The sequence below is a fragment of the Thermoplasma sp. Kam2015 genome (assembly GCF_003205235.1).
In the GTDB taxonomy this organism is placed as follows: domain Archaea; phylum Thermoplasmatota; class Thermoplasmata; order Thermoplasmatales; family Thermoplasmataceae; genus Thermoplasma.
In genome coordinates, this window is sequence record NZ_QJSM01000025.1 from 1 (window position 1) to 40586 (window position 40586).

The 40586-nt window shown below is 48.5% G+C and carries 51 protein-coding genes; 7 read left to right on the forward strand and 44 right to left on the reverse strand.

Going from position 1 to position 40586, the window contains the following annotated elements; translation table 11 throughout:
* The first annotated feature begins 607 nt into the window (after positions 1-607).
* The 3 genes from DMB44_RS05305 (at position 608) to DMB44_RS05310 (ending at position 2037) form a co-directional block, all read left to right on the forward strand.
* Positions 608-1282 (forward strand): hypothetical protein, encoded by a 675-nt coding sequence (locus DMB44_RS05305; RefSeq protein WP_161952103.1) that lies wholly within the window; start codon positions 608-610, stop codon positions 1280-1282.
* 165 nt (positions 1283-1447) lie between these two features.
* Positions 1448-1624: a hypothetical protein gene (locus DMB44_RS09310; RefSeq protein WP_153280162.1), complete on the forward strand. Its 177-nt coding sequence runs from the start codon at positions 1448-1450 to the stop codon at positions 1622-1624.
* Positions 1621-2037 carry a site-specific integrase gene (locus tag DMB44_RS05310; RefSeq protein WP_110641573.1) on the forward strand — a complete coding sequence of 139 codons (417 nt, stop codon included), beginning with the start codon at positions 1621-1623 and terminating at the stop codon, positions 2035-2037. Before DMB44_RS09310 ends, DMB44_RS05310 begins: the two co-directional genes overlap by 4 nt.
* Before the next feature lie 268 nt (positions 2038-2305).
* Here DMB44_RS05310 and DMB44_RS05315 read toward each other — a convergent pair whose 3' ends face one another.
* The 10 genes from DMB44_RS05315 to DMB44_RS05360 all read right to left on the reverse strand — a co-directional run bounded on the left by DMB44_RS05315 (position 2306) and on the right by DMB44_RS05360 (position 11033).
* Positions 2306-3553 carry a DNA methyltransferase gene (locus DMB44_RS05315; protein WP_110641575.1) on the reverse strand — a complete coding sequence of 416 codons (1248 nt, stop codon included), beginning with the start codon at positions 3551-3553 and terminating at the stop codon, positions 2306-2308.
* A complete protein-coding gene (locus tag DMB44_RS05320) occupies positions 3553-4233 on the reverse strand; it encodes an MvaI/BcnI family restriction endonuclease (RefSeq protein ID WP_110641577.1) in 681 nt (226 codons plus the stop codon). The genes DMB44_RS05315 and DMB44_RS05320 overlap by 1 nt, the downstream gene beginning before the upstream one ends.
* A gap of 606 nt (positions 4234-4839) precedes the next feature.
* Positions 4840-5820: a transposase gene (locus DMB44_RS05325; protein WP_110641579.1), complete on the reverse strand. Its 981-nt coding sequence runs from the start codon at positions 5818-5820 to the stop codon at positions 4840-4842.
* Positions 5821-5830: 10 nt separating this feature from the next.
* Positions 5831-6142, reverse strand: coding sequence for a hypothetical protein (locus tag DMB44_RS05330; RefSeq protein WP_110641581.1), 312 nt, complete (start codon positions 6140-6142; stop codon positions 5831-5833).
* Complete coding sequence (locus DMB44_RS05335) at positions 6126-6317, reverse strand: hypothetical protein (protein ID WP_110641583.1); 192 nt, start codon at positions 6315-6317, stop codon at positions 6126-6128. Before DMB44_RS05335 ends, DMB44_RS05330 begins: the two co-directional genes overlap by 17 nt.
* A gap of 472 nt (positions 6318-6789) precedes the next feature.
* The gene (locus tag DMB44_RS05340; protein WP_153280163.1) at positions 6790-7671 is read right to left on the reverse strand and encodes a hypothetical protein; all 882 of its coding nucleotides are present in this window, start codon (positions 7669-7671) and stop codon (positions 6790-6792) included.
* Complete coding sequence (locus tag DMB44_RS05345; RefSeq protein WP_110641587.1) at positions 7652-8119, reverse strand: hypothetical protein; 468 nt, start codon at positions 8117-8119, stop codon at positions 7652-7654. The genes DMB44_RS05340 and DMB44_RS05345 overlap by 20 nt, the downstream gene beginning before the upstream one ends.
* Before the next feature lie 4 nt (positions 8120-8123).
* On the reverse strand, positions 8124-9320 hold the full coding sequence (locus DMB44_RS05350; protein ID WP_153280164.1) for a hypothetical protein: 1197 nt from the start codon (positions 9318-9320) through the stop codon (positions 8124-8126).
* The gene (locus DMB44_RS05355; protein WP_110641591.1) at positions 9307-10155 is read right to left on the reverse strand and encodes a hypothetical protein; all 849 of its coding nucleotides are present in this window, start codon (positions 10153-10155) and stop codon (positions 9307-9309) included. The genes DMB44_RS05350 and DMB44_RS05355 overlap by 14 nt, the downstream gene beginning before the upstream one ends.
* Positions 10155-11033, reverse strand: coding sequence for a hypothetical protein (locus tag DMB44_RS05360; RefSeq protein WP_110641593.1), 879 nt, complete (start codon positions 11031-11033; stop codon positions 10155-10157). The genes DMB44_RS05355 and DMB44_RS05360 overlap by 1 nt, the downstream gene beginning before the upstream one ends.
* Before the next feature lie 78 nt (positions 11034-11111).
* Between DMB44_RS05360 and DMB44_RS09315 the strand changes: the two genes are divergently transcribed.
* Complete coding sequence (locus DMB44_RS09315; RefSeq protein WP_153280165.1) at positions 11112-11372, forward strand: hypothetical protein; 261 nt, start codon at positions 11112-11114, stop codon at positions 11370-11372.
* 3 nt (positions 11373-11375) lie between these two features.
* Complete coding sequence (locus DMB44_RS05365) at positions 11376-12599, forward strand: RNA-guided endonuclease TnpB family protein (protein ID WP_110641595.1); 1224 nt, start codon at positions 11376-11378, stop codon at positions 12597-12599.
* 45 nt (positions 12600-12644) lie between these two features.
* On the opposite strand, the gene DMB44_RS05370 is transcribed toward DMB44_RS05365, so the two are convergent.
* The 29 genes from DMB44_RS05370 to DMB44_RS09330 form a co-directional block, all read right to left on the reverse strand.
* Positions 12645-21221, reverse strand: a complete 8577-nt coding sequence (locus DMB44_RS05370; protein WP_110641596.1) for a PKD domain-containing protein — start codon at positions 21219-21221, stop codon at positions 12645-12647.
* A 63-nt stretch (positions 21222-21284) separates the two neighbouring features.
* Positions 21285-21986 carry a hypothetical protein gene (locus DMB44_RS05375; RefSeq protein WP_110641598.1) on the reverse strand — a complete coding sequence of 234 codons (702 nt, stop codon included), beginning with the start codon at positions 21984-21986 and terminating at the stop codon, positions 21285-21287.
* Between the two features lie 22 nt (positions 21987-22008).
* Positions 22009-22272 carry a hypothetical protein gene (locus tag DMB44_RS05380; RefSeq protein WP_110641600.1) on the reverse strand — a complete coding sequence of 88 codons (264 nt, stop codon included), beginning with the start codon at positions 22270-22272 and terminating at the stop codon, positions 22009-22011.
* Between the two features lie 15 nt (positions 22273-22287).
* Entirely contained in the window at positions 22288-22692 is a 405-nt protein-coding gene (locus DMB44_RS05385; protein ID WP_110641602.1) for a hypothetical protein, read from the reverse strand.
* Between the two features lie 6 nt (positions 22693-22698).
* On the reverse strand, positions 22699-23184 hold the full coding sequence (locus tag DMB44_RS05390) for a hypothetical protein (RefSeq protein ID WP_110641604.1): 486 nt from the start codon (positions 23182-23184) through the stop codon (positions 22699-22701).
* A gap of 101 nt (positions 23185-23285) precedes the next feature.
* Positions 23286-24080 (reverse strand): hypothetical protein, encoded by a 795-nt coding sequence (locus tag DMB44_RS05395; protein WP_110641606.1) that lies wholly within the window; start codon positions 24078-24080, stop codon positions 23286-23288.
* Positions 24081-24171: 91 nt separating this feature from the next.
* Positions 24172-24954 carry a hypothetical protein gene (locus tag DMB44_RS05400; protein WP_110641608.1) on the reverse strand — a complete coding sequence of 261 codons (783 nt, stop codon included), beginning with the start codon at positions 24952-24954 and terminating at the stop codon, positions 24172-24174.
* Between the two features lie 55 nt (positions 24955-25009).
* A complete protein-coding gene (locus DMB44_RS05405) occupies positions 25010-25333 on the reverse strand; it encodes a hypothetical protein (protein ID WP_110641611.1) in 324 nt (107 codons plus the stop codon).
* Positions 25290-25505: a hypothetical protein gene (locus DMB44_RS09410; protein ID WP_161952104.1), complete on the reverse strand. Its 216-nt coding sequence runs from the start codon at positions 25503-25505 to the stop codon at positions 25290-25292. The genes DMB44_RS05405 and DMB44_RS09410 overlap by 44 nt, the downstream gene beginning before the upstream one ends.
* Before the next feature lie 4 nt (positions 25506-25509).
* Positions 25510-26391 carry a TFIIB-type zinc ribbon-containing protein gene (locus DMB44_RS05410; protein ID WP_110641613.1) on the reverse strand — a complete coding sequence of 294 codons (882 nt, stop codon included), beginning with the start codon at positions 26389-26391 and terminating at the stop codon, positions 25510-25512.
* Positions 26392-26730: a hypothetical protein gene (locus DMB44_RS05415; protein ID WP_110641615.1), complete on the reverse strand. Its 339-nt coding sequence runs from the start codon at positions 26728-26730 to the stop codon at positions 26392-26394.
* Positions 26731-26743: 13 nt separating this feature from the next.
* The gene (locus DMB44_RS05420; protein WP_110641617.1) at positions 26744-27106 is read right to left on the reverse strand and encodes a hypothetical protein; all 363 of its coding nucleotides are present in this window, start codon (positions 27104-27106) and stop codon (positions 26744-26746) included.
* Positions 27103-27546, reverse strand: a complete 444-nt coding sequence (locus tag DMB44_RS05425; RefSeq protein WP_110641618.1) for a hypothetical protein — start codon at positions 27544-27546, stop codon at positions 27103-27105. Before DMB44_RS05425 ends, DMB44_RS05420 begins: the two co-directional genes overlap by 4 nt.
* The gene (locus DMB44_RS05430; protein ID WP_110641620.1) at positions 27512-27844 is read right to left on the reverse strand and encodes a hypothetical protein; all 333 of its coding nucleotides are present in this window, start codon (positions 27842-27844) and stop codon (positions 27512-27514) included. The genes DMB44_RS05425 and DMB44_RS05430 overlap by 35 nt, the downstream gene beginning before the upstream one ends.
* The gene (locus DMB44_RS05435; RefSeq protein WP_110641622.1) at positions 27841-28047 is read right to left on the reverse strand and encodes a hypothetical protein; all 207 of its coding nucleotides are present in this window, start codon (positions 28045-28047) and stop codon (positions 27841-27843) included. Before DMB44_RS05435 ends, DMB44_RS05430 begins: the two co-directional genes overlap by 4 nt.
* A complete protein-coding gene (locus DMB44_RS05440) occupies positions 28044-28220 on the reverse strand; it encodes a hypothetical protein (protein WP_153280166.1) in 177 nt (58 codons plus the stop codon). Before DMB44_RS05440 ends, DMB44_RS05435 begins: the two co-directional genes overlap by 4 nt.
* On the reverse strand, positions 28213-28464 hold the full coding sequence (locus DMB44_RS05445) for a hypothetical protein (RefSeq protein WP_110641626.1): 252 nt from the start codon (positions 28462-28464) through the stop codon (positions 28213-28215). The genes DMB44_RS05440 and DMB44_RS05445 overlap by 8 nt, the downstream gene beginning before the upstream one ends.
* Positions 28461-28802: a hypothetical protein gene (locus DMB44_RS05450; RefSeq protein WP_110641628.1), complete on the reverse strand. Its 342-nt coding sequence runs from the start codon at positions 28800-28802 to the stop codon at positions 28461-28463. The genes DMB44_RS05445 and DMB44_RS05450 overlap by 4 nt, the downstream gene beginning before the upstream one ends.
* Positions 28799-29068, reverse strand: a complete 270-nt coding sequence (locus tag DMB44_RS05455; protein ID WP_153280167.1) for a hypothetical protein — start codon at positions 29066-29068, stop codon at positions 28799-28801. The genes DMB44_RS05450 and DMB44_RS05455 overlap by 4 nt, the downstream gene beginning before the upstream one ends.
* A complete protein-coding gene (locus DMB44_RS09320; protein ID WP_153280168.1) occupies positions 29061-29201 on the reverse strand; it encodes a hypothetical protein in 141 nt (46 codons plus the stop codon). Before DMB44_RS09320 ends, DMB44_RS05455 begins: the two co-directional genes overlap by 8 nt.
* On the reverse strand, positions 29198-30499 hold the full coding sequence (locus DMB44_RS05460; RefSeq protein WP_110641632.1) for a site-specific DNA-methyltransferase: 1302 nt from the start codon (positions 30497-30499) through the stop codon (positions 29198-29200). Before DMB44_RS05460 ends, DMB44_RS09320 begins: the two co-directional genes overlap by 4 nt.
* Complete coding sequence (locus tag DMB44_RS09325; RefSeq protein ID WP_153280169.1) at positions 30496-30714, reverse strand: hypothetical protein; 219 nt, start codon at positions 30712-30714, stop codon at positions 30496-30498. The genes DMB44_RS05460 and DMB44_RS09325 overlap by 4 nt, the downstream gene beginning before the upstream one ends.
* Complete coding sequence (locus tag DMB44_RS05465; RefSeq protein WP_110641634.1) at positions 30711-30941, reverse strand: hypothetical protein; 231 nt, start codon at positions 30939-30941, stop codon at positions 30711-30713. The genes DMB44_RS09325 and DMB44_RS05465 overlap by 4 nt, the downstream gene beginning before the upstream one ends.
* Positions 30942-30962: 21 nt before the next feature.
* A complete protein-coding gene (locus DMB44_RS05470) occupies positions 30963-31586 on the reverse strand; it encodes a hypothetical protein (protein ID WP_110641636.1) in 624 nt (207 codons plus the stop codon).
* Positions 31583-31912 (reverse strand): hypothetical protein, encoded by a 330-nt coding sequence (locus tag DMB44_RS05475; protein ID WP_110641638.1) that lies wholly within the window; start codon positions 31910-31912, stop codon positions 31583-31585. Before DMB44_RS05475 ends, DMB44_RS05470 begins: the two co-directional genes overlap by 4 nt.
* A gap of 59 nt (positions 31913-31971) precedes the next feature.
* Entirely contained in the window at positions 31972-32205 is a 234-nt protein-coding gene (locus DMB44_RS05480; RefSeq protein WP_110641640.1) for a hypothetical protein, read from the reverse strand.
* Positions 32202-34256, reverse strand: coding sequence for a minichromosome maintenance protein MCM (locus tag DMB44_RS05485; RefSeq protein ID WP_110641642.1), 2055 nt, complete (start codon positions 34254-34256; stop codon positions 32202-32204). Before DMB44_RS05485 ends, DMB44_RS05480 begins: the two co-directional genes overlap by 4 nt.
* Entirely contained in the window at positions 34253-34495 is a 243-nt protein-coding gene (locus DMB44_RS05490) for a hypothetical protein (RefSeq protein ID WP_161952105.1), read from the reverse strand. Before DMB44_RS05490 ends, DMB44_RS05485 begins: the two co-directional genes overlap by 4 nt.
* Entirely contained in the window at positions 34495-34656 is a 162-nt protein-coding gene (locus DMB44_RS09330; RefSeq protein WP_153280170.1) for a hypothetical protein, read from the reverse strand. Before DMB44_RS09330 ends, DMB44_RS05490 begins: the two co-directional genes overlap by 1 nt.
* An 88-nt stretch (positions 34657-34744) precedes the next feature.
* Between DMB44_RS09330 and DMB44_RS09335 the strand changes: the two genes are divergently transcribed.
* Positions 34745-34909: a hypothetical protein gene (locus DMB44_RS09335; RefSeq protein ID WP_153280171.1), complete on the forward strand. Its 165-nt coding sequence runs from the start codon at positions 34745-34747 to the stop codon at positions 34907-34909.
* A gap of 69 nt (positions 34910-34978) precedes the next feature.
* Here DMB44_RS09335 and DMB44_RS09340 read toward each other — a convergent pair whose 3' ends face one another.
* The 3 genes from DMB44_RS09340 to DMB44_RS05505 form a co-directional block, all read right to left on the reverse strand.
* Complete coding sequence (locus DMB44_RS09340; protein WP_153280172.1) at positions 34979-35137, reverse strand: hypothetical protein; 159 nt, start codon at positions 35135-35137, stop codon at positions 34979-34981.
* Positions 35138-35426: 289 nt separating this feature from the next.
* The gene (locus DMB44_RS05500) at positions 35427-36491 is read right to left on the reverse strand and encodes an S-adenosylmethionine:tRNA ribosyltransferase-isomerase (protein WP_110641647.1); all 1065 of its coding nucleotides are present in this window, start codon (positions 36489-36491) and stop codon (positions 35427-35429) included.
* Complete coding sequence (locus tag DMB44_RS05505; RefSeq protein WP_110641649.1) at positions 36484-37152, reverse strand: SDR family oxidoreductase; 669 nt, start codon at positions 37150-37152, stop codon at positions 36484-36486. The genes DMB44_RS05500 and DMB44_RS05505 overlap by 8 nt, the downstream gene beginning before the upstream one ends.
* 413 nt (positions 37153-37565) lie before the next feature.
* Here DMB44_RS05505 and DMB44_RS05510 point away from each other — a divergent pair, with 413 nt between their 5' ends.
* Positions 37566-38678, forward strand: a complete 1113-nt coding sequence (locus DMB44_RS05510) for a mevalonate 3,5-bisphosphate decarboxylase (RefSeq protein WP_110641651.1) — start codon at positions 37566-37568, stop codon at positions 38676-38678.
* Positions 38679-38830: 152 nt separating this feature from the next.
* Here DMB44_RS05510 and DMB44_RS05515 read toward each other — a convergent pair whose 3' ends face one another.
* Positions 38831-40312 (reverse strand): sodium:solute symporter, encoded by a 1482-nt coding sequence (locus DMB44_RS05515; RefSeq protein ID WP_110641653.1) that lies wholly within the window; start codon positions 40310-40312, stop codon positions 38831-38833.
* Positions 40309-40533 (reverse strand): DUF3311 domain-containing protein, encoded by a 225-nt coding sequence (locus tag DMB44_RS05520; protein ID WP_110641654.1) that lies wholly within the window; start codon positions 40531-40533, stop codon positions 40309-40311. The genes DMB44_RS05515 and DMB44_RS05520 overlap by 4 nt, the downstream gene beginning before the upstream one ends.
* Positions 40534-40586: the final 53 nt, after the last annotated feature.

Here is a 40586-nt window from a genome sequence, read left to right on the forward strand (position 1 = left end):
TTTGAATAACCAAGCGCTGATAAATCCCGGATCGAATTATAAACTATCCGACTACAGCTCCTATATGCCAGTTTCGTTCACGGTCAACGGCAATTATTACAGCTTCTATGCGCCTGAGGACTATCTCGATGCGACATCGATAATACCATAAAAATGAAAATATTCAATATGTTGATAATCTCTATTTTTTGAAAACTCCAACATGGGGGTCAATAATGCGGAGTTTCATTTCTATACCGCCAATTATTTCTGAAACTTCACATTATTCCTATGAAACAGAGCAGGCCAAATATTCCCCTGTGAGCTACTCCTAAGCTAAAGCATCGGAGCTTCCTTTCATCTAAGAGACGCCTGCCTTTACGGACATACGTACAAGCCACATATCTATATAACCACAGGCGTATATTCGGATCTTATCGATCCCATTTATCGTATACTTGTTTATCGTGGATGATACGGAAAAATATAGGAAGAAAAATCATAAATATTTCTAATGGGGGAAGTCTGTGTATCTCCTGTCTGAAGGATAGATTTACAGCTTCCCCCAAACCCCTAACTTCTCTTTTAAATTCAATAAATATTAAATTTATTCATGCATTTTATCTTTATGGATGAATTTACCGATGCTGAATGCTTAAAGCGGATAAATGATGCAATATATTTAAACAATACAAGAGGAAAAAAAGGTAGAAAAGAAAGGGATAGAGAATGCGATGAGTTGCTTCTAAGATATTTTGACCAATGCAGATATACAGATTTAAAAAATATTGTAAAATTTGATGTTTTTTCAGAGGCTACAACTACTATGATACAGGCAATAGAATCATACAGAATCGGGATGTTCGATGCCTGTATGGTGATGCTAAGAAATACAATAGATGCAATAATGTTTGTAGCCTTAAACTATGAAGTTATATTTAATGATCAAAAAACTGCTGTATGGTATTTAAAGCCAATTGATGGCATTTCAAGGTTTGAAAATTATAAAAAATGGGATAAAAGGATAGAGGCACTAAAAGAGAAAAAATTTATTAATGATAAGGATGCGGGCAAACTTGGAGAAATCCATGAAGCAGGCCATTTCTCAGCCCATTATTTTCTAAAAGGCAAACAAAATATGCGTAAGTTTATAGAGAGAAAGGTAAAATTGCAGAACAATAATATTGGGAAATACCCAAAGACTTTTACAACAGAAAAAGAATGCAGGGAAAATCTGAATGATGCGTTTGATATTTTAGAGAAATTAATTAATAATTATGTGTTATCACAAATTACTAAGTGAAAGATTATTGCTTTACAAAACTTACATTTTGTCAATCATATTGGTATATATGATATAATTTATTTATATATCCATACATGATTCCCAAAATTTTATGGAAAGAAAACTATTTAAGGATATATGAATTGTTAATCACATGAGTAATATAGTTCCAGTTCCGAGATCTTGGAAGATACAACCGGCTCAGAAAAGATGCCGGTAGAATTCTTTTCTGATGATGAGATAATTTCAATGCAGTCATGGATTATAGATAAAATCCAGGAAAATGAAAAAAAAGGTCTGATTACCACAAAAGGTATTTTCTATTATTTAAAACTCTATTATGGGCTGGTGAAAGGATAGATGAGGCTCTTTCAATAAGGCCTATAGATATTCATTTAGATATCAATACAATTGATTTAATAACATCGAAGAGGAGCAGGCCTGTGATAAGGACAATCCCGTTACATAGAGATCCAAAGGATGCAATGATGTCATATTTTATAGAGTTCCATATTGACATGAAGTCCAGGGAAAGGATATTTCCAATGAAAAGGCAGGCCATTGATTTGTATTTAAAAAGGATGCAGAGGGATTTAAAATTTAAAATCCATGCGCACAAGTTCAGGCATACATTTGGTGTAAAAACAATAATGAACCATGTTCCATTATCCGTGCTCCAGGAATGGCTGGGCCATTCAAGCATATTCACAACAAGCATTTATACACAGATTACTGGAATGGATACAAGCCAGTTTATGGAGAATATGAGGTGATGGGGTGGTATTTATAGAGGGGTTAGGAGCTTGAGAAAAGCAGTAAAACCTCTCTTCGGACAGGAGATACACGAACACCCCTCAATAAAATGAGCTATAAATTATCTTTCCATATTTTTGTATCAGCCATGAGAAACGAGTGTACGATACCTGAGTGGGATAGGTGCGGACCGAATACGCGCCTGTGGAGATCGCAACATCGGGCTTGTACGGAATATATCCGTACAGGCAGAGATCTCTTCGATGAAAGGAGAAATCGAAGATTCAGCTAGGGGCAGCTCAAGCCTTTGCCCTTTTGCATGACAATAATGTGCTCCTTAAGCATCGTACTTGACGTTTCGCCGGATACATTGGTCGGGCTGTTTCTTAGAGGCATCCTCTTATTTGGTATATCCCTTACAAACGTTGCTATGTGGGCGAATCCCTGCGATTCAAAGAAATCCCGTATCGCGTCTGAGGTGGGAAGTATTACCGAGGCGACAGTTCTATTGGCTACAACATAGCAGGCATATCCATTTGCTTTCAGGACTCTAGATACGTTTACAATGGAACTAAGAAGGTCAGCATAGAAGGATGAAACTTCCAAGGCCCTTTCGTAATTCTTATTTGAAACAGCCGATATGGCCTTATTCAAGACCTCTGATGGAAACTCATCTATGCTCTTAGCCTTAGACCCGCCCATCAGTTTCTTGTCAATATTTCTATCGGTTAGCCCCAGCCATATGGACGAGAATTTAGAGTACTGGCCATAGGCGACGGTGGTATGCGAGTCGCCGTATGGCGGAGATGTTATTATTATATCAGCTGAGCCCTCGGGGATATCGCTGTTTGGGATCTCGTTGACCGAGTTGTATGGAAATACCGATACATGAGGTGGACTGCCGAACGCCGATATCTCTTTCCTAAACTCAATCAGACCCTCGAGGTTCCTCCTCAGCTTCTCCTTAAATATACGAAGAGGATCCGGATTCCATGCCTTTAGCCTCTCATCATCGTATCTAAAAATCTTGAACTCGTCTTTCCTTGTGTTTGAACTCTCTCTGACAGTTTCGCTAAAAGCTACTTCAAAGAACAGCTTCGTATGCTTATTCTCGATGTTATTTAAAAAATTCCTGATCTTTCCCAGAGAATAGGCAGCTTCTTTCTTGAACCAGAAATCTATGTTCTTCATTTTCGGGATGTCAGGCTTAAGATCGCTCCACTCGAAGTCGAGCCTGAGCATATGCTCCGATACGGAATTTGGATCTATGTATGGATCCGTCTTAGCCTCCGCGATAAGCCTCGCCAACGGGTTTAGATCTGTGCCGATGGCGTCTATACCTTTCAGCTCTGCCTCCACAAGGGAGGTACCTGTACCACAGTAGGGATCGTACAAAAGTCTAGCATTGGAGCCGTACATAGCGAGCAGGCGTTCTGCCACCTGCGGTATCATCCTTGCCGGATAATCATGGTATATATGGGTATAGCGCCTCGTATCAGCATCCTTGAATGTCCAGTCCTCCATGCCTTCGATCATCAGAGAACCTCAGCAGATGCAAAAACCTTCGGTAAATCAGTTGGGTGCACGCGGAATCCTGTGCCGTGGTTCCTAGCCATTGTTCCGGCGTAATGCAGCCTGAGATCTATTAGTATTATGCCATTTAAGATGCTGTCCCGGATTATATCTTTATTTGCTCCTTTATAAAGAATGGCCTTATAGAAATTGAAATATTCTCCATCTATCCTCTCCTCCACCCTAGCATAGACTATGATAATGGCCGGAATTTTTTGCTCAAACTGGTTCTGGAGATCATCAAATCGCCATCTTACAATGGTCGAGCCATCTATGTGCCTGACCATGACGTATTGGTCGTCTGCATATAGGAACAAGCCCGCGTTGTTAGGCCTGAAGCTCATGGTGAAGTATAGCCCCAGCCTGCCGTTTGAGTCAGGCGTTCCATACTTTTTAATGGCTTCTAAAGGATCCATCACCCATGCGCCCCTGTTGAACGTAAAAAGGGTAATCATATTGTTGGAATCTTCGCGATGCGCCTTAAGCTCAATGCCATCTATATCTGGCAACGATATGTTATTCTCATGGATGCCTAAAAGCGTTTCGAGCGTCATACCTATTCCAGTTGGGCCTTCTCTAAGTGATTTCACATAACCTTTGCTCTGTATCTGCCTAAAGCGTATTTTGAATTCATTAAGATCCATATATTGCTCGTAATCCATAACACATTTTAAATTTTTTGAGGAAATTGAGAAGATCTTGCTTTATCTATCTTCACCGTCAAATTGCTGTCAATCTTCTTTGTATTTTGATGGATAATTTCCGCATTGTAATAGCAATATGTCCACTATTCTATTTATTCTTCCCTATGAACTCTCCGCAATATATGATATATTCACAGTGAGCTACTCCTAAGCTAAAGCATCGGAACTTCCTTCCATCGAAGAGACCTCTGCCTCTCCGGACATACGTAAAAGCCATATATCGCTATAACCACAGGCATGTATTCGGTTCGCAACGATCCTACTCAGTTATCATCCACTTGGTTATCGTGGATGATACAAAAAAATATGGGAAGACGATCTATGAATATTTCCATTGAAGGAAGTCCGTGCATCTCCTGTACGAAGAGTGAGTTTTACCACTTCCCTCAAACTCCTGACTTTTTTTGAAATTCAGATAAACCATCTACTTTTTGAATCCTTCTTTGCATCACACTCTCTGCCCGCGTTTTGAGGATTATTCAGGTTCGCAGATCTACTCAACTTTTTGACTCCAACACCGGCTCGCATTCATAGACACTTTCAGATTCAATCCTCGGAGTCGCCTTCGCTCTCCTTCCTCTTCAGGAATTCCCGATATTCCTCAGGCAGCCTCTCGCGATTCGTTGAAAGCCATGCGACGATATTGTTAAAGGCCCTAATACGCATCATCTGTATGTCGTAGTAGTTGTCGGTCAGCTGCTTCACCGCCCAGGACGCTTCATCATCCACCGCCTCAAACGACCCTGGCTGCGGCAGGGGGTATCCATCATCCGTCCGTATGGGTTCGATGGTATGGTTCGGAAGCGTGGCCTCATAGGGCGTAACCTCCTTGCCGATCCCCCGCATCCATACTACATGGAGGTTCACTAGAAAGCGTTTTTCAACGTAGCGCAGGGCCATCATCCTCGCATGCCCCTTGTTGATGCCCTCGCGCGACGCATATTCTGCCTTCTTGGCTTCGTACAAGGCCCTGTACTGGGATTTGTCCGCTGAGAGCTTTTCAAAGGATGTGGCCACCTTGAACAGCGTTGCCTTGAGCCTGGTGTTCTGGAACACATGGTAGCCGGCCTCATGCCTCATGATGCTCTTTTCCAGCACCGATTTGACGATGGGCGCTCCGCATGCCCTGCCCTCGCCGTCCGTATTCGATTCGAGAACAGGACAGGATGCTTTTGGCGATGAAGATATGATCTTGTGGCCATTCGCGCACTCCATGCGGTAGAACTGTCCGGCGAGGCCGGCGTAGGCGACAAGCATTGACGGCTTCGGGAACCTATCGATCGGCGTGAGCATCGCTATTAGGTTCGCTGAAAGGATCGGGCCAATGCCCTTGATGTGCTTCAGATAGTGCTCGTAGATGGGCATCTTGGCAACCCAGGGGACGATGGATCTGGAAAGGTTTTCCTCGGTGTTTTTCAGATCCATGAAGTACTTCAGGATGGGGTCTATGGCCGGATCCGGTGGAACCTTCTTCTCTATGATCCATGTGGCCAGCTTCGCGAATCTCTTTTCACCATCGTCTTTCATGCAAGGTCCCTCAACGAATTTCAGCTCCGTCCATGCTGAGTGCAGTATGCGAAGACTCAATGCGGTGCCTGGTCATCTCGTTCTTCGCCCTCTCCACGACCAGGCGCCTGATCTCGGGATCCTTGACGGATATAGTTGAGAGGTATGCGACGACCTCAAGGAAGCTGTCATCGAAGACGCCACCGACTGCCCCTATCTCCTTCAGCATTCCGCGCATCTTCACTGAATCGGCCTCGTTGAAGCGCCTGAGGCGGAGGACGTTTCCCGTCTTGGAGACGTAGACGAGCGAAATTGAGCTTTCGCTCTCAGTTACCTTGATCATGCTGCTCCTCCAGCCTCTCCAGCCTCTCAACCTCGTCGAGCAGCTCCCCTATCACATCGCCCACAGTTTCAAACGGCTCATAGCCGCCTCGCTTTTTCTTCCATTCGTTCAGCCTCCGGATCGTCTCATCCGGTATCCTATATGCCTTGCTCACCATCGCTTCCTCCATGTCCATTTTTCAACCTCGATCCCGCAATCATTGATGGCATATAAATCTTTGCCAGCATTGATACAGACGGTTGCCGATCTTCCGGTCGGAACGCCAAACTTTGAAGCCCATGAAAACGCACGATATCGAAGAACGCACGGGTTTTTCTGCACCTGACAGCGGACAGGCGTCTAAAATGAATTATAAATCATTTATGAATAAAAACGGAAAGAACTGGGTCTGCTGTAAACAAACGGAAAAAAAATTATAGTGAAAAATTTTTGGACAGCCACCCTGCGTTTGCGCCGGTGCGTTCCGCCCGCGGAGGCTTAATTTATATGAACTCTTAGTAGACCGTTCACTGTGGCATGCGCCCAGTGGTGGGGAAAACGTGGCAAATGGACGGTGGGAAGAGACATGGGAAAACGAACAAGCTTTGACGGACCCGCCCTGTCACCCCTTCCTCGCTGAAGGCTGGGACTCATGCTCAATTTTTCCGTCAGGCATTCTTCTTGCTTTTCTGCGCCTTCCGGATGGCTTCGCTCTCCTTCCTGTCCATCTCCTCTGCGACCCTGTTGAATATATCATCGCCCACGTCAGCGCTCTTCATGCTGTCTGCCTTTGCCTTCGCCTTGGGACGCCCCCTGCCCGACACCTTCTCCAGAATGCGGTCGAAGTACGTGTCTGTATATTCTGCTGCGACCTGCTCTATCCTCTCGTAGAACGGGGTGAGGTACGCATCCTTCTTAGCCTCGTAGGCTGAAGAAAGGTAAGCCGGTGGCATTGGGAGGACTATGCGCTTCTTGATCTCCTTCACAATGCCCTCCCTGTAATGCCTTACTATGACCGGGTACTTGAACCAGCTGCGCGGGTCGTTCTTGTCCGGCGAGGGGCTAAGCAGGAACGGCTTGAAGGTCCCGCGCACCCTTGTGGCCTCAAGCACCAGCTGTATGAGCTCCCTTGAACGCTTCGTGATGCTGGGCAGCGAAGGCACGGTGTAAAAGACGATGAGGTTCCTGTACCTCATGGTCTCGGATACCTTTCCGAACAGTATCAGCTCCTTGCTCTGCCACTCCTGGCTGTCTATGCCCTGACCGGCCTCATCGAATACTATGACCGTTCCGGGCGGTGGCCTTGAGTTCAGTATCTTCAGGAACTCGGGGATGGAGAATACCACGTTGTCTACGGTGAAGTTCCTATCGACGAGGTAGGCAAGGCTCAGGGCCCCGTACGATTTGCCAGACCCCGGCTGTCCTATGAATACGACGTTGATAGGCCTCTTCTCTATCCTCCTTTGGTGTATCCAGCGGAGGATCCATACGTCCTTCCATGATGCACCGCTTATGCCCTCATAGCCGCCTTCATCCATCAATCTCGTCACCCGCCATGTTCTCTGGTTCATCGTCGCTCGATGGACCGCTGTCGCCGTCAACTGGCGGCAGCCTCATATCGCTTGAGAGGACATCGCTCGTTGAGAGCACCACATCCTCGCCTATGTATCCCATGGTCTTCATCAGCGCTGTGATCTGCCCGAACCACATCATGAGGTAATGCAGGTACTTCCACCTGAATTTATAGAAGTTTACCTCTATAAGCGGCTCTACCTGCTTGAGCTGATGGTATATAGAGGAGAGCTTGGTCTGATAGTTCATCTGCGCATAGGTGCCGGACATGTTGGGCGTATTCTCCACTATGGCCATCAGCATAGTATGCAGCTGGACGATGCTTATCAGGTTCTGCTCCAGCTGCTCTGGTGAAGGATCCCTGTTCCTAAGCGTGTCTGAGAGGCTGTAGTAGAGAGCAAGGACCGGATCTTTGGCGTCAACCACTTCCTCACCTCCTCCTGAGCCTCAATTTCTTGGCAAAACTTATAATTGATTGTAGAAGCTTATTTTTCTTTGTCTGCGTGAAATTTGATACATCTGTAGCAATTTCCAAACCCCCGTCATGAGCCTCAGCGCCACGGCTGAAGGACACTGGAGTACTCGGAGCCTCTGCACGGTGCTCCACCTTCGGCTCCGCAGGCGCATCCACAGAAGGCGGCTGGCGCTTCTTCTTCGGTAACCGACGGCCCTTGAATATGCGCCTTATTTCGGATATGATCGAGACGCTCTCCTTAAGGCCATCGAGCATGCCAGCGACCTCGTCCTGAGTGTAGCCCATAGCCTCCATATAACCCAGAACGGCTTCGTTATCCATATTATAGACCGCAATCATCACCTTGAGCCTCTCCAACGCCACATACTCAGGCACCTTGCCGAAGAATACATACGAACGGATGCCGTTCGGCTCAGGAACGCGGAACGGCGCTATGGACAACGGGTAGACCGGTATCATGGATCTTCCAGCGTCCTCAATGCCGACCGGGCGGCCAAGCACATGCCAGCCGTCGTCAAGCCTGTAGGCCGATACCAGCGGATCAAGAGAGAGGATGGCAAAGTCTATGAGCTTCTCTTCGTACACTCCCGTCCTGTCGCCCTGCACTTTCAATATCCATATCCGCTTCTCGAATGGAGGGTGCCCCTCGGTCTTCATATAGGTATTCATCGGAAATGGGCTTTGAAGCGGTTTCCAGCCTGGCAGCGTGTCATTCTTTGCCACTTTGAAGAACATCGGAGTCATTATCTCCTCCATTGCCCTTATCTCCGTGTGATCGGGGTGCTGTGGTGGGATACGCACAACAACCGCTTCGACTGTGTCGTCCAGCAGATCCGAAATAGACGGAAACGTGAACTTGGACGAGGGGTCTTCCCTCTCTATCACCGACTTTCTCTTCATATCGTAATAGGAGTTGTCCTTCAGCCCTGGGTTTTCAAACTCCAGATCCCTGAAGAACAGCTCATCGCCCCACCTCTCCTGCGGGACGCGGTATGGGAAAGACCTCGGATAGTAGTCCCTGCCAGTTTTTTTCCTCACTGCACGGTGCAGGACTTCTTCCGATGCACGCCTCTGGTGTTCCAGCTTTTTCCTGAATTTTTCCTCGGTGCTGCCGAGGCCTGACAGCATGTCATCAAAATCACTGCCCGCCATTGTTATCAGCCACCTCGCCCTTCTTCTCCATGCTGTCGAGCATTTCCTTCATCTGCTTCAGCCTATTCTTGAGGTCGTTGAGCTCTGCCGTGGCCGCACCGGCTTCATCTGTCTTTGCGCTCTCGATTATGCGCAGCCTGCGGTCTGTGAGGTCCTTGCCGAACACAAACGACTCAAAGTCAAGGGTCTCCTTCAACGTCTCATCGTACTGCAGCGTGAGGTTCACAAAGGGCACAATTGTGTCGTAAACAGAGGCCTTTGCTATGAACCTGTGCTCAGGAAAATGGTGCCACTGGAAGTGCATCCATACTGGATAGTCCCCATTATCCGCAAACTCCATATCATCCACGGCGTAGGCGACTCCCCCGTCAGTGCTGCGGACGGTGTTAACCAGGCCGTCTGTCTGTATATACTGCATTACCTTTGCGGGGATGTAGTAAGTACCCCTATTTATGGTGCCATGTTCAGAGTCTATCTTATCATAGTACACCTTCGTGTACGCTGGATGGTAGAACCTGCTGACGAGGATCGCGCTGATCAGCATACCGAAGATGAGCGTGGGGATGGCTATCGTCAGGCCTACGAGGAAATAGGCTGCGGTAAAGAGCACCGCGCCAAGTATTATAGAGGGGAGGGAGTCGATGATGTCCCTCTTCAGCGAGAAGGTCTGCTCCATGATCTCCTTCAGCTTCGCAATCATGGCCTCAGTCTGCGTATCAAGATCGACGTCAGGTTTTTCTCCGGTTACAGCTGCTCTGATGGCGGCCTGCTCCCTCTCTATGTAGCTCTCTTCACGGGCTATTCTCTTATTTCTTATTCTCGATATTAGACCCATCAATCCACCCTTATAGCTTTGCGGTCCTTTCTTCTCGCAACAATAGGCCCTACAATAAGGGCACTCGCAACTATGATCAGCACAACACCCGCATCAACCTTTACCTTAAAGAGATTAAGATAGGCCTGGGTATATATAGGAATGGGCGCCGGTGGGGCATATATCTTCTGCAGTGGAGCCGTCGCTATTGGAATGCCCTGAAACCTGTACGCTACCGAATTAAGATCCACAACCACGTCCGATGTGCTCGCGTTGACGTAGAGTAGGAATGTATGCTTGCCGACAAAAGAACCAGATGCTACGTAGCCTCCGTTTGAGAATATGGTGTAAGTGGCCTTCTGCGACGAATACATGGTAATGTTCCAGTATGGATACATTATGGGCAGAATGCGGTAGGTGGCGTTTGCAGCGATGAGCGGGGAGGCGTAGAGGAACTGGTCATTGCTTCCCAGCGTGGAAACCGCGTAGACAGCCTGAAAACTGTATGTGGTAACCGACTGCACGACGGTAACGTTAAACGCATAGAAAGACAACGGCGTTGAGCCAGGCGCCTTGCTTATATTGAAGTAGAGGTCCCCGTGCCCGCTGATCGTAAAGGATACGGTCTCCGGGGTTGAAGCAAATCCGTTCTGCACAACCTTTCCATTGTAGGAAATATTGTACTGGCCGTAGTCTATGAAGACGTTGATCACGGGCAACACGGTGTCGTTGTATGAATCGAGAGGCACCGCCAGCGTTATGTTCGTGACGGGTGATGAAGACCATACGGATATATAGGGATTGGCAGGTGCAGGTGGGGCTGACGCCGAAGCAGTCGATGGTGCAGAAAGAAGCACGGCAGCGGACGCCAGAAGAATCAAAATGAACGCCCTGTTCATGCGCCCAACACCTGATGTGGCATATTCGGAAGGGCCAGCACAAGCGATCCTGAGATGAAGTGACGTACATCCGATATTATGATTGGAAGGGTAAGGCCCATCTTAACTGCAAAAACAATGAACAATATCACAATTATTATGATTAACGCCGCAGATATAACTGCTCCCATATATTCATTTACACCTCAAAAAATGAATGCTCAAGAAAAATTTAAAGTTCGCGTATTTAAAAGAGAAGTTAGGGGTTTGGGGGAAGCTGTAAATCTCAACCTCTTCGTACAAGAGATACACGGACTTCCCTCAATGGAAATATTTATAAACAATTTACCATACTTATAGATAGTGATAACAGCCACCAAAGTGAAGCTGTATCCAAACGAAGGACAGAAAATTTTACTGGAGAAGCACTTTGGCAGCTGTAGATTCGTATACAATTATTTCTTAGCGAAGAGGGACGAATACTATATAACGCATAGGGATGCTAAAAAATCCTCTTTAAACTATTTAGACACACAGAACATGCTCATCGATCTAAAGAAGGAATATCCATGGCTGTACGAGATCAACGCCCAATCACTTCAGATGTCTCTACGTTTCTTAGACAATGCATTCAAGAACTTCTTTCATAAGAATGCAGATCATCCAAGATTCAAAAAGAAAGGTATTAACGAATACTTTGCAGTACCACAGCACATAAAAATTCAAGGAAACAGGATCTATTTCCCAAAGTTCTCTGAAGGCATATACTTCAAGGGATCTAGAGAGAAACTTTCAAAGATCAAAGACGTCAACGAGATAATAATAACAAAGGATTCAGGATACTACTACTGTTCCATAATATATGAGATACCAGAAGAGTTCCCAGAGAAGAAACCATTATCTGAAGAGAACTCCGTTGGCATAGATCTAGGCATCGAGAAGTTCGCAACATTATCGGATGGAACAGTGATAGAGAATCCAAGGTTCATAAAGAAGATAGAAAAAAGAATAAGACGATTACAAAAACAGTTATCAAGAAAGCAGAATGGATCGAAGAATAGAAGGAAGCATATACTTAAATTACAGAAGGAGTATATGAAGATCAGGAATATGCGTGAAGACTTCGATGATAAAATATCGACTGCGATAGCCAAGCGGTACGATACCATCGTCATCGAAGATCTGAACGTATCAGGCATGTTTAGAAACCACCATATTGCAAAGAGTCTAAGTGATGTTTCTTTCTATTCCTTCAAGCAGAAACTGGAATGGAAAGCAGAAAAATATGGAAAGAATATAATAGAGATAGGAAGATTCGATCCATCATCTAAGATATGTTCAAGATGCGGTAACATAAAGCATGATCTGAAGTTATCAGATCGCATATATCATTGTGATGTATGTGGTCTCATCATAGACAGGGATCTGAATGCCGCCAAGAACATAAGGAAAATTGGACTTATAAAAGTAGGGCTGGTGCAGTCCGAACTTACGCCTGTGGAGATCGCAACATCGGGCTTGTATGGAATATATCCGTACAGGCAGATGTCGGTCGTTGAATCAGGAAGCTCCGAAGCTTCAGCTTAGGAGTAGCTCACACTTGAGGATTTTCCCATTTTTTCCTTGTTTTTCCTACATTCTTCTCTTCCTGAATGCGCTGAAGAATCCCTTGAGGCCACCCCGCTTCGGCTGGCTCTGCGGCAAGTTGAGGAAGAGCTGGTTCTGGACAGGCCTGCCTATCTGCATTTGCTGCTGTACCGGCGGCTGTATCGGAGGCGGGGCCTGTGGTTGAACCGGCGGCTGGACAGGCCTTGGCTGTACAGGTGGCGGGGCAACAGGGTTCTGTACGGGCATTTGAAGGTTCAGGCCCGTTGGAACCACTGGGTTCTGTTTTCCGCGGTGCAGTCTGCTCAGCATGCTGTCCACAACCGACCTCTTCGCCTTAACATCGAAGCCACCGATGTTGAGATCGATAGTCCTGCGGCTTCTGCGGTCGAGATAGAAGGCCACAGACAGGCCTATACCCGTGACGATGGACAGCAGCGATATCACCATGTCCAGGCCTCCTCCGAAGAAGCTCACAAGAGAGAATCCCTGACTGCGCCCGAACTGCGACGATACGAAGTACTGCACTACGATGAAGTTGGACTCCCCGTTTACCGTGAAGGCCACTATCTTGAGGTTGTTTGTGCCAGCTGGATAGTCTCCGGCGTAGAGCGTCAGGTTGTAGTGATAGCCGTCTGTGGTGTTGACAAGCGTTGGCTCAAGGACCTGCGTCCCTATGAAGGCCTCTACAATGGAGAGCGGTGCTGAAGAAAGCACGGTTATTTCGTAGGTCGTGTATGGTCCGTTGACCACGGAATGGGCCTCGATGACTATGTTGGCGTTGGTCGATACCGGGAGTATGGACACATTCACCGAATACGCTGCGGTTGCGCCGAGGGAATCGACAACGTATGCAGACACCGTGTAATTGCCGACCGTTGGGAAGTAGAGCTCCTGCTCCTGGCCTGACAGGCTATGGCCCATATACTCCCATGTGACCGTATAGACGCTCGAATCTGGATCGGTGACCGTTGCGTTCACGTCCACCAGTGTGCCTACGGGCATTACCTTTGGCAGCGTGAACGATACGGATATCGGCGCTGGATACAGCCTCACCTTGAGGTACTGGACGTACGTACCGCCGTTGTACTTGAACGTAGCTATGACAGTGTTGAACTCGTTGTATATGGGGAACCTGTAGGATACGTTCATTCCGGTCAGCGTCTGGCCGTTGGGGAACGACCATGACATGCTGTACGGGCCAGGCGCGTCCCAGTTCGGTATGGCCTCAAAGTGGAATGTGGTCAGTATTGTCCCGTTCACCGTCGGCGAATATAAGAACGTTACGGGCGCGGGAAGCGATTCTACGGTGAGGCTTGCAGATCCAGTTGCACCGTTGGATGCCACCACGCTGAGCGTTACCGTGTAATTTCCTGAGGGGAAAACGTACACCGGATCTGGCTGGAGCGAGTAGTGGCCATTCCCGAAAGACCAGTTGTAGGCGTACGACGAACCGCCGAGGACAGAAGAGGAGAACTGCACGGCAAGCGGTGCAAAGCCGTAGGTTTCATTCGCAGCTATGGCCACATAGAGATGCACGGTGACGGAGAAGTTCTGGACATCGACGTAGCCCGATGCGTCCTTCACCTGAACCTCGAAGGTCTCCGGCCCTGCGGATCTGAATGCATGCGTAATATTCGCTCCGGAGAACTGCTCGCCTGACGGGAAGTACCACTGCACGGCATACGGCTTGATGCCGCCGGATATGTTAAGCGAGAGCTGCTCTTGCTCGGAGGCGATGATCCTGGAAGGCGCTATCAGCGATGCGTGCGGGTCCGGAAATACGGTCTCATTTATCTCGGCTATGGCTTCCCTTCCGAATGCATCTGTCACGGTGAGCTGCACAACGTAGGAGCCTGAGGCCGGGAATGCGAACGTCAGCGTGGCATTGGAGTAGGTATGGCCGGCTATGAGCCATGAATATGTGTATGGGCCCGTGCCGTTTGCGAGTATGGATCTGAACTCTATGGGCACGTTTGCATCAGTGCGGTTCGTGGGCGTAACGATGGAGACGGACGGGTTGGGCCTCACCGTTATTGTGGAGCGCAGGATTACCGATTCGCCGGCTGAGTCGTTCACATAGGCGGTTATCTCGTATGTGCCGGCCTTCGTGAAGTACTGCGAATACGAAGAGGATGAGGACACCTTGACGCCGTTTATCAATACTGCGTACGTGTATGACGGCGTTCCATTGGCAGCTGTCAGCGTTATGTTGTCCGTGATGTTCTCATCGACGGTCGGGTATTTGACCGATATGGAGGCATGAAGCGCCGGGTTTACGACGACCGATACGCTGTATGTGGCGTTGTGGCCAAGATCATCGATGACTACGAGCTTCACAGTGTATGTGCCAGGCACAGCGAACAAGTAAGTCTGATCTTGCTGGGACGATACAAGGTTGCCGTTTACGTACCACTCATACGTATAAGGAGAGGTGCCTCCAGAGACATGCGATGCAAACGATACGGACATGCCCTCATCGATGGAGCTGGCCGAATCCGATATTGAAACGCTCACAGGGGCGTTGACCGTTATCGTAACCGATGCGCTCGAAGCCTCGCCGAAGGAGTCCTTAACGATCAGCGTGATCGTATACGATCCTGATGATGGGAAGGCATGCGATGCGTCCGCGCCGTAGGCGAAGACCGCTCCGTTGATCTCCCAGGTATAGTTGTACGGAGAGACGCCTCCGGACACGCCGGACAGGAACGATACGGACATGCCCTCATCGATCGCCGTGCGGTTGGCGTATATCGATGCTACAGGCAGCGGCTCGACATATACAGCACGCGAGAAAGTGGCGGTGTAGCCGAAGTAGTCCCTCAGCGTGACGTTTACATAGTAGGTCCCGGGTGCTGGGAAGGCATGGGCGATCGATGGACCATATCCTATGATGGCTCCATTTACGTACCATGTGTAGTTGTACGGGGATGTGCCGTAGAGAGGCGTTGCATTGAATTCGTCCTGTACGCCCTGATCTATGTACACATACTTGACGCTGAAGGAGACAGACGGCGGTGAAACAACATCGACGGTAACGTTGCTTGAAACGGTATAGCCGTTTGCGTCTGTCATCTTCACGGTTACCGTGTATGTACCCACCGCGTTGAACACATAGGTGAACGATGCGGAAGTGGATATGACGTTACCGTCCAGCACCCATTCATACGTATACGGGCTGAGGCCTCCAGACCCGGATGCGGTGAATGTCTCTGCGTATCCTGCATCCATCTGCGAGTAATCTGCCTTTGCCGACACCGATGGATCTGGATGCACGGTAACCGTGGTAGATGAGACCGCGGTCTTGCCAACGGCGTCCGTGATCTCGACCTCAACGGTGTAATTTCCGGGCGAAGCGAAGGAATAGCTGAATGACGAGCTGTTTGATAAGGCCTGGCCATTGACGTACCATTCGTATTTGTACGGAGATGTACCGTTTGAAACCTTCACGGTAAATGTCTCACCCTGACCGGCATCGAGCGATGCCCTCGGTGCATAGATCTGGCTCGATGGGTCTGCATTGACAGCCTCTATCAGCGTTGAGGACTCAACGGAGTAGCCTATGCCGTCCTTGACCACGACGTATATGCCGTAGGTTCCAGAGGAAGTAAAGGACGTAGTGTATTGGTAGGACGTGGCTCCTGATATTGCCGTACCATTGGACCAGTACCACTGGTATGAATAAGAACCAGTTCCGCCTGAAGCTGATGCTGTGAATGTTATGGAGTTGCCGATGTCTGTGGGGTTCTGGCTTGACGATATGCTTACGGATGGATCTGTATTGACCGTTATGACTGTGGTTGCGGTTGCGGTGACGCCGTCTCCGTCGGTCACAGTCAGCGTGACGTTGTACGAACCTGATGATGAGAAGGAATAGGTGACGTTCTCAGTGTTGAATATGTGCCCCTGTATATCCCATCTGTACGTATAGCCGGGCGAGCCGCCGCTGACGGACGGATCGAACAGATCCACAACACCCGCGTCAACGCTCGTGTACTTGGCGGTTATGGCAGCGGTTGGGGGTGTGTTTGCCCTGACGGTTATTGATACGTTGTACCACTTTCCCTGAACGATGTAGTGCGCAGATATGGGGAATGATGCGATGCTGGTGTTCTCAAACGTGAGACCGATCTGCACATCGTTGGCGTCGGCAGTCTGGTTGATATCATCTACAAACCAGTACACGTTTCCGCCGGCTATGGAGCCGTTTACAACTATGCCCCAATAGTTCTCTTTTCCATAGGTTATGTTTGTCGGGCCTGCAATGTATATTGAGGGGAGCTGATCGGCTGTTATAGCTACCGCTGAAGTGTTCGTCTGGTTCAGGCCATCCCTTATCTTAACCTCGATTGTGTAGGTGCCTGGAGCTCCGAACTTGTAGGTCAGATAGGCCCCGTATCCTATTACCGCAGAACCGTTGAGCCATGTGTAATTATACGAGCCGGTTCCGTAGGATCCGGATGCCCTGAACAGGTCATTTGTGCCGGCGTAAACGGGATTGTACTGAACGGATATTGAAACGGACGGCTGATGGTTGACCACTATTGTCTCAGATGCGGAGGCAGTATCGCCCAACGAGTCCCTGATCGTGACCGAGGCCGTGTATGTGCCAGGCTCGCTGAAAGTGACCGTTGGATCCTGAGCGTAGTATGTGGCGCCGTTGATCGTCCAGGTGTAATTATACGAGCCGGTGCCACCGGAAGCTGATGCGGTGAACGTTACAGGAACGCCTGTATCTGTTGGGCTGGGTGATTCGCTCACCGCCACTGATGGATCTACGTTCACCGTCTCAGTTAGAGTTGAAGATTGAGCCGTATTGCCGTTTGCGTCCTTGACCACGACGTATATGCCGTAGGTTCCGGAGGAAGTAAAGGACGTAGTGTATTGGTAGGATGTGGCTCCTGATATTGCCGTACCGTTGGACCAGTACCACTGGTATGAATAAGAACCAGTTCCGCCTGAAGCGGACGCAGTGAACGTAACGGAATTACCGATGTCTGTGGGGTTCTGGGATGATGAGATCGAAACCGATGGATCTGTATTAACAGTCTCAGTTATAGTATTTGAGGTTGCAGAATTGCCTACGCTGTCCTTGATTATGACATAGACACCATACGTTCCTGAGGAAGAGAATGATGTGGTGTATGACTGTGAGGTCGCTCCTGATATTGCCGTACCGTTGGACCAGTACCACTGATATGTGTAGCTTCCTGTACCACCACTTGGTGATGCTGTGAACGTAACGGAATTACCGATGTCTGTGGGGTTCTGGGAAGAGGTTATGCTTACGGATGGATCAGGATTTACCGTCTCATCTATCGTATTTGAGGTTGCAGAATTGCCTACGCTGTCCTTGATTATGACATAGACAGAATCAGAGCCGGAAGACGAAAAAGACGTTGTATATGTCGATGAGGTTGCTCCCGACACTGCTGCACCGTTCAGATACCACTGATACGTGTATGAACCAGAACCTCCACTGGGGGAAGCGGTGAATGTGACGCTATTGCCGATGTCTGTGGGGTTCTGGGAAGAGGTTATGCTTACGGATGGATCTGAATACACCGTCTCCGTAAATGAATATGATGCTGAGTCGCCGACCGAGTCCTTGATCGTCACGTTGACGTAATAGGTACCGGGAGATGAGAAGGACGTTGAGAATGTAGAGGTGGTAGACGACTGCACTGCTCCATTGAGATACCAGGTGTATGAGAATGCCCCCGTTCCTCCGGAAGCGGACGCAGTGAACGTGACGCTGTTCCCGACATCCGTTGGATTCTGGCTAGACGATATGCTTACGGATGGATCTGGATTCACGGTTTCGGTAATCGTATTTGATTGAGCTGAATTGCCAATACCGTCATGGACAACTACATAGATATTATAGGTTCCAGACGAGGAAAACGAAGTTGTATATGTGGACGACGTAGCTCCGGACACAGGATTGCCGTTGAGGTACCACTGGTATGAATAAGAACCAGTTCCGCCTGAAGCCGATGCTGTGAATGTAATGGAGTTGCCGACATCAGTCGGGTTCTGGCTAGACGATATGCTTACTGAAGGATCGGCGTTGACCGTCTCGGTGGCGCTGGCCGATCCAGATACGCCTATGCCGTCCTTGCCGGTAAGATCGACAGTGTAAGTTCCTGCAGAAAACGTTGTGTTGAACGCAGGAGTTGTGTACGTGCTGCTACCGACGGTCCAGCTCCATGTGTATCCTGCCGATGATGGAGCGGTCCCGCTGGTAGAACCGCCTATTATCACGCTGAGGAAGAACTGTGTGTTTCCAGCGTCCGTGGACGATATGATTGGCGGAGTTCCGGAGGTGGATATGGGACCGCCGGTGATGTTCAGGGCTGACATGGAAGGCCCTCCGCCCATGTTGCCGTTGTCAACCGCAACGAAATACCAGCCAGCCGAAAGCGTCTCGGTTCCGGAATACTCGGTTGCACCTTCGGAGTGCCATGCATTATCGCCGAGGACGGATATCCAGTTGACGCCGTTGTCCGATATCCATATGGCGCCGTTGTCGTCGTATTCGCCGTAGAAAGTGTACGTTCCACCGCCGAAGTACAGGACAGTTACGGCAACGTAGCCCTCATCGTATGCGCCTCCACTCGGCTCAGTGTTCAGGACGCTGAGGCTCGACGGGTACGGGACGTTAGGCCTGCCCAGGAATGTCTGCCCGTTGTATGCTGGGTTTCCGTAGTCGTAGCCGAAGCCGCCATCTACGAAGGTGCCTGTCCATGTTGATACGTTGTTCTGGAACGAGTCCGGCATGATGAGCGGGTACGAGGCGATCTCTGAATAGGGCACAGCGCCTTCGTAGGGGGCGGACGTGTACGAGTAGACGTAGAATACGCCCGGGGTCATATCGTTGAGAATGTATACGGAAGGCGGGTTGAACACATATTCGCTTATCGTGTATGATGCTGTATGCCCGTCGCTGTCCGTGACTACTACCTCGATAGTGTACGAACCGGATGATGAGAAGGAATAGGAGAGCGTGGAGCCGGATCCTTCGGACGCTCCGTTGACGTACCACGCGTACGATATCGAGCCTGTTCCACCGGATTCGGATGCTGTGAATGTAACGCTATTACCGACATCTGTGGGATTCTGGCTCGAAGATACGGACACTGATGGGTTGTTGTTTATCGTGACCGTTACGGATGCGCTGTACGTTTCTCCGACCGCATCAGTGACGGTAACGGTGACCGTGTAGGATCCGGCGGAGCTGAACGTGTATGAGAAGTCCTGGCTCGTAGATACCTGAGAGCCGCCTATGATCCATGAATACGTATACGGAGAGGTACCGCCCGAAGGCGTAGCCGAAAACTCTATGGGATACCCGACGTCTGCAGTGCTGACGTTGGATGAGGCAGAGACTGTTGGACCTGTATTTACAGTTTCGTCGATCGTGTTAGAATCGACCGTGTATCCTGCGGCATCAGTTACCGCGACATAGTAGTCGTAGGTTCCGGACGAAGAGTAGGAAACAGAATATGTGGATGATGTTGCTCCTGATATGGCGTTTCCGTTCAGGTACCACTGATACGAATACGGGGATGTGCCGCCTGACACGGACGAGCTCAGCGTTATGGTCTTTCCCACATCGGTTGGGTTCTGGGATGAGGATATGCTTACGGATGGATCTGTATTGACGGTCTCTGTCAGGGACGCCGAGACGGTGTTTCCGTTTGAATCGGTCACTGAATAATCTAGCAGGAACTGACCGGTAGAACTGAATGAATATAAGAACGATGATGTGGAGCCTGATGCAAGCTGAGAATCTGATGTAGATGTGCCGTCGTAGAGGACGTAAGAATAGGATGAGTAGGACCCTGAGCCGCCGGAGGCTATTGCATCGAAGGCAATGGACTGGCCCTCATCGGCGGGGTTGTGTGACGGCGATATTGAAAGCGATAGGGACGAATCTACCGTAAGGCCTACGGTGTTGGACTGCGCATACGACGAGGCACCATACACGATCACGTATACGGTGTCGGATCCGCTGGGCAGGCTTGTAGGATTCCATGTGGACGAAGTGGCTCCGGACACAGGATTGCCGTTCAAATACCACTGATAGGAAAAGGGGGACGTACCGGTGTTGGATGAGATGGAGAAGCTGTCGGCCTGATTTGCATCCAGCGTGGTCTTCGACGCCGTGATCGACACGGAGAAGGGGGTATAAGTGCCTGTAACGCTGTACGTTCCTCCAGGAGATGCGAATATCACTTGGTACGACGGCGTGTTCCAGCCGGGGACACTGTCCCAGTCGACCTCAAAGGATATTCCGCCTCCTTCTTGAGACGTCTTCCATTCTGCGACGAGGGTGATCGTTTCCCCTGGAGCTGCTGATCCACTTGCGCTGTTTTCGGTCCCGTGGAGATACGCACCCCATGAGGATACGTCGGAGTTCAGTCCGCTCTCATGAACGTTTACCGTGGCCGTATAGGTATAGTATGTAAACGGATTTACTCTCCATTCAGGCCCAATGTGGGGATCAAAATGGCTCAGCGGGACCTCAGCCGGAACGAGGGCAGAGAAGAGCATCACGGTTGCAACAACCAGAAGAAAGAGACGCCTTGAACGATCTTTCATGCTTTATCAATGCACAAATGCACGAAAACAATAAAAATAACTTGGAAAAATTTTCGAGGAGGATCAGAGAAGGTCCACGCCCAGCTTGAAGAGTGTGTAAATGCCAAGGAAAATCACCAGGATCACCAGCATGGCGATTATCGGCCCGAACAGGCCTGCATTGTCCGCAAGATCTGCCACAGAAACAGCCATTCCATTGAAGACCTGGGTGATTACCCCAGAGAGGAAGGTGAACGCGGAGAGAACGAAGCCCTCTAACGTTGCAACAACCTGCCCAATGACATCATTCCCAAATGAGCCCATTGCGTTTTCAATACCCGAGACAAGCGAAGAGAAGTCTGAGACTATGGAAGATGGATCTGTGAATATGTTCTCAATCGCAGCTCCAGCACTGGCAAGCCAGCCGAAGAAGCCGCCAGAAGAGGTCTTCGGGGGCTGGACGCTGATCGCCATTATGGGCGATGAAATGGCCACGGTGGAATTTTTGGCGATCACATACACGCTGTAGGAACCCTCTGAAGGAAAGGTGTATGGTATGGATGCGGGGCTACTACCCTGAGCGGATGCAACCTCACTACCGTTCACATAAAGCGTAAAGGACGATGCGCCGGGCAAATCGGTCGCCACAGATATGGAGATCTGAGATCCGGCATAGATCGGAGATGGCAGGGATACGGTCACCGAATAGGATGAGGAGTACGGCGATGCGGTTTGTACAGCTGCGGCCGGCGGAACGGCAAGGAGCATGAATACGGCCAAAACCATTAAGAAAAAAGGAACGAGACGACTAAACTGCATCGTCGATCCCCCTGAATGCTATCAGAACAAGGAAAGCAAGGGAAATGCCCAACAAAACCAGAAAGACCAAGACCACTGGGGCCAGCCATTCAGGCCTTATGGACGAGAGTTCCAGAGCAAACCTTCCGAATATGTTTCCAATGGCATTCCCGAATATGGCGAAGAATTGAGAAAAACCAGAGCCTATGACCTGGGCTATAAGATGAAAGAAAATTATAACGGAACGCCCGAGTGCTGAAAAAAGTGTAGACATTGAACGGCCTCGAGGTCAGACATCTTCTTCCGCACCGAGGACGTCCCTCTCTATTCCATACGCATCGAACCAGAAGTACATCACAGCGCCGGCGAGGCCTATGACTATCACGAATATCACAGGCGCCCATATGCCCAAACCCTGCAGTGAGTACGACCAGTTCTGGAACATGGTCTGTATCGACGAACCGAAGCCGCCGAATATATCGTGCAGCAGCAGCGATATGCCGCTGGTTATCGCATTCACGATCGGCTCAAAGATCGAATCCCATATGAGCTTCAGTATGCTGCTTACTGAGGGGAAAGTTTCCCATGTCGCTGGAAAAAGAAGGAGGAAGAAGAGCGTTGCCTCTCCCTTTGCCTTCTCTTTCAGCTTTCTGAACCATGTCCCAAGGTATTCTTTTATTTTTTTGCCCAGCATGGCCGGTCACCTGTTCTGGCCGCTGTTCATCAGTTCGTGCTTTATGAATGTCTTGTTATGCATGTATGCTGCAACGACCAGGAAGGCCACAAACGCTAAGAAGGTCACGATAAGCAGGAACATCGCTGCCGGATTGCCTGCAAAAGCTGCGACCTCAACGTACTGCGGCCAGTCAAAGTAGTAGGCTATGAATGCTCCTATGAAGCCGCCGATGATCATCGAACCGAAGAACCTTACCAGCAGATCCACTATGCTTCTCCTAGGCCTTGTGACCTCTTCAACAAGAGCCCAGAACATTGCACCGGTTAGCAGCCCAAAGATGAACATCCCATGGGTTAGGGTTATCACCGTGCCGTTGATGGATACTGAGGGCTTGGTCATGAACAGCGCCAGCCCGAACAGACCCATAATGGCTGCGAAGACGCTTGCCCACAGGTCCCACGTGGTGCTGTACATCTTGGCTTCCACATTTATCTTCTTTGCTGTTACCATATCCACCCTCTATTTCCTTCCTCTTCTTCGCGAAGCCTTTCTCTTCACTGTCCTCTTTCGCGCTCCACTTTTCCTTCCATTTCTCTTCTTTACCAGCTCTCTCACCTCTTTCCTCTCTTTCTTCCACCGGATCCAGCCTTCCTGCCGGCATACGGAACTGATACGCCCTTCGCCTTCATCGTCTTTATTGATATATCATGGAACGGCAGCATCAGGAAGACGCCGACAAGTGCAATTATTCCAGCAGCAACTTCAGCAACATATTCAGCCGTGGTGTAGTTGAAGACACCAGAAGACACCCCGCTGGCAGTCAGCATGACTTTGTACGAAGTTGCCGGCTCAGACGGGAACTCAAGCTTGACCATCACAGTATCGTTCTGGGGGCCGGTCAGCATCGCCGGGCTTACCGGGATATTGTAGTCAATTGTACCGTTCAGCGGCACTTTGGCTGCATATGCAGGCGTGAAGGAAGCCGCTGTGGTGCCGTACCCGAAGACTATGGTCATGTTGCCGGTCATGCTCTTATAGACCGTGGCTCCTGTTGCGTTCTTCGTCGCTATGTCCACTCCGCTCAGGTACACTGTCAGCTTGTTCACCGCATAAGCGTTGAACTGACCGAGTTTGGCTCCTGTGATCAATATGTCGGTTGCAGATCCCGGAGTAACCGTTGCTGTCTCATTGGTCAGCGCGAAAGACGTTGCATAGGCGCCTGTGCTGTTGACGTAGTAGACGTAGTGTGGTACTGTATCCGATGTCAGAACTGAGGTGTGCTGTTGCACAGCACTCATTTCCTGGGCGCTCCATCCCGCGAACGCTCCCGATAGCACTATCACAATGAAGACTATCAGGGAGAAGATCGTGAGACGCTCGCCCTTGCTTTTTTTTGTCTCAGCCATTGTTCTCAAATTTTTCTAAACGAAATCATTCTTAAAGTTAGCGATTGGTGATGGCGGCGGCAAAACGCAGGTGCTTCAGCGGCAAGATCGTTCAAGGCTCCAACGGCTGGCCCTGCTGCATGTTCGACTGCAGGACTGCCGAGATCTGGTTTGGCAAAGGCTCCGGCTGAATCTCCGCCGGCAGCTGCTGGCTGCTGTCAGCTGATGGGGGGCTGGACGGGGCGCTGTTGAGCATCTTCATCAGCTCCTTCCTTTTTATCCTATGGTAATCGAACTTGGGGCTGTGTTCAGGGCTGTATCCAAAGACCTGCACTGATCCGCGTGATTTGAGAGCGTTTTCTATTTGCGAACCAAGTTCAATGATGGACAGCAGCGCCTTGCTCACCTGGAACTCATCCTGAGCCGCATTTTCAGCGTCAGGCCTCAGCATCATGTACGGAGAACTTAGGATCTTGACCAGGTCCATGACCTGCTTGTGCAGTGCAATGGCTCTCCTGAGGGCATAGTCCATGGATCTTGGGAGGCTCTGGCTGTTGAGCATCTTCTTCAGGTATGAAAGCAGGGCTGCAAAGCCGTTGCCCACATGGGAAAAAAGTGCGGCCATCTCTGCATACTCCAGAGGGTGGTCATGGCCCATGTCATTTTTCAACGTCTCCACATAGCCGTTTACAGATGCCTGCAGAGAAGAGGCATTCTGAACCGCATCCTTCAGCGCAAATATGGTCTGGAGGAGTTGTCGGGACTCATCGTCCATCCCGTTGACGGGTACATTCGCGAGCGTCATCTGAGGCGCAGCCGGCTTCGGCTGGGAAATTGGTATGTGCTGGGCTTCATCGCCCGAACCGCGGGTGAACCATGATGTTGGTGAAACCATCAAAAACAAAAAGCCAAACTCATTCAAATACTTGCGGGAAAACCAGCATGAAGGATCAGCGGACCAGCTGATTGCTCCGTTTTTCGCCGTTGCCGTCTGGGGCGCGGTGGTGGAGGAAATTGAACCAGTTCAGGTTCCTGCTGTTGCCCTTTTCCTGCCGCATGGCAACGTAGCCGTCGGCTGCCAGGGCTTCCAAAATCAGGAGGACGCTCCTCGCCGTAGGCTCCTCGCCATATTCTCTGCCGATCTGTATGCAGATGCTCCGCACGGAGAGCCATCTGTTGCTGTATCTGGAGAGCACCTCGATTATCCTTGAAACCAGGACTTCATTCTGATCAGGATCCGTCTTCATGCTTTCTTCCTCGCCTGTGGACCACAATCGCCCATAGCGAATAAATGGCCATCATGCCCGAAAAAAGAAGGATGCCGGCGCTGAACCGCTGGAATTGATCTGAGGGCAGAAGGAACAAGAGGGCTACGCCTGACATGGTGAATGAGGCTGCTGAAAAAACGAAAAGGCGGAGCTCGATGCTATTGTTTCCCTTTTCCATGCTTCTAGACACCGACTATGGCTACGAGCCTTTTTGACTGGTTCCTGATGCTTGACTCGGAGGCGCCGACTATGCGGGCTATCTCGTTCTGAGATATATGCAAGCCTGCCTTCCTTGCTGCTATGTAGACTGCAGCTCCGGCTAGCGATGCCGGAGAGCCGCTCTTGATGTAATCCTTGATCTCAACGAAGCGCAGGGCGGTTGATCTTGCGCTGTGGTCCATAGACAGAAGGGAAGCAGCATACACCACATATTCCCTGGGATGGGCTGCAGTGTAGTTCAGATTGCCGCTGGTCTTTGCATACATCTTGATTGTCTTGTTGAAGATGGATCTGTAAATGCGCCTGTTGAGCCCGAACAGCTGATAGGCCTCACGCACCGGCATCGCATAACCATAGTTCCTGAGCGCGACGTAGAGCGTAGCGCTGATCTTTGCAAAGAGCGAGGTGTTCTGCGTCATGTTCATGCTGTTCCTTTTGTACATGAGGATGGCTTCGCGCACTACCGCATCCGGCAGACCGATGCTCTTCGCCAGCCTGTATGTATCGTTGATGACATGGCCAAGCCTCCTGTTTGCCGAACCTGCATAGATTGAATCGAGGAACTTCAGCCTGGAATACTTGTACTTGGCCTTATGGGAAAGCGGCTTGCCCAAGGCATCTCTCTTGTTATTGAAAAATGTCATTGAATTTCCAATATAATGATCCTCTGTACGCCACAACTGGCCCCGGTTTACCGCAGACATGGCTATATCCAGCTGGGAGGATATCACCGCACCGCAATTGGAGCATACGGCCTCTGCCCTAATTGAATCGTAAAAAATGCGTGTGGAACCGCATTCCGGACATCTCTGAACGTTCTGCTCCTCTGGACCGCTGACGTACATCTATTTCCCCTCCTCTTCTTCCAGGTATGGATCGATGAAGTTCAGGAACTCCTCATCGGACATGCCGAAGACGTATTTCCTGCGCTTCTGAAGCCAATTTTTGTTGTAGATCCTGCGCTTCAGGTAGTAGAAGTAGTTCTCCTCCTCCTTCTTTCTTCTTCTGCGGTTCTTCAAGAGCTCCGTGTCGTCCGGCTTGACGTAGAACGTGCCGAACATGCGCTGCTCCTTGACGCAGTCCCTGCAGAGCCCGCCGTCCTTTTTCAGATTCTCCAGCGAGGCGTTGTACTCCGTGAGCACAACCCCGCACCTTGCACATCTCTTCTTTTTTCCTTCCTCCATTTCTTACCTCCATCTATTCCATGGCGCTCTTCCCGCCAAAATTCCACCTGTGCTCCTCCAGCAGAGCGCTGAAAACCGAAGCGGAAAGGGAAAGAATGAGCAGCTCCGAGAGCAGAGAAAGCACCGTCATGACGGGGACGCTGTCTATGAACACGGACAGGATCTTGATGACGATGAGGGCGCTGGCCAGGGTCGTGAGGATCAAAACGATCATCGATGCCATGTGCAGCACTTCCGCCCATTTCCTCGAAAGCCTTGAAAATACAGGCTTCGCAATCTCGAAACGCATACCAAGTATTGTGATATTTCTATACTGCGCTTCTCTGGGGCTCTGTTTGAAATTTGATACTGAAGTATCGATATTTTCTGCATTCATTTTACCGCCTCAACCTCCATGCTTTCACTTTCCGCAGGATCGAAACGCCTGCCCCAGCCGAGTTCCGGGGTATAGCTCAGGACGGATAGGACCCACCGCCCCCCTTTCTTAGAATAGATCCAGAGCTCTACTGGAACTGTGAATTTCCAGTACTGCTCTATCTTCTTCCGATGTTTATAGACCGAATCGGACCCCGATGACGAATGGTGTCTGGAGTTCGGCGAAGCGTTCTCGCTGGTCACCTGTATGAAGCGGACGTCAGATTTTTGCAGGGCGATGATATCGACGACATGGAAGAAGTCGAAGCGCCTTGCGACATAGCCCTTGTTCGGTACGAAGACGGCTTTGTTGGACGCCCTCTCGCACACGTAGCCTTCGAGTTCGAGCTGCTTGATGGCCTTCCTCTCAAGATCGGATCGATTCATCGTCATTTCCTCCATACTCCACCACCGCGCAGTCTCCCGTATCGAAATCGATGTCATCGATCCAAAAGCGCTTTCCGAACAGGCTGTCCCTTTTGCTGATGTTTGCCACCTTCAGCCCGAAGCTGTGCGGAGAAAAAATTCCGCCGACTGCTTTATCCTTTGAAAAAATCATAAAAACGTTCTCTGGACTGTTGAGCTTATAATAAAATTCGTCTACAAAGAAGTACCTAGAAGTTGAGTCCAAGAAAACGACCGCATCTCTGCCTACAAATTGGGCTAAAAAATCATCGACCTTTGCTGTATATGCTCTCATCGCTCGAACACCTCCAGTATTGTGGTAAATTCGTCGGCCGTGAACCATGTCGTCCGCGGTTCTGCCCCTGGCGGCACTGGGATATCCCACTGCACCAGGTATGCTGTGATGTCCCCCATGTCGTTCATGTCTGTGTCTACCACAGTTCCCCATGTTCCAACAGGTATGTCGTCAATTTGATAGTCTGTTGCAACTCTGATCATGCCCTCGCCTTCTTCAATCCAAAGAGAGAAAGAGCCATCATAGCGCTAGCCACAACCCCCAGAATGCCTGCTCTGCCGAGCTGTATTGCCTTTGCCATCACGACGATGGAAACGGCAAAAGCCGCAATCATGAGAAGCTCCTGGGATCCTCTCGTGAACTCGTTTTTATTCATTTTCATCACCACCGGAGAATTTGAGCATGCTTGCCAGATTCATGATGGCGTTGTACAGCTCATTTGAGTGCTTCTTTGTCATGATCAAAAAGACCACAACAAATTCTGCCACCTTGCGAGTCTCGCAATCCTTCAACATTTCCATTATCTCCTTGTAGCTCTTCTGGAATTCCTCCATCGCTTGATCCATCTCCTCTAGATCCATCTTCTCTATGTTCATTCCTTCACCCTTCCTTCTATTCATTTCTTCACCTTTCCATTCATTTTTCCAACACCTTCTTGCCCCCTGCTAGGAGATACGTATGGAATATCATCCTGAAAAGAATGGAATGATTTCAGTCGCCTCCAGCTGAGAGCCGTCACAAAAAATGAGACTATCAGGCCGGCAATATAGAGCGCCAGCAGTATTTCAATGAGAATCCATACCAAGGACGGCACTGCGATGCCCTTCCGTGCGAGCTCCCACGCGATTATGCCGAGTATTATCAGGAGCCCGAGATTGAAGAAATCAAATTCCCATTTGTTCATGTGCGATAGACCGTTTGCCGCTGAAGTTGTGGTCCATGAGCTGCCTATCTTCATTCTTCCACCCCTGCATCGCTCTGCCCAGGCTTGACTTTCACTTCAAGGACGCTCTTTTCGGACTCTGAACCGACAAAGAAAAATTCGATTATGCGGTCGATGTTGAAATAATGCTCATTTCCGTCAGGCAACATCAGGCGGAGCCAGTATCTGTCAGCGCCCATGATTTTTCCTTCATAAGCGTAATCGGCATCCTCCGTATCCTCTGCCATCCAAAAATCAATGGTTTTACCCACATTTTTCGCGAATATCTCTCCTTTAGTCATGCTCAACCCCCTCTTCTGGTTCTGCCTTAGTGGAGCCCCTCCTTGGACTGCAATTCACACTGCCACTGAAATCATGGATCCATTTCTTTCCCTTGAAAAGCAAAATCTCTTCGCCACAATTCTTGCATTTCATTCTTCAATCACCTCTCCAGTTTCATCAGTTTTCTGGGGGTTTTTCAGTTTTCTAGAACTTCTCTGTTTAATCAGCTTCACTGCCACAGGCTGAATATTCTCCGGCTTAAACCTCTCCTCTATTATCTCGCAGTATTCTGATGATATCTCTATCAGTATGCTGTCCCTGCCCAAAATCTGTGCGACTACGCCAGTTGTTCCTGAACCAGCAAATGGATCAAGCACTATACCTCCCTTTGGACAACCTGCCTCTATCAATGGAGCTACAAGCGTTTCTGGGTATATTGCAAAATGAGCTTCTTTATGGGGGATAGTAGGTATACTCAGAAAGTCTTCGCCATCAGCATTAGCAGATGCTTCAATCACATCCCCGGGGTTAGCTCCTTTTGGATTGCCACGGATAGAGCCACCGTGCTTCCCCCCACACGAACTATTTTGCTCATATTTTTGCCTTATGTTTGGTCTGGGTTTGTTTATGCCTGGGTTTATACCTTTCCCTACTGTATTATACTTGTTTCCTCCAGATACAGCCCTTAGCGATCTATTTGGGTCTGCTAATGGCTTTCTCACAGAATCCAAATCAAAGTAGTATTTCTTGCTCTTTGTGAAGAAGAACACATATTCCCATTTATTTGAGAACCTGTCTTTTACTGAAGATGGAAGGCCGTTCACTTTACGCCACACAATCTTATTCCTAAGTATCCAGCCATCATCAATCATAGCAATGGCAAAGCGTTCTGGGATCATCATGAGGGATTTCTCTCGAATATTCCCATAATCCGCCTTAAGAACTATGGCTATACCCTTTTCTCTGCCTTCCTCATCCGTGTGCGCCAATTTATGATCGGCCCAGCCAGACCTCCTGCCCATATTTCCTGCATACGAATCTCCCATATTCCAGAACACCGTTCCTGTCTTCTTGAGGACGCGCTTTATTTCTTTAGTGATCATCATCAAATGTTCGATGTACATCTGGTAGGTTGGCTCAAGACCTAACTGACCTTTCCAGGAACCGCATTTTGAGCAGATTGCACTGGTAATATCTGGTTTATCAAATATTTCTTCATTTCTTTGATTACCAACAGATGCTATATGGTTAGGGTCTCTGAACCTTAAGTTGTCTTTGTAATCCTTATAAGAAATCCAATCATGTTCGCAATTAGGTTCCCTATCCCACACCGTATCTGCTCCCTTATATGACCGAAGGCCGTAGTATGGAGGGCTTGTAATAACACAGTCCACGCTTTCATCTGGAAGGCTTCTCAGAGCGTCGATTGCATTGCTATTTATTAGCTTCATTCTTCAACCACCCCAAGTCGCTCAAGTTTTTTCGAGCATTTCCCGCATTTCACATAGTCAGATCCAAGTTTTTCGTCTACCAGCCTTATGTTTTTATTGCAAAGGGCGCGGCCGTCAACGTTGTAGTGAACCACCGTTCTGTAAGTACCCATTGGGTCTTCGCCATAGGTTGATTTCAGCCATGCAGAATAGGAAGGCAACCATCGAGCCGTCATTCTTCAATCGCCTCCCCTTCCGCAACGCTCAAAGGTCTGAACGAAATGATCGAAGAAACTGGAATCCGCCACTCCTTGCCATTCGGCCTTTCGAGTTTGGCGTTTTTGTAGACGTGAGCCAGAATGCCGGATCTACATATGATCTGCCCGCCCCTGAGCCGGCAGCGTACCTCGACCCACTCGCCGGTGTGCGCCTTCAGATCCCTGAATATCCTGTCCGAATTCAAGATATCACCCCTAGTTGGGAATCAAGATCTTTGCATTCGTTCCCCATCGATCTCCCTCAGGATCTCCTTTTCCGCGAACGCACGGATCTTATCGCCCAGCACCGGATCTGAATCCACTATCCTGACGCCTACCTCTTTGGCCACCGCCTCCTCATTGCCTGCGAGGACGTCCGCAGCATAGCCGAGAAAATCGCTGTTGAATTTTTCTATGTCAAGCGCGATGCCGTACCTGCGCGCTATCCCGTCAGGGTCGGATAGCTTCTTCTCGTTGGGCGTGAGCCTTCTCACGTCCTGTATCAGAAGCCTGAGCGCCACGGCAGGCATCCTCTCCTGAACGCGCATGGCCTTCTCCAGCTCTTTCTGCCTTGCCTTCTTCTGTTCTATCTCATTAAGCTGGATCCTGAGCTTCGCCGTTTCAAGCTCATGCTTCTGGATCTCCTCCTGGATCTTCCTTTCCTCTAGCTCAATCTTAGACGAAGTGAGAGCGTCTATAGCATTTCTTAAAAGATCCGTAGGGCTTATGCCGAGAGCTTCGAGCTTCGCTTTTTGATTCGCCGTTATATAAACGCTGATCTGGGTCAACTGTTCACCAGCAGGCTTAGCCTGCCTTGGTCTTCCAGGCCTTCTCCTCTCAGGAATGTTCATTTGCCCTGCTCCCTCCTTTCTATCTCATCAAGCTGGATCCTGAGCTTCGCTAATTCCAGCTCGAGCATCTGTATTTGTTCCTGGATCTTCTTTTTCTCCAACTCAATATTAGACGAAGTGAGCGCGTCTATTGCATTACGTATCAGATCGGTGAGGCTTATGCCGAGAGCATCAAGTTTTGCCTTCTGACTTGCCGTGATGTAAGCACCGACATGGACTAGCTCTTCTCCTACTGGTTTCAACTTCTTAGGCCTTCCAGGCCTTCTCCTCTCTAGAGCGTGGTACTTTTCCTGCTTCTCAATCCTGATCTCTTTTCCATTTTCCATTCTTTTTACCCCCTTTATTTGAATTAATTACATGCAATAGTTGCAACTAATTAATTAAATCAAAATTTTTTAAAGCCGTATTTTCGGGCTTCCAAGAATTTCACACTATTGTGAAATTCGATCGATATCACAATAGTGTGAAATTCATTTTTAATTGCGGAGCCAGTTCTATAGCCGTTCTGTATGAAAAAGCCGTTGGAGGGTGATGGGAATTTCACAGCACTGTTAAATTCACTTTTATCTACATAGAACGGCTGCGCCGTGCAATCATATTCTGGTCTTCCGCTGTTCATAGCTGCACCCCCTGAATCACGCCGTCTCTTGGCTCGTACACGTCGCCCTTCATCTTCATCTTGTCCACGGCATCCCTGATCTGGCCCTCCGTGAAGGACGGGATCAGCGTCTTCAGCTCCTCCATGCTCACCTTCCCCCTTGCCCGCAGTATGTCTGAGATCTCGTCGATCAGGCTCCTGATCTTCCTTGTGATTCCGGACAGCGTGTCCATGTCGTAGTTTATGCCGGAGAGATAGGCCTGGTATATCGACTGCATTACCTCGACGTCCGCATCCTCGACCTTGTCTGAGAGCCTGATCTTTGCGGAGGCCTCGCAGATCCTCTTCATAGCCTCCAGCGATCGGAAATTGACGGCTATCTCGGTGTTCGACGACCTTGTCTGGGCGTAGAAGTCAGCGATCTTCGCCGCGATCTCGTCGGTCAGAACAGGCCTGATCTTCTTGGCGTAGGCGATGTACTTCCTCAGAAAACCGTCGTCCTGCACGCCCGGCTTGGATATGACCCTGGCCGCCTTCTCGTATTCGACGTCCCTGGTCTTCTTCTGATCCACGAAGAAGAATATCAGATCGAACCGGTTCAGTATGGTGTCCTCAAGCCCGATCTGGTCCGCTATCGACCTCGAAGTGTCGAACCTGTGGTACTTCGGATTCGCAGCTGCGAGTATGGACGTATCGGCTTTGAAAGAACCGCGGAGGCCCGCCTTGCTCTTCTCGATCACGCCCTGCTCCATCGCCGTGTGCATCGCGTCGCGGTCCTCCTTCTTCATCTTGTCGAACTCGTCGATGCACGCGACCCCGCCGTTGGCAAGCACCAGGACGCCGGCCTGCATCACCTTCTTCCCGTCCACGTCTACAACGGCAGCTGTGAGGCCTGCTGCGGACGCCTCTGAGACGAAGAGGGATTTCGGGGCCAAGTGCCTGTTCGCCATGAGGAGCTGGGTCTTTCCAAGCCCCGGATCTCCTATCAGCAGAATGTGTATGTTGCCCCTGATCTTTGTCATCGATTCCCTGTGCTCTACGCCGCCGACGGCCTGCAGCACGATCGCCTTCTTCACCGTGTCCAGGCCGACGATCTCCGGGGCGTACATCTTTGCAAGTGCCTCCAGAGCGTCGCCCTTGGCGATCGCCTCTATGCGCTTTACGTCATCTTCCGTTATCGATATGTCCTCCACGTCCTCCTTCTCCCCGCTGATCGCCTCCAGGACCTGCGTCACGTAGACGCTCTTGTCCTTCCTCTCGACCTGCTTCTGCCTCAGTATGCCGATCACGATGACGCGGTCGCCGACGGCAAATTTGTTGAGCGTGGCGTTGCTGAAGATCACCCTCAGGGATATCGGCGTGGTGCCCACGTCCTCGTAGTTCTCCGTTATGATGGCCTCCTGGAACTTCTTCATCTCAGCCTTCCGCATCTCGACGAACGGCCCCTTTCTCTTGCACTCAGGGCACTGCCTCACAAACGAAGCGTCTATGACCGGGAGGTCGAAGGTGGCCTCGCAGGAGAGGCACTTGAAGACATGCGATGTGACCTCTTCCATGGGCGTATCCGATATGTAGCGTATCCACCCCCTGATCTGAACGAGCCTGTCCCTGTGCTTCTCGAGGGCCAGATCGCTTATGTGTATGAAGAAATCGTCCGCGTTCTTGATGATGAAGTGGGGCACCACGAAGTCAGGCCAGTCCTCGCCCTGGGCGTTCGCACTCCTGGAGTATACGGATTCGTAGAGGGCTGAATCCAGAAGCTCCAGCGTCTTCTCCGGGCTGGCGATCAGGGAGTCGTAGATCCTTCCTATCATGCGGCCGTAGGCCACCCTCTCGAATTCCTCTGCGTAATGATCGTATACCCTCTGGCGCTGTTCGTCGGTCATCCCGGCGGTGAGCTGCTCGACCTCATCGTTCGCCGGCGCCCTGTAGTTTACCGCGAACTCCTTCTCGCCTCTCATCCACTTCAGATCGAGGTGGTAGGCTTCATGCCAGTCGTGTTCCCTGCCGTCCGCAAGGAAGCGCATCATGAACTCCCTCGCGTAGTCCCATGAAATCGTAGGATCGTTCATCTCCTGCCCCTCCCGTAGAATGAACCGTAGATCTTCAGCGTCAAGGGGTTCCTCCCGACCTCGCAGACATCCGCCTCATGCCTCTCCATGAATGTGCGCAGCGCGTCCTCAGCTGCTGGAAGGTCGTAGCCTACAGATCCCATCACTATCATGTCCGTGGCGCTTAGGAATATCGGGTGGTTCTCGAAGACGTAGGCGTCCAGGATGCTCTGGACCTCCATCTGATCCCAGGACAGCATCATTCCACCCCCTCAAGAAGCTTCCTGACCGCATCATCGAAGCTCACAGGACGACCGCGCTCCTCTTCGATCCTGCCTTTGATCCTGAGGAGACGCCTGTACGTGTCCCCCTTTACCCTTATCTGCATGATATCACCCTTTGTCGATTGCTTTGACATCATCTACAACACCTCCTCGTATTTATTTTTGTCGATGAAGTAATTTACATTGACATAATTGTTAAATCTGAACATGTCATCATTGTCATCGATGACAACACGATCAACATCACCGTTCCCGCAGATACGCGTTTCGAGGGAGACGTACGATAAGCTCCGTGCGCTGAAGTTCAGGCTGGAAGGCGAGAGGCAGGAAGAGCTCTCCATGGATGACGTGATAAAGGCGCTTTTGGCTAAATACGGCGATTCCAAGTAATTTTTGCAAAAACCGTCAACGGTGCAATCATGGAAGAGAAGACTCCTCCAAGCTTCGGCAAGGAATAGTTCACAGACCATAGAATAGATCCTCCATCTCGCCGGCATCGAATGGGGGCCTCACTTGAGTGCTATTCCATATTTCTATGATCGGTGAGGGATCCGGGTAGAGCCTTCGCAGCTCCTCCTCTACCTCCTTTGGCACAAGACTCAGAACGAGAGACTCCATATGGCCACCTCCGGATAAAATTTATAAGCAAATGCAGGGGGTTGCGTAAGGCTGAGCGACGCCCGTCCGGGGCGCTCATGATCCTTCGGGTTCGCAATCTTTTCGGTGGGTCCAAAGTCAAGGTCTATCCTGCGAACCGAAGAAATTGCGTCTTCCACAGATTCCTGAATGTACTCTTTGGTCGTCTCAAACTTCGCATGTCTCATCAGGATTCGTACCATCTTAAAATAATCGTGTTTCTGCTATCCATATCAATCATCAGCATTATGATCGCTTGTTCGAAAGAAAATCATATCCTGTCGAGAAAGATCAAAGACAGATCCCCGAATTCATGATACGTATATCCCCATTCATTGGCCTTTTTTGAAATCAACCTTATAATTTCCTCATCCTGAAATGCTTCAAGCATCATTATGTGGGAACCTTCTTTTTCATGCATTCCCGTTATTAGTCCGTCCACCATTCTAATCCTGTGGTTTTGGTCTATAAATGCATTGGTTGTTCCTGATATCATTCCTTCATCATTCTCATCCTGCATCAACATTTCGCTAAGCCTAAATTTGCCACTGGTCATTTCTATAGTTTCCAATGCCCTGACCACTGTTGTACCAACAGCTATGACCTTGTTGCCCCTTTTTCTGGCTTCGAACAGCGACCTGAAAGTTCTAATGGGAATAGAAAATCGCTCCTCCATAAGGCGACGTTCATTTAGAAATTCATAAGGTTCAAGCGATCCAAGGTTACAATGAAGCGTCAGTTCTTCTATATTTATTCCTTTATCTACAAGTTTCTTTATTATTTTTGAATCGAATGAATAGGAAGCGGATGGTAACTCTACACTCCCTGGTATCTTATAGAACGGACCTTCATAATACATATCTGGAATGTCAAATGGTATATGCTCATACCTGATAAATCGACCATAATTACCAATAACATGGTCAATTGTATCATCGTTTCTATTTAGCCTTGCCCACCAATATCTAGGGAACAGATGATGCCTCTTGAAAAGTATTATTGAATCTGAACTGTCTAACAGATCCAACCCATCGCCCTCGGTCATACGAAATCCTGTTCCCTTTGGCCTTATCTCCAGAAGAAATAAGTTAGAAAGTCTGTCCGTACCTATATTTACAGTCAGATATTCCTGAAGTTTAGGTGAATATACTTGGAGGCTTGAGGGTATGATCTTACTGTTGTTGAAGATGAGCAAATCTCCTTCAGCCAGCATGTCTGGAAGATCGGGGAGAGTTGAATTCAATATACTATTTTTGAACACTACCATCATCTTTGCGCCACTCCTGCTGTATCCATACATTTGCCTCGGCAAGTAGCCTGAAAAAAATTCATTCATTTCTCTCAAGCCTCTCCATTACTTCATCCAAGAGTTTACCGGCGACATCTTTTGGATTTTTAAGTGGAGATCGGTCCTCAGGTAAGGCCATATGATGCATTTCTGTGTCCATATCGCCTGGATCATAGGAGAACGCCTGGATCTTTCTTTCCGTCAGTTCCACGTTGAGAATTCTTATGATTGCGTCGAAGGCCGCCTTTGATGATGAATACGCACTCCAGCCAGCATAGGGTACAGTGGCAGCGTCAGAGGTGATATGAACAACAATGCCTCCATCTTTTAACAGAGGTATGGAATATTTCAGAAAATTAAAATTACCGAAAAAGTTCGTTTCAAAGGTCATTCTTAGATCCTCTATTCGAAGTTCTTCTACCTTTGGCAGGGGAAGAGGGCCTATTGTTGCTGCATTAAGGATCAGAACATATATCCCGCCATATTCCATCTTGACTTTATTCAGAAATATAGATATGGAGGACTCTATCCTGATATCGCAAATCTCGGCAATGAGTTGACCGTTTCGTTTACTTCTTATCTTTTCTATTTCTGCTTTCCTTCTGCCACATATAGCCACATTCCATCCTGCATTCAAAAATGCATTCATAATTTCATAGCCAAGACCAGAGGTTCCACCAGTTATTACTATACTTTTTTCAGCGCTCATAATCTATCAATTAATGAAAATTATTAAATAATAGCGTTTATAAAATTTATAAATTAACGAATTATATACACATTCATTGCTTATCGCAAAAATTATGAGATGTTAATATAGATAATCAAAGAAGCAAATTGCTGATAACCATAGCACTCAGATTTCAGATTAATATGATGTTCCAATATATTCAATAATGGGAAGCGCCATTTATAGCGCTCATGTCTTCTAGTTGCGTATTTCAATTTTTGCACCGGATACCATATATTCAAACGTAGCCCTCTTAAACAAATGCATGATGGCACATTGCTCTACTTGAATATCACGGTTTATGTTTAAAAGTCTAAAGCACCAACATATTGCAAAGGAATCGATAATAGATCAGCTCTAAAAGTATATTATAAAAGTATAGATAAGCCCATATGAACGTAAATAAGCTTCGAGAGGCAGGCGAAGATATCAGAAGAATGCTCAATGATGCTGGTTATTACAAAGTACCTGTAGATTATAATCCGGAATTGGATGATGGTAGAATTACCTTCTCATATGCTTATCCCATAAAGGCCTTTGAAAAATTCTTGGGATATTACGACAATGATAATAGGATAGCTTATAATCCGTCCATTTCGATGCAAACAAATTTTTCCTACTGTTTTACTGCCTGCAGATACAGAAATAATGGATCAACAGATACAGTCCTCCTAGATGGAATTAGAGATAAAAAATATGATAATAAAGCTAGGTTCGCTCTGGATCATTTCAAGAGGGAATATAATATCAAAGGGGCCTTCGATTTCTACATCAAGAGGTATAGGAAGTATACAAACGCAAAGGGCCTAAGCGAATCCTCCGCGGTGGCAGCGTCTGTGGCAAGAGCCTTAATATCCAATGCATTCGGAAACGAAGCGGCGGGCGATAATGTCTTTGTTTCGAGATATGCAAGGCTTGTATCCGGATCTGGAACGAGAGCCGCACAGGATGGGATCTCGATCTGGCTCTCTTATCCTGGGATAGATGTGAGGGATTCCGCAGCATTCAAAGTCGGGGAAAATAGAAAGGATCTATATTATGGTATATTCCCAAAATCCAGCGATATTCCAACAGATAATGCCCACAAAATAGCCGTGAATTCCATATTCTATGAAAATTGGGTATCTGAAAAATTTAACAATATAAAGCGGCTGATTTCGAACAATTTTGAAATGAAAGATCTGCTGAGAATAGGCGAAAATGATATGCTTAGACTGAACTCTGTTCTGTTATCTGGTGGCCTTCTCATTCAAACTGCTGATAGTATAAGGCTCCTGCATCAAATACTGAAGTTCAAATCAAAGAACGATGGGTTTTATTATACCGCAGATACAGGCCCATCCATTGCTATCTTCTCATTTGATAGATCTTTGATAGACGAATTCAGGGAGAATGTTGAAGATGAATATCTGGAAGGATCATATGAATTTAATGAACACAAGCGGGATATGAAAGCCTTTGAAAAGGAGGCTAAGGATTATTTTTTCAATCTAAAAATAACATAGCCCTATTGGGCTATAATATAAAATCTGAACTTAAAATCCAAAAATATGCTATAAGATATTTTAAATATTATCAAAATCAGATTCTTACAGAACGGAAATATTGAAAAATAAAAGAACCAGAAATTGGTATAAGTAGTTTGAAATTATTTGGATCAGTCGAAATCGGCATAATCACCTGGCTGAAGCTTTGTGGTGCTTCTGTAATTTAGGGAAGCCACTATGGCCCTGGCAACCAGAAGGACTGCAAGGTTGACTGCCAAACCTATTATTCCAACGTACATGTATCCAAATGTCGGTAGAAGAGAAGAAGAGAAATGCACATCAAAGAGACCCCAGGTAACAACGGCAAAGCCTGCAGCCCAGCCCAGTCCGGTACTGTACTTATCAAGATTCTTCCAGTACATCGATATTATTATCGCGGGAAGCGTCTGCAATAGCCATGCATATGACATCGTCAGAAGGTAGAATATGAGTCCAGATGCTGCAGGAACTATGGCAAAGAGAAGCGAAGCAAATATCATGACGACGACAAATATCCTGCCTATGAGTACCTGCCTAGATTCCGGCGCATTCTTATTGAAGAATTCAAGGTATATATTTCTAGTGATAAGATTCGCTGAGGCCAACGCCTGCAATGATGCTGGCACCATGCTCCCTATGATTATTCCGGAAAAAGCTATTACGACGAATGTTGATGGAAAATACGTAGCCAGGACTGAAGGAAACGCAAGGCTGGATACGCCGCTTGGCACAAGGTTCTCTGCAAGGGCGACTAGACCGAATATCGCAAGAAACATCAGCCAGATCTGATAGACCGGTAGCAAGATTGAATTTTTCTTTATTATCCTCGCACTTTTAGATCCGAATATGCCTGTGAGCAGATTTGGGAAAAGAAGCCAAGCCACACCGTTACCAAATGCAAGCGTTATGAAACCAAGCATCAGCTTATCCGGTATAAGCACGTTCTTTCCACTAGTTTCCAGCGTAGAAAAGACGGGCCCGAAGCCTGAGAACTTCATCCAGAGGACTACTAGAACTGTCAGTATGATTCCCCACAGAACGACATCCTTGATCACAGATCCAAGGGCAGGCCCTCTGAGACCCGCCACTATCGTGAAAGCCGCTACGATCAGGAAAGCTATTATGAAGCTTGTAAGTACAGGGAATTTCATGGCCTCAAGCACGTACTTTATTCCGACTATCTGTAAGGCTATATACGGTAACATAGCCAGCAAGCCTGTCAGAGCCACAAGAAGGCTCAGAATACGACTATCGAATCTCGCGTTGACGTAATCTGCACCTGTTATGAAATTGTGCTTCTTTGCTATGAGATAGAGCCTCGGAGCGACGAAATAAAGAAATGGATAGGAGATGGCGCCATACACGGTTGCATAAAGTATCAGACCGCCTGCACTGAATGCTCCGCCGGGAATTGATATGAGCGAATATGCTGTGTATATATCTCCACCCATGAGGAACCAAACGATAACCGAACCAAAGCGCCTTCCACCTATGCTCCATTCGCTTATCTTGCTCAGATCCGCCTTTCTCCATCTTGCTCCAAGGAAGGAAACCACTATCACGGCAAGAACGATTAGAAAGAAGACGGTATAATCGAGCACAGTAAAGTTCATAGCCACGCCTCCCTATCAACGAACTTGTAAACTACGAAAGTTATGACCGGCTGAATGAATATCCAGATGAAGAGATAGAAATACAGAAATGGCCAGCCCCCGACGGTTGGATAGTATCTATTATACAGCGGAGCTGCAAATACGAGAGCAATCCACGGTATGAACATCAGAAGCGTCAACTTCAGGATCAATCTATTTCTTCGGGCATAATTCAGAGACATGATATTTCATATCATTATGAAGATATAAATTTTACCTTTAAATTAATTATAAT

What these genes read in the sequence shown, in the direction of transcription:
- DMB44_RS05305 (WP_161952103.1), top strand. Translation starts at nt 608, where the DNA reads ATGGATGAATTTACCGATGCTGAATGCTTAAAGCGGATAAATGATGCA.
- DMB44_RS05315 (WP_110641575.1), bottom strand. Translation starts at nt 3,553, where the DNA reads ATGATCGAAGGCATGGAGGACTGGACATTCAAGGATGCTGATACGAGG.
- DMB44_RS05320 (WP_110641577.1), bottom strand. Translation starts at nt 4,233, where the DNA reads ATGGATCTTAATGAATTCAAAATACGCTTTAGGCAGATACAGAGCAAA.
- DMB44_RS05325 (WP_110641579.1), bottom strand. Translation starts at nt 5,820, where the DNA reads ATGAAAGACGATGGTGAAAAGAGATTCGCGAAGCTGGCCACATGGATC.
- DMB44_RS05330 (WP_110641581.1), bottom strand. Translation starts at nt 6,142, where the DNA reads ATGATCAAGGTAACTGAGAGCGAAAGCTCAATTTCGCTCGTCTACGTC.
- DMB44_RS05335 (WP_110641583.1), bottom strand. Translation starts at nt 6,317, where the DNA reads ATGGACATGGAGGAAGCGATGGTGAGCAAGGCATATAGGATACCGGAT.
- DMB44_RS05350 (WP_153280164.1), bottom strand. Translation starts at nt 9,320, where the DNA reads ATGGCGGGCAGTGATTTTGATGACATGCTGTCAGGCCTCGGCAGCACC.
- DMB44_RS05355 (WP_110641591.1), bottom strand. Translation starts at nt 10,155, where the DNA reads ATGGGTCTAATATCGAGAATAAGAAATAAGAGAATAGCCCGTGAAGAG.
- DMB44_RS05360 (WP_110641593.1), bottom strand. Translation starts at nt 11,033, where the DNA reads ATGAACAGGGCGTTCATTTTGATTCTTCTGGCGTCCGCTGCCGTGCTT.
- DMB44_RS09315 (WP_153280165.1), top strand. Translation starts at nt 11,112, where the DNA reads ATGATTGGAAGGGTAAGGCCCATCTTAACTGCAAAAACAATGAACAAT.
- DMB44_RS05370 (WP_110641596.1), bottom strand. Translation starts at nt 21,221, where the DNA reads ATGAAAGATCGTTCAAGGCGTCTCTTTCTTCTGGTTGTTGCAACCGTG.
- DMB44_RS05375 (WP_110641598.1), bottom strand. Translation starts at nt 21,986, where the DNA reads ATGGTTTTGGCCGTATTCATGCTCCTTGCCGTTCCGCCGGCCGCAGCT.
- DMB44_RS05380 (WP_110641600.1), bottom strand. Translation starts at nt 22,272, where the DNA reads ATGTCTACACTTTTTTCAGCACTCGGGCGTTCCGTTATAATTTTCTTT.
- DMB44_RS05385 (WP_110641602.1), bottom strand. Translation starts at nt 22,692, where the DNA reads ATGCTGGGCAAAAAAATAAAAGAATACCTTGGGACATGGTTCAGAAAG.
- DMB44_RS05390 (WP_110641604.1), bottom strand. Translation starts at nt 23,184, where the DNA reads ATGGTAACAGCAAAGAAGATAAATGTGGAAGCCAAGATGTACAGCACC.
- DMB44_RS05395 (WP_110641606.1), bottom strand. Translation starts at nt 24,080, where the DNA reads ATGGCTGAGACAAAAAAAAGCAAGGGCGAGCGTCTCACGATCTTCTCC.
- DMB44_RS05400 (WP_110641608.1), bottom strand. Translation starts at nt 24,954, where the DNA reads ATGGTTTCACCAACATCATGGTTCACCCGCGGTTCGGGCGATGAAGCC.
- DMB44_RS09410 (WP_161952104.1), bottom strand. Translation starts at nt 25,505, where the DNA reads ATGGAAAAGGGAAACAATAGCATCGAGCTCCGCCTTTTCGTTTTTTCA.
- DMB44_RS05410 (WP_110641613.1), bottom strand. Translation starts at nt 26,391, where the DNA reads ATGTACGTCAGCGGTCCAGAGGAGCAGAACGTTCAGAGATGTCCGGAA.
- DMB44_RS05415 (WP_110641615.1), bottom strand. Translation starts at nt 26,730, where the DNA reads ATGGAGGAAGGAAAAAAGAAGAGATGTGCAAGGTGCGGGGTTGTGCTC.
- DMB44_RS05420 (WP_110641617.1), bottom strand. Translation starts at nt 27,106, where the DNA reads ATGAATGCAGAAAATATCGATACTTCAGTATCAAATTTCAAACAGAGC.
- DMB44_RS05425 (WP_110641618.1), bottom strand. Translation starts at nt 27,546, where the DNA reads ATGGAGGAAATGACGATGAATCGATCCGATCTTGAGAGGAAGGCCATC.
- DMB44_RS05430 (WP_110641620.1), bottom strand. Translation starts at nt 27,844, where the DNA reads ATGAGAGCATATACAGCAAAGGTCGATGATTTTTTAGCCCAATTTGTA.
- DMB44_RS05435 (WP_110641622.1), bottom strand. Translation starts at nt 28,047, where the DNA reads ATGATCAGAGTTGCAACAGACTATCAAATTGACGACATACCTGTTGGA.
- DMB44_RS05440 (WP_153280166.1), bottom strand. Translation starts at nt 28,220, where the DNA reads ATGAATAAAAACGAGTTCACGAGAGGATCCCAGGAGCTTCTCATGATT.
- DMB44_RS05445 (WP_110641626.1), bottom strand. Translation starts at nt 28,464, where the DNA reads ATGAATAGAAGGAAGGGTGAAGGAATGAACATAGAGAAGATGGATCTA.
- DMB44_RS05450 (WP_110641628.1), bottom strand. Translation starts at nt 28,802, where the DNA reads ATGAAGATAGGCAGCTCATGGACCACAACTTCAGCGGCAAACGGTCTA.
- DMB44_RS05455 (WP_153280167.1), bottom strand. Translation starts at nt 29,068, where the DNA reads ATGACTAAAGGAGAGATATTCGCGAAAAATGTGGGTAAAACCATTGAT.
- DMB44_RS09320 (WP_153280168.1), bottom strand. Translation starts at nt 29,201, where the DNA reads ATGAAATGCAAGAATTGTGGCGAAGAGATTTTGCTTTTCAAGGGAAAG.
- DMB44_RS05460 (WP_110641632.1), bottom strand. Translation starts at nt 30,499, where the DNA reads ATGAAGCTAATAAATAGCAATGCAATCGACGCTCTGAGAAGCCTTCCA.
- DMB44_RS09325 (WP_153280169.1), bottom strand. Translation starts at nt 30,714, where the DNA reads ATGACGGCTCGATGGTTGCCTTCCTATTCTGCATGGCTGAAATCAACC.
- DMB44_RS05470 (WP_110641636.1), bottom strand. Translation starts at nt 31,586, where the DNA reads ATGAACATTCCTGAGAGGAGAAGGCCTGGAAGACCAAGGCAGGCTAAG.
- DMB44_RS05475 (WP_110641638.1), bottom strand. Translation starts at nt 31,912, where the DNA reads ATGGAAAATGGAAAAGAGATCAGGATTGAGAAGCAGGAAAAGTACCAC.
- DMB44_RS05480 (WP_110641640.1), bottom strand. Translation starts at nt 32,205, where the DNA reads ATGAACAGCGGAAGACCAGAATATGATTGCACGGCGCAGCCGTTCTAT.
- DMB44_RS05485 (WP_110641642.1), bottom strand. Translation starts at nt 34,256, where the DNA reads ATGAACGATCCTACGATTTCATGGGACTACGCGAGGGAGTTCATGATG.
- DMB44_RS05490 (WP_161952105.1), bottom strand. Translation starts at nt 34,495, where the DNA reads ATGCTGTCCTGGGATCAGATGGAGGTCCAGAGCATCCTGGACGCCTAC.
- DMB44_RS09330 (WP_153280170.1), bottom strand. Translation starts at nt 34,656, where the DNA reads ATGATGTCAAAGCAATCGACAAAGGGTGATATCATGCAGATAAGGGTA.
- DMB44_RS09335 (WP_153280171.1), top strand. Translation starts at nt 34,745, where the DNA reads ATGACAACACGATCAACATCACCGTTCCCGCAGATACGCGTTTCGAGG.
- DMB44_RS09340 (WP_153280172.1), bottom strand. Translation starts at nt 35,137, where the DNA reads ATGGAGTCTCTCGTTCTGAGTCTTGTGCCAAAGGAGGTAGAGGAGGAG.
- DMB44_RS05500 (WP_110641647.1), bottom strand. Translation starts at nt 36,491, where the DNA reads ATGAATGAATTTTTTTCAGGCTACTTGCCGAGGCAAATGTATGGATAC.
- DMB44_RS05505 (WP_110641649.1), bottom strand. Translation starts at nt 37,152, where the DNA reads ATGAGCGCTGAAAAAAGTATAGTAATAACTGGTGGAACCTCTGGTCTT.
- DMB44_RS05510 (WP_110641651.1), top strand. Translation starts at nt 37,566, where the DNA reads ATGAACGTAAATAAGCTTCGAGAGGCAGGCGAAGATATCAGAAGAATG.
- DMB44_RS05515 (WP_110641653.1), bottom strand. Translation starts at nt 40,312, where the DNA reads ATGAACTTTACTGTGCTCGATTATACCGTCTTCTTTCTAATCGTTCTT.
- DMB44_RS05520 (WP_110641654.1), bottom strand. Translation starts at nt 40,533, where the DNA reads ATGTCTCTGAATTATGCCCGAAGAAATAGATTGATCCTGAAGTTGACG.